This window comes from Undibacterium sp. TJN25 (assembly GCF_049339885.1).
Classification (GTDB): domain Bacteria; phylum Pseudomonadota; class Gammaproteobacteria; order Burkholderiales; family Burkholderiaceae_D; genus Undibacterium.
Genome location: NZ_JBMPPM010000011.1, coordinates 173,015 through 225,689 on the forward strand (window position 1 = coordinate 173,015; position 52,675 = coordinate 225,689).

At 56.0% G+C, this 52,675-nt stretch carries 51 protein-coding genes (1 of these 51 only partly in view); 24 read left to right on the top strand and 27 right to left on the bottom strand.

What is annotated here, in order from left to right; all coding sequences use genetic code 11:
* The 3 genes in view from ACO0LO_RS23955 to ftsY are tightly spaced (at most 44 nt apart) and all read right to left on the bottom strand, a layout consistent with a single transcriptional unit that may run on beyond the window.
* Positions 1-485: the 5' portion of a cell division protein FtsX gene (locus tag ACO0LO_RS23955; RefSeq protein WP_422968122.1), read on the bottom strand. The gene continues 430 nt to the left of window position 1, outside the view; only the first 485 of its 915 coding nucleotides appear in the window; its start codon is at positions 483-485; the stop codon falls past the left edge of the window.
* 44 nt (positions 486-529) lie between these two features.
* Positions 530-1,204 (bottom strand): cell division ATP-binding protein FtsE, encoded by a 675-nt coding sequence (locus ACO0LO_RS23960; protein WP_422968124.1) that lies wholly within the window; start codon positions 1,202-1,204, stop codon positions 530-532.
* 37 nt (positions 1,205-1,241) lie between these two features.
* Complete coding sequence (gene ftsY, locus ACO0LO_RS23965; RefSeq protein WP_422968230.1) at positions 1,242-2,360, bottom strand: signal recognition particle-docking protein FtsY; 1,119 nt, start codon at positions 2,358-2,360, stop codon at positions 1,242-1,244.
* Between the two features lie 183 nt (positions 2,361-2,543).
* Between ftsY and rsmD the strand changes: the two genes are divergently transcribed.
* Complete coding sequence (rsmD, locus tag ACO0LO_RS23970; RefSeq protein WP_422968126.1) at positions 2,544-3,179, top strand: 16S rRNA (guanine(966)-N(2))-methyltransferase RsmD; 636 nt, start codon at positions 2,544-2,546, stop codon at positions 3,177-3,179.
* Between the two features lie 66 nt (positions 3,180-3,245).
* Here rsmD and ACO0LO_RS23975 read toward each other — a convergent pair whose 3' ends face one another.
* A complete protein-coding gene (locus ACO0LO_RS23975; RefSeq protein ID WP_422968128.1) occupies positions 3,246-3,434 on the bottom strand; it encodes a hypothetical protein in 189 nt (62 codons plus the stop codon).
* Between ACO0LO_RS23975 and coaD the strand changes: the two genes are divergently transcribed.
* On the top strand, positions 3,427-3,921 hold the full coding sequence (coaD, locus tag ACO0LO_RS23980) for a pantetheine-phosphate adenylyltransferase (RefSeq protein WP_394777308.1): 495 nt from the start codon (positions 3,427-3,429) through the stop codon (positions 3,919-3,921). The genes ACO0LO_RS23975 and coaD overlap by 8 nt on opposite strands.
* A 38-nt stretch (positions 3,922-3,959) precedes the next feature.
* A complete protein-coding gene (locus ACO0LO_RS23985; protein ID WP_422968130.1) occupies positions 3,960-4,226 on the top strand; it encodes a YfhL family 4Fe-4S dicluster ferredoxin in 267 nt (88 codons plus the stop codon).
* Between the two features lie 88 nt (positions 4,227-4,314).
* Here the strand turns inward: ACO0LO_RS23985 and ACO0LO_RS23990 are convergent, their stop codons facing one another.
* Both ACO0LO_RS23990 and ACO0LO_RS23995 read right to left on the bottom strand, forming a co-directional pair.
* Positions 4,315-4,812, bottom strand: coding sequence for a hypothetical protein (locus tag ACO0LO_RS23990; RefSeq protein WP_422968132.1), 498 nt, complete (start codon positions 4,810-4,812; stop codon positions 4,315-4,317).
* 136 nt (positions 4,813-4,948) lie between these two features.
* Positions 4,949-5,506 carry a TetR/AcrR family transcriptional regulator gene (locus ACO0LO_RS23995; protein ID WP_422968134.1) on the bottom strand — a complete coding sequence of 186 codons (558 nt, stop codon included), beginning with the start codon at positions 5,504-5,506 and terminating at the stop codon, positions 4,949-4,951.
* A 173-nt stretch (positions 5,507-5,679) separates the two neighbouring features.
* Here ACO0LO_RS23995 and ACO0LO_RS24000 point away from each other — a divergent pair, with 173 nt between their 5' ends.
* Both ACO0LO_RS24000 and ACO0LO_RS24005 read left to right on the top strand, forming a co-directional pair.
* The gene (locus ACO0LO_RS24000) at positions 5,680-5,835 is read left to right on the top strand and encodes a hypothetical protein (protein WP_422968136.1); all 156 of its coding nucleotides are present in this window, start codon (positions 5,680-5,682) and stop codon (positions 5,833-5,835) included.
* Between the two features lie 60 nt (positions 5,836-5,895).
* A complete protein-coding gene (locus ACO0LO_RS24005) occupies positions 5,896-6,828 on the top strand; it encodes an MBL fold metallo-hydrolase (RefSeq protein ID WP_422968138.1) in 933 nt (310 codons plus the stop codon).
* Between the two features lie 62 nt (positions 6,829-6,890).
* Here ACO0LO_RS24005 and ACO0LO_RS24010 read toward each other — a convergent pair whose 3' ends face one another.
* Both ACO0LO_RS24010 and ACO0LO_RS24015 read right to left on the bottom strand, forming a co-directional pair.
* Positions 6,891-7,400 carry an SRPBCC family protein gene (locus ACO0LO_RS24010; RefSeq protein ID WP_422968140.1) on the bottom strand — a complete coding sequence of 170 codons (510 nt, stop codon included), beginning with the start codon at positions 7,398-7,400 and terminating at the stop codon, positions 6,891-6,893.
* Complete coding sequence (locus ACO0LO_RS24015; protein ID WP_422968141.1) at positions 7,390-7,779, bottom strand: ArsR/SmtB family transcription factor; 390 nt, start codon at positions 7,777-7,779, stop codon at positions 7,390-7,392. The genes ACO0LO_RS24010 and ACO0LO_RS24015 overlap by 11 nt, the downstream gene beginning before the upstream one ends.
* Before the next feature lie 289 nt (positions 7,780-8,068).
* Between ACO0LO_RS24015 and ACO0LO_RS24020 the strand changes: the two genes are divergently transcribed.
* Both ACO0LO_RS24020 and ACO0LO_RS24025 read left to right on the top strand, forming a co-directional pair.
* A complete protein-coding gene (locus ACO0LO_RS24020) occupies positions 8,069-9,280 on the top strand; it encodes an alpha/beta hydrolase family protein (RefSeq protein WP_422968143.1) in 1,212 nt (403 codons plus the stop codon).
* A gap of 198 nt (positions 9,281-9,478) precedes the next feature.
* Positions 9,479-9,940: a VOC family protein gene (locus ACO0LO_RS24025; RefSeq protein ID WP_422968145.1), complete on the top strand. Its 462-nt coding sequence runs from the start codon at positions 9,479-9,481 to the stop codon at positions 9,938-9,940.
* Positions 9,941-10,189: 249 nt separating this feature from the next.
* On the opposite strand, the gene ACO0LO_RS24030 is transcribed toward ACO0LO_RS24025, so the two are convergent.
* From ACO0LO_RS24030 to ACO0LO_RS24060, 7 genes are all read right to left on the bottom strand, one after another.
* Complete coding sequence (locus ACO0LO_RS24030; RefSeq protein ID WP_422968147.1) at positions 10,190-12,031, bottom strand: AIPR family protein; 1,842 nt, start codon at positions 12,029-12,031, stop codon at positions 10,190-10,192.
* A 421-nt stretch (positions 12,032-12,452) separates the two neighbouring features.
* Entirely contained in the window at positions 12,453-13,583 is a 1,131-nt protein-coding gene (locus ACO0LO_RS24035) for a DUF484 family protein (protein ID WP_422968149.1), read from the bottom strand.
* 51 nt (positions 13,584-13,634) lie between these two features.
* The gene (locus tag ACO0LO_RS24040) at positions 13,635-14,498 is read right to left on the bottom strand and encodes an MOSC domain-containing protein (protein WP_422968151.1); all 864 of its coding nucleotides are present in this window, start codon (positions 14,496-14,498) and stop codon (positions 13,635-13,637) included.
* A 225-nt stretch (positions 14,499-14,723) separates the two neighbouring features.
* The gene (locus tag ACO0LO_RS24045; protein ID WP_422968153.1) at positions 14,724-15,017 is read right to left on the bottom strand and encodes a type II toxin-antitoxin system RelE/ParE family toxin; all 294 of its coding nucleotides are present in this window, start codon (positions 15,015-15,017) and stop codon (positions 14,724-14,726) included.
* Positions 15,014-15,319: a type II toxin-antitoxin system RelB/DinJ family antitoxin gene (locus tag ACO0LO_RS24050; RefSeq protein WP_422968155.1), complete on the bottom strand. Its 306-nt coding sequence runs from the start codon at positions 15,317-15,319 to the stop codon at positions 15,014-15,016. The genes ACO0LO_RS24045 and ACO0LO_RS24050 overlap by 4 nt, the downstream gene beginning before the upstream one ends.
* Before the next feature lie 126 nt (positions 15,320-15,445).
* Complete coding sequence (gene ychF / locus ACO0LO_RS24055; RefSeq protein WP_422968157.1) at positions 15,446-16,537, bottom strand: redox-regulated ATPase YchF; 1,092 nt, start codon at positions 16,535-16,537, stop codon at positions 15,446-15,448.
* Positions 16,538-16,612: 75 nt separating this feature from the next.
* A complete protein-coding gene (locus ACO0LO_RS24060; protein ID WP_422968159.1) occupies positions 16,613-17,998 on the bottom strand; it encodes an MATE family efflux transporter in 1,386 nt (461 codons plus the stop codon).
* A gap of 361 nt (positions 17,999-18,359) precedes the next feature.
* Here ACO0LO_RS24060 and ACO0LO_RS24065 point away from each other — a divergent pair, with 361 nt between their 5' ends.
* From ACO0LO_RS24065 to ACO0LO_RS24080, 4 genes are all read left to right on the top strand, one after another.
* Positions 18,360-19,277: an SPFH domain-containing protein gene (locus ACO0LO_RS24065; protein WP_422968161.1), complete on the top strand. Its 918-nt coding sequence runs from the start codon at positions 18,360-18,362 to the stop codon at positions 19,275-19,277.
* Positions 19,278-19,410: 133 nt separating this feature from the next.
* Positions 19,411-19,878 (top strand): hypothetical protein, encoded by a 468-nt coding sequence (locus ACO0LO_RS24070; RefSeq protein ID WP_422968163.1) that lies wholly within the window; start codon positions 19,411-19,413, stop codon positions 19,876-19,878.
* A 4-nt stretch (positions 19,879-19,882) separates the two neighbouring features.
* On the top strand, positions 19,883-20,083 hold the full coding sequence (locus ACO0LO_RS24075; protein ID WP_422968165.1) for a hypothetical protein: 201 nt from the start codon (positions 19,883-19,885) through the stop codon (positions 20,081-20,083).
* Between the two features lie 234 nt (positions 20,084-20,317).
* Complete coding sequence (locus ACO0LO_RS24080) at positions 20,318-22,222, top strand: S9 family peptidase (RefSeq protein ID WP_422968167.1); 1,905 nt, start codon at positions 20,318-20,320, stop codon at positions 22,220-22,222.
* Positions 22,223-22,478: 256 nt separating this feature from the next.
* Here the strand turns inward: ACO0LO_RS24080 and ACO0LO_RS24085 are convergent, their stop codons facing one another.
* The 3 genes from ACO0LO_RS24085 to uvrA form a co-directional block, all read right to left on the bottom strand.
* Positions 22,479-23,600: a patatin-like phospholipase family protein gene (locus tag ACO0LO_RS24085; protein WP_422968168.1), complete on the bottom strand. Its 1,122-nt coding sequence runs from the start codon at positions 23,598-23,600 to the stop codon at positions 22,479-22,481.
* Positions 23,597-24,172 (bottom strand): aminoacyl-tRNA hydrolase, encoded by a 576-nt coding sequence (gene pth, locus ACO0LO_RS24090; protein ID WP_422968170.1) that lies wholly within the window; start codon positions 24,170-24,172, stop codon positions 23,597-23,599. The genes ACO0LO_RS24085 and pth overlap by 4 nt, the downstream gene beginning before the upstream one ends.
* Before the next feature lie 338 nt (positions 24,173-24,510).
* The gene (uvrA, locus tag ACO0LO_RS24095; RefSeq protein WP_422968232.1) at positions 24,511-27,381 is read right to left on the bottom strand and encodes an excinuclease ABC subunit UvrA; all 2,871 of its coding nucleotides are present in this window, start codon (positions 27,379-27,381) and stop codon (positions 24,511-24,513) included.
* Between the two features lie 222 nt (positions 27,382-27,603).
* On the opposite strand from uvrA, the gene ACO0LO_RS24100 reads away from it, so the two are divergent.
* Positions 27,604-28,896 carry an MFS transporter gene (locus ACO0LO_RS24100; protein ID WP_422968172.1) on the top strand — a complete coding sequence of 431 codons (1,293 nt, stop codon included), beginning with the start codon at positions 27,604-27,606 and terminating at the stop codon, positions 28,894-28,896.
* Positions 28,897-28,969: 73 nt separating this feature from the next.
* Complete coding sequence (gene ssb, locus ACO0LO_RS24105) at positions 28,970-29,464, top strand: single-stranded DNA-binding protein (protein ID WP_422968174.1); 495 nt, start codon at positions 28,970-28,972, stop codon at positions 29,462-29,464.
* Positions 29,465-30,850: 1,386 nt separating this feature from the next.
* On the opposite strand, the gene ACO0LO_RS24110 is transcribed toward ssb, so the two are convergent.
* The 3 genes from ACO0LO_RS24110 to ACO0LO_RS24120 form a co-directional block, all read right to left on the bottom strand.
* The gene (locus tag ACO0LO_RS24110; protein WP_422968176.1) at positions 30,851-31,318 is read right to left on the bottom strand and encodes a LysR substrate-binding domain-containing protein; all 468 of its coding nucleotides are present in this window, start codon (positions 31,316-31,318) and stop codon (positions 30,851-30,853) included.
* Positions 31,319-31,400: 82 nt separating this feature from the next.
* Entirely contained in the window at positions 31,401-32,270 is an 870-nt protein-coding gene (locus ACO0LO_RS24115; protein WP_422968178.1) for a type 1 glutamine amidotransferase domain-containing protein, read from the bottom strand.
* 28 nt (positions 32,271-32,298) lie between these two features.
* Positions 32,299-33,111 (bottom strand): SDR family NAD(P)-dependent oxidoreductase, encoded by an 813-nt coding sequence (locus ACO0LO_RS24120; protein ID WP_422968181.1) that lies wholly within the window; start codon positions 33,109-33,111, stop codon positions 32,299-32,301.
* A 270-nt stretch (positions 33,112-33,381) separates the two neighbouring features.
* Between ACO0LO_RS24120 and ACO0LO_RS24125 the strand changes: the two genes are divergently transcribed.
* The gene (locus ACO0LO_RS24125) at positions 33,382-34,329 is read left to right on the top strand and encodes a GlxA family transcriptional regulator (RefSeq protein ID WP_422968182.1); all 948 of its coding nucleotides are present in this window, start codon (positions 33,382-33,384) and stop codon (positions 34,327-34,329) included.
* A gap of 165 nt (positions 34,330-34,494) precedes the next feature.
* On the opposite strand, the gene ACO0LO_RS24130 is transcribed toward ACO0LO_RS24125, so the two are convergent.
* Positions 34,495-35,355, bottom strand: a complete 861-nt coding sequence (locus ACO0LO_RS24130; RefSeq protein WP_422968184.1) for an NAD(P)-dependent oxidoreductase — start codon at positions 35,353-35,355, stop codon at positions 34,495-34,497.
* A 367-nt stretch (positions 35,356-35,722) separates the two neighbouring features.
* Here ACO0LO_RS24130 and ACO0LO_RS24135 point away from each other — a divergent pair, with 367 nt between their 5' ends.
* Both ACO0LO_RS24135 and ACO0LO_RS24140 read left to right on the top strand, forming a co-directional pair.
* Positions 35,723-36,676, top strand: coding sequence for a GlxA family transcriptional regulator (locus ACO0LO_RS24135; RefSeq protein ID WP_422968186.1), 954 nt, complete (start codon positions 35,723-35,725; stop codon positions 36,674-36,676).
* 109 nt (positions 36,677-36,785) lie between these two features.
* Positions 36,786-36,953, top strand: a complete 168-nt coding sequence (locus ACO0LO_RS24140; protein ID WP_422968188.1) for an XdhC family protein — start codon at positions 36,786-36,788, stop codon at positions 36,951-36,953.
* Positions 36,954-37,048: 95 nt separating this feature from the next.
* Here the strand turns inward: ACO0LO_RS24140 and ACO0LO_RS24145 are convergent, their stop codons facing one another.
* The 4 genes from ACO0LO_RS24145 to ACO0LO_RS24160 all read right to left on the bottom strand — a co-directional run bounded on the left by ACO0LO_RS24145 (position 37,049) and on the right by ACO0LO_RS24160 (position 40,546).
* The gene (locus tag ACO0LO_RS24145; RefSeq protein ID WP_422968190.1) at positions 37,049-38,419 is read right to left on the bottom strand and encodes a dicarboxylate/amino acid:cation symporter; all 1,371 of its coding nucleotides are present in this window, start codon (positions 38,417-38,419) and stop codon (positions 37,049-37,051) included.
* 52 nt (positions 38,420-38,471) lie between these two features.
* On the bottom strand, positions 38,472-38,870 hold the full coding sequence (locus ACO0LO_RS24150; RefSeq protein WP_422968192.1) for a tautomerase family protein: 399 nt from the start codon (positions 38,868-38,870) through the stop codon (positions 38,472-38,474).
* A 135-nt stretch (positions 38,871-39,005) separates the two neighbouring features.
* Entirely contained in the window at positions 39,006-39,212 is a 207-nt protein-coding gene (locus tag ACO0LO_RS24155) for a hypothetical protein (protein ID WP_422968193.1), read from the bottom strand.
* Between the two features lie 392 nt (positions 39,213-39,604).
* Positions 39,605-40,546, bottom strand: a complete 942-nt coding sequence (locus tag ACO0LO_RS24160) for a GlxA family transcriptional regulator (protein ID WP_422968195.1) — start codon at positions 40,544-40,546, stop codon at positions 39,605-39,607.
* A 276-nt stretch (positions 40,547-40,822) separates the two neighbouring features.
* Here ACO0LO_RS24160 and ACO0LO_RS24165 point away from each other — a divergent pair, with 276 nt between their 5' ends.
* Both ACO0LO_RS24165 and ACO0LO_RS24170 read left to right on the top strand, forming a co-directional pair.
* Positions 40,823-41,575 (top strand): SDR family NAD(P)-dependent oxidoreductase, encoded by a 753-nt coding sequence (locus ACO0LO_RS24165; RefSeq protein ID WP_422968197.1) that lies wholly within the window; start codon positions 40,823-40,825, stop codon positions 41,573-41,575.
* 92 nt (positions 41,576-41,667) lie between these two features.
* Positions 41,668-42,039 carry a nuclear transport factor 2 family protein gene (locus tag ACO0LO_RS24170; RefSeq protein ID WP_422968199.1) on the top strand — a complete coding sequence of 124 codons (372 nt, stop codon included), beginning with the start codon at positions 41,668-41,670 and terminating at the stop codon, positions 42,037-42,039.
* Between the two features lie 596 nt (positions 42,040-42,635).
* On the opposite strand, the gene ACO0LO_RS24175 is transcribed toward ACO0LO_RS24170, so the two are convergent.
* The gene (locus ACO0LO_RS24175) at positions 42,636-43,556 is read right to left on the bottom strand and encodes a LysR family transcriptional regulator (RefSeq protein ID WP_422968201.1); all 921 of its coding nucleotides are present in this window, start codon (positions 43,554-43,556) and stop codon (positions 42,636-42,638) included.
* Between the two features lie 268 nt (positions 43,557-43,824).
* On the opposite strand from ACO0LO_RS24175, the gene ACO0LO_RS24180 reads away from it, so the two are divergent.
* The 6 genes from ACO0LO_RS24180 to ACO0LO_RS24205 all read left to right on the top strand — a co-directional run bounded on the left by ACO0LO_RS24180 (position 43,825) and on the right by ACO0LO_RS24205 (position 52,468).
* A complete protein-coding gene (locus ACO0LO_RS24180; protein WP_422968203.1) occupies positions 43,825-46,596 on the top strand; it encodes a bifunctional diguanylate cyclase/phosphodiesterase in 2,772 nt (923 codons plus the stop codon).
* Between the two features lie 91 nt (positions 46,597-46,687).
* Positions 46,688-48,292 carry a methyl-accepting chemotaxis protein gene (locus ACO0LO_RS24185; protein WP_422968205.1) on the top strand — a complete coding sequence of 535 codons (1,605 nt, stop codon included), beginning with the start codon at positions 46,688-46,690 and terminating at the stop codon, positions 48,290-48,292.
* A gap of 689 nt (positions 48,293-48,981) precedes the next feature.
* A complete protein-coding gene (locus ACO0LO_RS24190) occupies positions 48,982-49,728 on the top strand; it encodes an SDR family oxidoreductase (protein WP_422968207.1) in 747 nt (248 codons plus the stop codon).
* Between the two features lie 116 nt (positions 49,729-49,844).
* Positions 49,845-50,765, top strand: coding sequence for a LysR family transcriptional regulator (locus ACO0LO_RS24195; RefSeq protein ID WP_422968209.1), 921 nt, complete (start codon positions 49,845-49,847; stop codon positions 50,763-50,765).
* 527 nt (positions 50,766-51,292) lie between these two features.
* A complete protein-coding gene (locus ACO0LO_RS24200) occupies positions 51,293-51,901 on the top strand; it encodes a GlcG/HbpS family heme-binding protein (RefSeq protein ID WP_422968211.1) in 609 nt (202 codons plus the stop codon).
* A 111-nt stretch (positions 51,902-52,012) separates the two neighbouring features.
* Positions 52,013-52,468, top strand: coding sequence for a DUF4437 domain-containing protein (locus tag ACO0LO_RS24205; protein ID WP_422968213.1), 456 nt, complete (start codon positions 52,013-52,015; stop codon positions 52,466-52,468).
* Positions 52,469-52,675: the final 207 nt, after the last annotated feature.

A 52,675-nucleotide genomic window follows, 5' to 3' on the forward strand; every position in this document is an offset into this window, starting at 1 on the left:
GAATCCACCTGCACCACATCCACGTCCGGCAATGTCTTCAATTGCTGCGCCAGCGCATCGACCCTGGCGGCGTCCGCGTTGGACAAGGACACCACGTAGGCATCCGGCAAGGGGTTGCCGCCCAGCGTGGACAGCACTTCGGCCAGGCTGGAGGTTTCTTCTATCGCCGCCAGCGCCTTGTCCTTGGTCACAAAGTTCACGCGCGCGCTGACATTGGCATCTTTCAGCATTTTTTTCAGAGGTACAGACAATGCAGTCGCGGTCGCGCGCGGCGTTGCCGGCAGCATGAAGATGCTGATTTCCGGCTCTATCGACAGCTGCGACGACACCGGACGCACGTTCTCTATCAGGGTGAGGCCGGCAATCGGCAACGCCAGGGCGATGGCGACCACCAGCACATTGAACAGGAAGTTGCCGGGGCTCACACGCAGGTGCGACCACGCGCTTTTCAATGCAAAACTGTGCTGACGGAACCAGACTCTCATCGTTTCAACCCCATATCGATTTTTATTATGTACGTGGCACGTTCTCAGGCGGCGATGGCGGAATGCCAGGAATCGGTGACCACGCCGTTGCTGAGGTAGATCACGCGGCTGGCTTTGTCCAGGAACTGTTCGTCATGGCTGGAGATGATGCAGGTGACGCCCGCGCTCTGGAAAGCCTTCAGCGCGCCCAGCACCTTGTTGGCATTGTCGCGGTCCAGGTAAGCGGTAGGTTCATCCGCCAGGATGATCTGTGGCCGGTTGACAATCGCGCGGGCAATTGCCACGCGCTGCTGCTCGCCGCCGGACAAAGCCTGCGGCAGCGCATTTGCCTTGTCTGCCAGGCTGACCTTTTCCAGTGCGGCACGCGCACGGCTTTCCGCTTCGCCGGCGGATGCGCCGGTGACGACCAGCGGCAGCATCACATTGGCCAGCACGCTGCGATCCAGCAGCAGCTTCTGTTCCTGCAAAATCAGGCCGAGCTTGCGCCGCAGGTAGGGCAGGCTGCCGCTTTTGAGCTTGCCGATGTCCTGCCCGTTCACGCTGACGGTGCCGCTGCTGGGTTTCTCCACGCCGGCGATCATTTTCAGCAGCGTCGATTTACCGGCGCCGGAAGGGCCGGCCAGGAAGATCAGTTCGCCTGCCGCGATGGACAGCGACACATCGCGCAATGCATACACATCGCGCGAATATTCCTTGGACACGTTGCGAAATTCGATCATGGGCTAGTGGAATCCATTCAGGGCGAAGCGATAAGTGTTAATTCAACAGGGCGTCGACGAATTCTTGCGCATTAAAGGGCTGCAAATCTTCTATCTGCTCGCCGATGCCGATGAAATATACCGGCACAGGACGGGTTTTGGCAATCGCCGCCAGCACGCCGCCCTTGGCGGTGCCGTCCAGCTTGGTGATGACCAGGCCGGTCAGGCCCAGCGCATCGTCAAAGGCCTTGACCTGTGTGAGCGCATTCTGGCCGGTATTGCCGTCGATGATCAGCAGCACTTCATGCGGCGCGCTGTCCATGCCCTTGGCGATGACGCGCTTGATCTTTTTCAGCTCTTCCATCAGGTGCAGCTGGGTAGGCAGGCGGCCTGCAGTATCGATCATCACTACATCGGTGCCGCGCGCCTTGGCAGACGCCACCGCATCAAACGCCACGGCGGCCGGGTCGCCGGATTCCTGGGCGATCACCGTCACATTATTGCGCTCGCCCCAGATTGTCAGCTGCTCGCGGGCGGCGGCGCGGAAGGTATCGCCGGCCGCCAGCACGACGGACTGTTTGTGGGTTTGCAAGTGCTTGGCCAGCTTGCCTATGGTGGTTGTCTTGCCGGCGCCGTTGACGCCTGTAATCATCATCACCAGAGGCTGGTAGCGGCCCAGTTCCAGTGGCTTTTGCAAAGGCGTCAGCAGGTCCAGCAGCAATGCTTTCAGCGCAGTCTTGACCTGTTCGGCTTCGGTCAATTTCTCTTCCTTGACCTTCCTCTTCAGCGAATCCAGCAGGAATTGCGTTGCTTCCACGCCCGCGTCCGACATCAGCAGTGCTGATTCCAGTTCTTCATACAGGTCGTCGTCAATCCGGGCGCCGACAAACAGCGTCGTCAGCGTGGAAGAGGTCTTGGACAGGCCGGCTTTCAACCGCGACAGCCATGAACGCTTCTGTTCAGGGGCGGGGGCTTCCGGTGTGACAACAGGTTCTTCCACCACAATAGCCGCCGGTACGGCTGCGGCAGGCTGCGGCACGGGCTCTGTGTGCGGGGCGGATGGCGCCTGAGGGTGCGCTGGCGGCACCGGCTGTGCAGGTTGTGCCTGTTGTGCCGGTTGTGCCTGTGGCGCTGGCGCCGGTTCTTCTTTGGGTTTTTTCTTGAAAAAGCTAAACATCGAATAGGGGGGCGATTGCGGTTGGTGGGCAGTTTTTGCCAGCATCAATGCCTGCAAAAAGCTACAATGCCTAGCATTCTAACAGAGCGCGGTACTCCCCCAAACCGGCGCCAGGCTTTTAGTAGTAAATTTGCATTGTCCGCGCATCCATCGCATCAACTTTATTTCCAAGATCGTCCATACATGAACGCAGTAGCAAAAAAACGGCACCCCAATCCGACCACACGCGCCCCGCACCAGGTGCGCATCATAGGCGGCCAATGGAAGCGTACCCCGCTGGCTGTGGTGGAGGCCGAAGGCCTGCGCCCCACGCCCGACCGCGTGCGTGAAACCGTGTTCAACTGGCTGGGTCACCTGCTGGACGGCTCCTGGGCGCAACTGAACTGCCTGGACCTGTTTGCCGGCAGCGGCGCGCTCGGCTTTGAAGCCGCCAGCCGCGGCATGGGCAGCGTGACGATGGTGGAATACCACACGCCGGCCTTCCGCCAGCTGGACGCCGTCAAGCAAAAGCTGCAAGCCGTCCAGGTAACGCTGCTGCGCGCCGATGCGCTGACCGTGGTGCAGGCCATGGCCGGGCGCGGCCAGAAATTCGACCTGATCTTCCTGGACCCGCCGTACAAGCTAGGCCTGCTGCCCAAGATACTGCCGTACTGCGCCGACATGCTGGGCGCCAAGGGCATCGTCTATGTGGAATCGGAAGTGCCGCTGCAGGGTGAAGACGTGGACGAAAGCACGGCGGCCATGCTGGAAGGCTGGAGCGTGCTGCGCGCCGATCACGCAGGTAGCGTATATTTCCATATACTGCAGCGCAATAATTAGCCCGGTGGACTGCCTGAAATTCAGGCATAATGCCCGGATATATTGGTGCGCTGGACTCTAAATTCATCAATTTGGTGCATGCAACAGGATGGTGATCGCAGCGGACAGGGTGTCTACATACAAGCAGGGGAAGCGATCCTTGCCGTAGTTTGCCTTGTCCCGAACCGGTTTCATCAGGTTGATTTGCCCCAAGCGGTGAACCGGGATGCCGCCGGCACACACATCATGACAATAAGAGGGAGAGAAGATGGTCACAGCCGTTTATCCGGGTACTTTTGATCCACTGACCCGCGGTCACGAAGATCTGGTGCGTCGCGCATCGGGCTTGTTTGATACGCTGGTGGTGGGCGTTGCCGACAGCAAGAACAAAAAGCCTTTCTTTTCCCTGGAAGAGCGCCTGACGATAGCCAACGAGGTACTGGGCCACTATCCGAACGTGCGCGTGGAAAGCTTCTCCGGCCTGCTGAAGGATTTTGTCCGCAAGAACGACGCCCGTGTCATCGTGCGCGGCCTGCGCGCGGTATCCGATTTTGAATACGAGTTCCAGATGGCCGGCATGAACCGCTATTTGCTACCCGATGTCGAAACCCTGTTCCTGACGCCTTCCGACCAGTACCAGTTCATCTCCGGCACCATCGTGCGCGAGATTGCGATGCTGGGTGGCGATGTGTCCAAGTTTGTCTTCCCGTCCGTGGACAAATGGCTGCAGCAAAAGGTCCTCGCTGCGACCGAAGGCAAATAAGCGCAGAATGACGGGATTTTAGTAAAGTAAGAATTTGTATGGCACTGCTGATTACCGACGACTGCATCAACTGCGATGTATGCGAGCCCGAATGCCCCAATGAAGCAATTTATATGGGGCAGGAAATCTATGAGATAGACCCCAACAAATGCACTGAATGCGTGGGGCATTTCGACGAACCGCAGTGCCAGCAGGTCTGCCCTGTTGCCTGCATCCCGTTCAACCCGGCCTGGCGCGAAACGCCGGAGCAGTTGATGGCCAAGTATGAGCGTCTGCAGGCCGAGGCAACTGCCAAGGCGAAGTAAGCCCCGGCGCTAATCTTCGCCCGCCGGGCAAGGTATCAGCAGCGGGGAGTATTCCCTGGCCCGTGCAGCAAAGCCGCATAGGCTGCTCTCACAAACACTCTTCCACATATTCCACAGAGGGCTCCTTGCCCGCGCGCACCGTCACCACCTTGCCCTTGCTTTCTTCAAACAGCAAGGCGGCGCGGCCATCTTCCGCCGGCAAGATCAGGTAGTGGCCTTCGTCATCATATTTATGCGGCTTGACCTGCAGTTCCGGGTGCGCCGCCTTCACGCGCTCCAGTGGCATACCCAGCTTTACGCCGGCGGAATTCCTTATGCTGGATGCTGCATCTGCGCGCGTCACGATGTCTTTTTCCACCATGAAGCGTATGCCCGGATATTTGCGGAAAGTGACAAAGCTGCACGCATACTCGCGCTGTTTCGGCACGGCGGTTTGCCTGAGCGCCGCTTCAGCATCGGCAAGCGGCGTGCCGAAAAGGATCGCGCCGTAGCCAGTGGGAGAAAGGACGGCTGTCTCCGCATGGGCAGAAGCACAGCAGCAAAGGGCAATCAGCAGGGCGGCGGTCCGGCTCAAGAGCATGGGCATGGTCGTTGTGCAATTTGGATGGATTAACGGGCGGCTGTGCCGCCCCGTGTGGCTGTCATTTTAGCAAATCTTGCACTCCACGGCGGCAATCTTTCGGGCTGGCCGCAAGGCAGGCCAAAACTCCGGCCAGGCCTTATCAGGCCTGCTGCTGCTCCGCCATCACGGCAATCTGCGCCCTGGTTTCGTTGATGATTTCATCCGACAGCTCAGGATCGTCGCTGACCCGCGCCATGATCACGGCGCCCACCATTGCCGCCCAGCTGGCGATGGCGATGCGGCGTTTTTCAGCGTCGCTGCCGCCGGGAGTGTTGCGCGCAAAGCCGTCTATGCGCGAGCGTATCGTTTCTGTCATGGCGGCCCTGGCGGCGGGCGGCTGGCGCGTGGTTTCCGAGCCCAGCCCGGCGATATTGCAGCCGCCTGCGCGGTCGGCGCGGTGGCGTGCGGACAGGTAGTTTTCCGCAAAGGCGACCGGACCGACTTCCGCCTTGGGTTTGCTGTTGCGATAAGCCAGCGCCTGGGCGATCAGGTCGCCCTTGGATTTGAAGTGGCCGTAAAAGCCGCCATGGGTCAGCCCAGCCGCCTTCATGACTTCAGCCAGTGTCACCGCATCGTAGCCGTGCTCGCGGAAAAGCCGGCCGGCAGCTTCCAGGATGCGCTGCTGGTTCGCTTCATACTGTTCACGGCTCACCTTCATCGTATTCTCCTGACCAAAACAGGTAATTTACATGCTTCTTCACACCAGATCAATGATGATATACGACATCTTTATTGCCCTATTACTACAGGGTTTCTGGAAAAAATCTTTCCGCCAACCTTTATTCATCGTTTGATTGACAAGGCGCTTTTCCGTGGATTATAGTCACAATCATGTTGATAGACATGATTGTGTTTTGGGGCATGCAGGCCGCGTTAGGCAAGCCGGAAAGCGAAAACATTGTCGCTGCATGTTCATGTTTATTGTCTATTCTTAAAGCAGCAGCACTCGCCTGCCAGCGCCGTGTGCCGGGCTTGGTTGAGGCTTGAGGTTTGATGCTGAAGGTTTGCCGGTGGATTTCTTTGCGTTATCTTGATATGAGGTGTTGAATGAAACGTCGCGATATATTGAAACTGGCGTCACTCGCCATGGTTCCCCTGTTGCCGGGGGCAGCAATGGCCGCTATGGAAAACAAGCCAGGAGCCTTGCGCTACAAGGTGTTCACCGCCACCCGCCCCGGGCTGAGCCGCGATCTGCCGCCCGGCAAGGAATCGTTGATGTGGGTGGCGAACTCATCAACGCTGATCTATGGCGAGCGCGATGCGGTGCTGGTGGACACCTTCCTGACCGTGGAGCAATGCAAGGGTCTGGCAGACCAGATCGCCGCCACCGGCAAGACGCTGAAAGCCATCTATGTCACCCACGCGCACGGTGACCATTTCTTCGGCCTGAAAGTATTGCAAGACCGTTTCCCCAATGCCAAAGCACTGGCGATGCCGGCCGTGGTGGCAACCATGAAGATACAAAGCACGCCGGAAAAACTGGATGCGCGCTGGCGCAAACTGTTCCCCAACCAGTTGTCCGACGTGATTTCCGTTGCCGAGCCGATGGAGGGAAATGAGATAGAACTGGAAGGCAACAAGCTGGTTGTCGTCAATGTCGGCCATACCGATACCGACAATTCCACCGTGCTGCACGTGCCGTCCATCGGCCTGGTGGCTGCGGGCGATGCCGTGTATAACGGCATCCACCCTTTCCTGATCGAATCCAACCGCCAGAACCGCCTGGAATGGATCGCCGCGCTGGACAAGATAGAAGCGCTGAAACCGGTCAACGTGGTGGCTGGGCACAAGATCCCCACCAATGACGACAACCCGCGCAATATTGCAGAAACGCGGCAGTACATCCGCGACTTCATCCGCATCAACGATGAAACCAAAACCGCGCGTGAACTGTACGACAAGATGCTGGCGCTCTATCCGGACCGCGCCAATCCTGGCTCGCTGTGGAGCTCCGCCGCGGCGGCCAAGGCCGAGGTGTAGCACTGGCTGCGGAGAATGCCGGCCGCAGCCGGCATTCTCCGCATCGGTTTGGTAGGGATTAGTCAGGCCGGCAGCAGGTATTCCGCCAGCTGGTCAAACGTGCCGCCATAACCTTGCGCCATGGAAGAATGGAGTTCCACGAAATACTGGTACTCCGCGTCCGTGGCGCCAAAGGCTTGTGCTCGCAAGCTGACGGTGGTTTGCCCATCCTGTTCGGTAAAACGCACGCTGTTCAATATCTCCAGCGGGCAGAGCTCGCTGAACGGCGCACGCGCCATGCCGCATTGTTCATTGGAAAATGAATTCAGCCACACAATGTCCTGTAGCGGCACAATGTCGCGGTAATTGAAGCGCCCCCACATCGCAGACGCACCTTCAAAGTTCATCGCATAATGAACGAAGCCGCCCGGCCGGAATTCAAAGCGGTGCAAGTCGATGACACAACCCTTCGGCCCCCACCATTGCCTGAGCCGGTCAGCCTCGCTCCACGCTTTCCACACGGTTGCCAGCGGCAGCTTGAAATGGCGCGTGATCGTGAACACGCCCCTATCTTCATTGTTATCAGCGGACATCTTTCTTCCCTTTCTTTGCAGGCGTCAGCGGCGGCGCTTGCACAGATGCGTGCGCCGGGGTTTGGGTAGACAGTAAAAATGCATCCAGCCGGTCGAAACTGTCTTCCCACAAGTTGCGGTAAGCATCCACCCATTGCGCAATCTCCTTCATCCTGCCGGCCTCCAGCCGGCAGGGCCGGGTTTGCGCCGCGCGGCTGCGTGAAATCAGGCCGGCATGCTCCAGCACCTTCAGGTGGCGCGAGATGGACGGCTGTGTCATGTCGAAGGGCTCTGCCAGCTCATTCACGGTGGCCTCGCCGGAGGCCAGGCGCGCAAGGATGGCGCGGCGGGTAGGGTCGGCGAGGGCGGCAAAGGTCAGGTCGAGTTCGTTCGCGTGCATAATATAGCCAAGTTGTTATATAGCTTAATATGAATATAGACCGTGCAAGCCGGGATGTCAACCAAGTGGGCCGCCAGCGCATTGACTCCAAAGGCAATCAAGCGCATGCAATGATGTAAAGTGCGTTTAGGCGCAGAATGCAGTAAACAGGATAGGGCAGGGCAGTGAAGGTCGCTGCTATGCAGCGTCCACGCCGGTGCTCAGGCGGCATTCCACCACAAATGATCAGCATGGCGACAAGCTTGGCAAAGACAATAATGCACAAGCCGCCGGCATATTGGAAATGATGATGAAACCAGATTTCTTACGTTCTGTATCACCCTGCAAGGCCATTGGCTTCGCCGTAAGCCTTACCCTATTCCTGGGCCTTGCCGGTTGCGGCGGCGGTGGAGACGGGCCTGCCAATGTCAGCCCGCCGCTAGGCAGCACCGACCCGGCCAACCCGGATGGGCCGGGGCATTTTGGTACTGCGGTTTTTCTCAAGACCGTCAGCCTCAGCGATATCAAAGCCGCGCTGCCGGCTGCGGCCGGTATCGTTCCGCTGTATGCGGTGGATGCCTACAAGGTCACCTACACAACGACCGATTCCGCCGGGCGCAGCGTGCTGGCCTCTGGCCTGACCGCCATCCCGCGTAAGGCGGCCGGCGCGTCCAGCCCGTTGCTGAGTTACCAGCATGCCACTGCCAAAACCGATGCAGAAGCGCCCAGCAACCACGCCACGCCGGATGAGCCGGCGGTGCTGTTTGCCTCCATGGGTTACCTGGTTAGCGCCACCGACTATGTCGGCTATGGCGCCAGCAGGGGCGTGCCGCATCCTTTCCTGCTGGCCGCACCGATTGCCGCTTCCGTGACGGATTTCATGACTGCCAGCGCCCGCTGGAGAAAAACCGCCGCCATTGCCGACAACGGCCAGCTGTTCTTCACAGGCTATTCGGAAGGCGCCTATGCAACGATAGCAACGCTGCGCTCGCTGACGCAAAACAAGACCTCATCCACCGTGCTGCCCGTGCTCACCTACGTCGGCTCCGGCCCGTATGACGTGCAGCTGACGCTAAACGTCATGTTGGCCAGGGTCCGCGCGCAAAACCCGGTACTGGGTGCGCTGATCAACCCCGGCTTCCTGAAAAACCTGGGCGCCAACGACAGGGCCAATGTGCGCAACCTGCTATTGCTGGCCGTACTGGGTACGCAAAGCGACATCACTTTCGACCCCACCTTCCTGGATAACTTCCTGAATGATGATGCGGTAGCCACTGCCTCAGTGAGCAGCGACTACGACTGGACGCCGCAATCGCCCATCATCTTCTTCGCCGGCAAGGCCGACACCACCGTCCCTTACGGCAATACCGATTCCATCTTCCAGACGATGAGCAACCGCGGCGCCGCCGGCTTCATCCAGCGCACCGACTGCACGGCGACACCGGCAGAGCATCTGCCCTGCGTGCCGTCTTTCCTGGCGAACGATATTGCGAAGATGGGAGCGCTGGCGAAGGGGCTGTGAATGTACAGCGCTGCAGCGGCATTAAATAGCGCCTGCTCCCAGGCCACAAGCCGGCCTGTAGGGTGCCAATAGCGTAGGGTAAAGCAAGGGTTTCGTGAGGCATGCCTCACGCTTGCGTACCGGCCTCCGCTTGCAAGCGGAGGTGCGCCCTGCAAGGGTATGCACCGTCGGTGGTCTCCGCCATGCACCGCGTTTTAAATGAAGATGCGTGCCTATGATCTGAACGCAGTGCAAGAGCTCACCACCTTACGAAAGGAGCACAAGCAAATGCCTGCAATTCCAAATGGCACCGAAAGGATGCGTGCGTTCATCCCCACAAAAGATTTTGAACTGTCCAAGCGTTTTTACGAGGCGCTGGGTTTCGAAAAAGTCCTGAATACCGAGGTCGCCATCTTCCATGTCGGATTGGGTGGTTTTGTCCTCGCACCGGTCAACGAGGCGGGCCTGTTGGAGAACTTCATGATGCAACTGATGGTGGACGATCTGGATGCCTGGTGGGCGCACATCGAGTCGCTGGATCTGGCTAAAAACTTTGAAGTGCGGCCACCGACTGCGCCCGCGATGCAGCCGTGGGGTCTTCGTATTGTCTACGTTGTCGATCCTTCGAATGTGCTTTGGCATTTTGCGGAGCGTCGGGAGGGGAAGGCACACGACCAGTGAATAGAATTTTCAGAATGATGCCGGTATTCGATTCGATAGTTATGGCTTATGCAGTACGGTAGGTTGGGCTAACGCTTTGTCAGCCCAACGTTTTTAATCATCCATCGGCTTTTATGACAGGTGCTGCTTTTGACATATATTCCGCACGCGTAAGTAAAGGAAATTTCGGAGAATTGAAATTGCAGATGGTTGGAAAATGTTGGGCTAATAAAGCTTTAGTCCAACCTACTATCTGCCTTGATTGGGTATTTATATTTTGAACGAGTAAGCCTTCAGATCTGCACCGACTGTAGAACCTTTATAGTAGTTCGCATAATCAAAGCCGTTTCCAATTTTATATCCAATGTTAGAGCGTTTTTTCGAGACGGAGGTTTCGAAACTTATCCACTGAGCACTCAATGTTTGTAAAGCCTTATCCGCAGAGATTGCTTTAGGAAGACCATTGTTAATACAAACGGCGAGCATTGCATATTGTCCGTACCGCAATCCTTGGCCATACATTTTTGTGTTGTACCGGTCGCCGGGGGTTACAGGTTTAAGTTTACGAAGAATTTCAATTAATTGAAGCGCTTCATAGCCGTACGCGTATTTCGCTATATCTTTAACTTTTAACAGTGCTTCTAACTCATCGGGTTGGTAGAATTTGGTGATACTTGAACGTGCTTGGCTAATTTTGTAGTCTCCAGCTAAGCATACGCGAATTAATTTGTCTCGATTAACCAAAGAATCTTCGTTTATGTACTTGGAGTGTAGCCCGTCGCTGAATTCGCCTTTTTTGCGCTCATAATAAAGACCATGCTCATCGAAAAAATGCTTTTGCAATCTCATTTGGATGAGATCATTAGACCGTCGATCTGATTCGTCAACTTTTGTTTGTGAATTACTAGCTTTCGATATATCACCAAGAAGCTTCAATCTACTAGCAGTATTTGTTAGCGTTTGCTTCGCGACGAAGGTTATAACGCGAAGTAAAACTTCTTTACCTTTAAAAACTGAGAAGTCATTTTTCTTTTCACAGTCTTCATATATACGCCCTAGAGTAAAAGCTGTTTGCCCTCCATTTACGAGTTGGGGACTTCTCAAAATTATTTGGGCCTTGTCCGCCTTGGCCGTATTTGAGTTAACTGCGGTTTGATCCGAAATTATAGTAACGCCGTTATTGAATAGGGCAAATTCGTTGCTACTGTTAAGCTTTACAGATGCTTCTATGTCTTTATTAACTGCATTTCCGCTCAACTCTAAGAAACTTCGAGGGTTATATTGAAGAACGGAATTTTTGTACTTATGCATTATCCGACCTATCTCTTTTGTCGGAACGAAGAGCAATTTAATGTTTGCTTTTTGCTCTCTTGCTTTAACGTCGTAGTCCAGATGAGTTTGCCCTGCGTTAGCTAAGTTGATCTCAATGGAGAGATCGGGTTCGGAAAAATAGGTACCGTTCACGACAGGGAACAATAGATCAGAGTAAATGCGATTATGAGGAAACTCATCGACATCATATCCGTCTACTAGCTTAACTAGATTGCTTTTTGTGATTTTGTTAGTGTTCCCAAGGATGACGACCTTAATGTCATATCGTGCTATGTGCGTAAGGTTTTGAATAGCTTTCTGAAGATTTTTTATTATCTTGTCGTTATAGCTATTGCCCTGCTCATCTTTCTTTTGGCCCTTGAGAATTCGAGCGACATCCATTTTTAACAGTTCGCTGTTAGTAATTGATGTTTCAGAGAAATTCTTGGCGTTAGCCCGAAACTTTGCTTGTAATATGTGAATCCGCTTGGTGTTCTCATCTATGAAGAAAGCGTCAATTCCCCCATCAGAAGGACCATCTGTAACGAACTTTTCTCGGTCAGAAAAGGATACTAATCCGAACCGGGCCTTTAGATATAGATGAAGAAGAGCCCTGGACTGAGCTTGGATTAATGCGTCATGATTGAGTTTGCTTGGATGATAAATTGCCAAGGCGGAAGGTGCCTCATTACAAAGGGATTCCAGCACTTTGCATAATGTTTTATATAGCCTTCCCTGGCCTACTTCGTGCGATAACTTTTTCACTACAGCTGCTTTTGCTTCTATCTTTCCTAGCTTCATATAGGCTCTTTTGAGTTGTTATAATATTTTTAGTGAAATTTGTAGAGATCTAGAACATATGAATGCGCCATTCATATGTTTGTGATTAATGACTTCAATCGATACGAAAGAAAACGATCTGAAAAAGTGTTGCTTTTAATTGATTGAGATATTTGCACAAGTGAAAACAATACTGCTTGCTTTAAGGGAGGCATTACGGCAATGGGCGAACTCCTCGCCGGCGTAATATCTTACTTATTCGTCACTGACGCTCAGGGTCTATTAAATGTCTAGACACAAACGCAAATCCTGCAACAAAGAATACGGATGCATCAATCCCGATCTTAGGATCGTGAGCGCAGATGCTCGAAGAAGGTTGGGCTGATAAGTCGTTAGCCCCAACCTACCGCAGATGTGAATTGTAGGAATTTAATCCAACAAACTAACTCGCACACCGAACCTGATTCCGTCCCTTGCTCTTAGCCTCATACAGCGCACTATCCGCCCGCGCCACCATCTCGCGCGCGACGCCTTCTATGTCGCCCACGTTCTTGACCGCAGGCAGCGTGGCGATGCCGATGGAGATCGTGCATTTGCAGAAGCCGCCCATGCTGAGCAGGAAGGGTTTGTTGGCGATGCTGGCGCGTATGCGTTCTGCGACCTGCACGGCGTGCTGCTGGCTGGTGTTGATCAGCAGCACGACGAATTCTTCGCCGCCGAAGCGGCCCAGCGTGTCGCTGAGGCGCAGCTCAGCCTTGATGCGGCTTGCCACTTCCCTCAGCACGTCGTCGCCGCCCTGGTGGCCGTGCTTGTCGTTGATCTGTTTGAAGAAGTCGATGTCCAGGTACATGGCGACGATGCCGTATTGCTGGCGGCGCGCGCGGCCTATTTCTTCCAGCTTGCGCTGTTCGATGTGGCGGCGGTTGCTGACGCCGGTCAGCGGGTCGGTCAGGCCGATGTAGGTCAGGCGTTCGTTGTTGATGACGTTTTCGAGGCAGATGGCGATGATGGAGGCCATGTGTTCGATGAAGTCGGTGGCCATGCTGGGAGCAAAGCGGTTGGTATGGTAGCTGCCCAGGCTCAGGCAGCCTATCAGCTTGTTCTGGCGTATCAGCGGCACGGCGGCAACGCTGCTGGGCTTGGTGCGGCATTCGGCAAACATGCGGCCGTGCAGATCGTCTTCATATCTGCCCAGCACCGGTTTGCGCAGGTGTTGGCGCAGCTGGCCAAGCTCGAACTCGGTCTGCACAAACAGCAGGTGCGGGAATTCGGTAAGGTCGATGTTCAGGTCCAGCAGGATGCGGCGCAGGCTGCTCTTGGGGTCGATCAGCGTCAGCGTGACGATGTCGAGGTCGGATGTTTTTGCCAGCGTGCTGAAGATGTTTTCTATCAGCTCGCGAAAGCTGCTGGCGCCGATCAGCTGCAGGTCGAAAGTCTGGTGGCGCAGCATGATGCGCTGGTTGCGGTGGGCCTGGTTCAGCAGTTCTTCCAGTTGTTCACGCAGCAGCTGGTTCTCCGTGCGCAGCTCGGCCGGAGTTAAACTTTGCGCTTGTCTGGTAACCACCTTATGCATGCTTAGTGTCCGCGAGTGGAAATGCACCGATAAATAAAAGGAATGCCCAATTTAAAATGCCAGCTGTACGTCAACCTGGTCGCCGACGCGCAGCAACTGCTCTTCGCCGGCCGTTACTATCATGTTCATGCCGAAGGTGATGCCGCCATCCACCAGCGAATTGGCGCGGTAGGTCTGCAAAATGTCCATCGGGTCCGGCCCGAACTCGCCGCTGGCCTGGTCCACGGAAGGCATGGGGCAGCGCGGGCAGGGCTTGACCGGTTTCAGCACGATGCTGCCGTCCTTGCCGGTGATGTCGAAAGTTTCGGCGTAATCTTCTTCATACGCCTCTATGCCGCTGACGACGATGTTAGGGCGGAAGCGGTTCATCGGTAGGGCGCTGCGGCCCTGGGCCTGCAGCCTGCCGTTGAGATCATCCAGCGAGGCGGTAGAGATCAGCAGCATCGGGTAGCCGTCTGCAAACAGCGTGGGCACGTCGACATCGCCTGTCCATTTTTTGCTGGCCAGGCGCTTGGCGTCCGCGTGGAAGCGCACCAGCCGGCATGGCGTGCCGACGGCATTGCTGAACCACGTAGCGGTGACGGCATCGCAGTCGTAGGCGGTGACGGTGTCGTCCCACACCTGCACTTGCAGCGTACGGCTTTGTTCGGGCGCGGGCAGGTCCAGCGGTATTTCCAGCTGCAGCATGCCGGGGGCGCGCAGCACCAGCATGTCGCTGCGGATGGCGGGCTGGATCAGCGCCATCTTCGGGTATTCGCGCTGCGTAAGGAAGCGGCCGGTATTGTCCACTACCATCCATTCCCGGTCATAGATGAACTGGTGCGACAAACCCGCAGGCGTGACAACCGCCTCGCGCAGGGCGATGCCTGCGCAGGATTTGATCGGGTAGAGCGTCAGTTCGGCAATGGTGGGCATAGGTTGTTTTCATCGCGAATTAACGCGCATTACTGGCGGGAGACCCCGCCGGATAGCTGTTATCAGCTACTCACACATGTTTTTTTGCACATGCATTCTAACCATTTTTGGGGCGGCCTGAACATAAAATTGCGCTGCGGCATATTGATTTATTCATATTTAAATATTCCGCGCGGGCTTGTTGTAATCCTGCCATGGCGGGGGAGGTAAGAATGCAGGTAGATATTAAATATCCCGGATGTCGTCCGGCCAGAGTTGCGCGCTATGCAGCACGCGGAGGACACGAATGGTATCGTCACTAAAGGTGTAAGCGATAATGTATGGCGTATGGGTGATGACAAGTTCTCGAGTGTCTTCTATCCGACCGGTCCTGCCAAGTTCAGGGAAGTTGGCCAAGAGTTTAATCTGGTCACTGATTCGCTCATCGACAGCGATGGCGGCTTGAGGGCTATCCTGCTCTATGTAATCAAAGATCTTGTCCCTATCTTCCAGCGCAAACCTTCCCCACTCAAGCTTCACGATTTTTTTTCACCTTTGCGTAGGGCGGCCGCCCGGCGGCGCGCAAAATGCGTTTCGGCCTCTTCATGCGGGACGGCCGGCCTGGGATCATCCAGCGCCTCTTGAACCTTTCCTCGAAACCAGGCATCGTGTATTGAAGGGTCGGTAGCGAAACCGAATGGCAACGCCCCTTCGTTTGCGACCCGCGTTAAGAGAATGCGAACTGCATCGGAGACAGTCAGACCCATGTTCTCCAGCACCGCGGTAGCGCGGTCTTTGACGTCGGAATCAATACGTGCCTGTACGAGTGCATTGGCTGTCATTGCAGATCTCCTTACCAATAATATAGTGATATTGTAATTCAATTGCATTACAAAACAAACTTGACCCGTGCCCGGGCATAAAAAAAGCCGCGGATGCGGCTTTTTGCAATAACGAACGTAAATTCTTTATACGTTGAACAGGAAGTTCAGCACATCGCCATCCTTGACCACGTATTCCTTGCCCTCGGCGCGCATCTTGCCTGCCTCCTTGGCGCCGGTTTCACCCTTGTAGGTGATGTAGTCGTCATAGGCGATGGTCTGGGCGCGGATGAAGCCGCGTTCAAAGTCGGTGTGGATGACGCCTGCGGCCTGCGGGCCGGTGTCGCCCACATGAATGGTCCAGGCGCGCACTTCCTTGACGCCGGCAGTGAAGTAGGTTTGCAGGCCCAGCAGCTTGAAGGCGGCGCGGATCAGGCGGTCCAGGCCCGGCTCTTCCATGCCCATGTCGGCCAGGAAGGCGTGCTTGTCTTCATCTTCCAGATCGGCGATTTCGGATTCTATCGCTGCGCAGATGGCGACGATGGGCGCGTTCTGGCTGGCGGCGTAGGCGGTCAACTGGTCCAGCAGCGGGTTATTGCTGAAGCCGTCATCGGCCACGTTGGCAACGTACATCGCCGGTTTGGCGGTGATCAGGCACAGCGGCTTGATCAGCAGCATTTCTTCGGCGTCCAGGCCCAGCGCGCGCACCGGCTTGGCGTCGTTCAGGTGCGGCATCAGGCGTTCCAGGATGGCGACCAGCTTGGCGGCATCCTTGTCGCCGGAGCGGGCTTTTTTGTTTTCACGGTGGATGGCTTTTTCCACGGTGCCCATGTCGGCCAGCGCCAGCTCGGTCTGGATCACTTCGATATCGTCCAGCGGGCTGACCTTGCCGGCCACGTGGATGACATTGTCGTCTTCAAAACAGCGTACTACGTTGACGATGGCGTCTGTTTCGCGGATGTGGGCCAGGAACTGGTTGCCCAGGCCTTCTCCCTTGGAGGCGCCTGCGACCAGGCCGGCGATGTCCACGAATTCCACCGTTGCGGGTAGGATGCGCTCCGGCTTGACGATGTCCGCCAGCTTGGCCAGGCGCGGATCCGGCACTTCCACCATGCCGACGTTGGGTTCTATCGTGCAAAAAGGATAATTTTCTGCAGGGATGCCCGCCTTGGTCAGGGCGTTGAACAGGGTGGATTTGCCGACGTTAGGCAGGCCGACGATGCCGCATTTGAGACTCATAGTAGTACCGCTTATTCTTGAAGTTTGGGAGTTAACCCGGCATTTTACCGGAAGAAGGGTAGGCCGGGGCCGATTCTAGCCCTGAGAGGGCATTGCCTGCATGGCGCGCTGGTGCGAAACCCGGTGCAGCAGCCATACCAGCAGCACCGCGGCCACCGTCAGCCCGAGGATCAGGCCTATCCAGAAGCCGTTGGCGGCCATGGGCTGCGCCGGGCTCCATGGGAACCAGGCTGGCGCCAGGCCCAGGATGCAGCCCAGCGGCAGCGATACGCCCCAGAATGCCGTCATGTGGATCAGCATCGGCATGCGCGTGACCTTGTAGCCGCGGATGGCGCAGGCGGTGGCCACCTGCGTGCAGTCGGATAGCTGGAATACGGCGGCAAACAGCAGCAGGCTGGAGGTCATCGCCTGGATGGCCGGGTCGGAGGTGTAGGCAATGGCGATCTGATCGCGGAACAGCAGGATAAAGATGGCCGACGCCAGGCCGAAGCTGACCGACATGCCTACGCCCACCCAGGACACGAAACGGGCGCGCACCGCATCGCCTTCGCCCAGCGCCTGGCCGACGCGGGTGATGAGGCCGATGCCGAAGCTCATGGGCACCATGAACACCAGCGACGTGAAGTTCAGCGCGATCTGGTGCGACGACACATTGACCACGCCAAAGCGGGCCACCAGCAGGCCCACCAGGCTGAAGGCGCTGACCTCGGCAAAATAGGTGACGCCTATTGGCATGCCCAGCTTGAGCATGCTGCGGATCTCGCCCCAGTGCGGGCCTTCCCAGTGGTGGAAAGGATAGGTGTCGCGGTAGGCGGGCGAACGTTTCATCCAGACCAGCATCGCACCCAGCATCAGCCACAGGCCGGTGCCGGTGGCGACCGCGCAGCCGATGGCGCCCAGCTTGGGCAGGCCGAGGTGGCCGTAGATCAGCAGGTAGTTGACGATGATGTTGTACACCAGCGCCGCAATGGCGATGATCATGATGGGTTTGGTCTGGTTCAGGCTGGTGCTGTAGCCGTATAGCGCACGGTAGGCGGCAAAGGCCGGCAGGCCCATGCTGATGACGTGCACGAAGGTGGCCGCCTTGTGCGCCACGGCCGGCTCCAGCTGCAAGTGGTCGAAGATCAGCGTGGCCAGGTTGGCCGCCAGGCAGGCCAGCAGGCCGACGCCCAGTGCCTTCCACAGCGATTGCCGCACCACGTGCGGGATGCGGGCAAATTCGCCGGCACCGACTTCATGCGCAACCACGGCATTGATCGCCATCATCACACCCATCACCGTGACGATGATGATGGACCAGATGGACGCGCCCAGCGACACCGCCGCCAGGTCGTCTGCGCTGACGTGGCCTGTCATCGCTACGTCGGACACGGCCATGCCCACGGTCGCCAGCTGGCCTACCAGCATCGGCCAGGCAAGCTGCCACAGCGCGCGGACTTCGGTGCGGATCTGGGTTTTCATGCGCGGCCTGCTTGCTGGGCGGCGAATATGCCATATGCGCGTTGGGAATGCCCGGCTGCGAGGCTGTCAGTGTGGTGCGCGAGGAAACACAGGTGAAAACAGGCTGGAAAGAGGGGTTTTGGTGCAAAAGGCATGCGAAAACTTGTATTTGTGTAAGTAATTGACTCGAACTGCATCTTACCATCGTATCGCCGGGCTTCCGCCCTTGCGCGGGGGTGGGGATAAAAATGATTGCCGAATAAACCTTGACGAAGTGGACATGAGATACTACAGTGATATCACTTTGATTTCACTGGTTTGGCTGGTGTCGGCTACTTGTTCTCGTGGTCCGCTGGCCCGTTTCACTCATTACGGAGGAAATATGGATGCACCTCGCAGCAAGGCCGGCAAACAGCCGCTTCAGGAACGTGCCCGTTCTTCAATGGACGGCTACCTGATGACGATCATCGGCCTGACGCTGGTACCGGTTGGCGCCTACTGGGCATGGACGGGAACTTCGCTGGGCGAAGGCGCACTGCTGTACGGCGGGCTGAAGCTGCTGGTCAGCGTGCTGGGCGTGTTCATCCTGTCCGGCCTGTATATGCTGCAGCCGAACGAAGCGGCGCTGATGTCGCTGTTCAGCCGTTATGTGGGTACCGACAGGCAGGAGGGCCTGCGCTGGGCCAATCCGCTGTTCAGCAAGCGTAAGATCAGCCTGCGCGCCCGCACCATGAATTCGCCGCCGCTGAAGGTCAATGACAAGCGAGGCAACCCGGTGGAGATAGGCGCGGCCATCGTATGGCGCGTCAAGGAAACCGCGCTGGCGATCTACAATGTGGACGACTGTGAACGCTACGTCACCGTGCAGGCCGAGGCGGCACTGCGTTTCCTGGCTTCGCAATATGCCTACGATGACGGCGACGACCTGGATGAAAAGGAAACCACTTTGCGTGCCGGCCTGGAAGAAGTGGCGCACGCCCTGCAGACCGAATTGCATGTCCGCTTTGCGGCAGCCGGCGTGGATGTGGAAGACGCCAAGCTGACGCACCTGGCCTATGCGCCGGAAATCGCCCAGGTGATGTTGCGCCGCCAGCAGGCAGAAGCTATCATCAGCGCCCGCGCCAAGATCGTGCACGGCGCGGTGACGATGGTGGAGGCGGCTTTGAAGGGATTGTCCGAACGCCAGATCGTGGTGCTGGACGACGAGCGCAAGGCGGCCATGGTCAGCAATCTGCTCGTGGTGCTGTGCTCGGATAAAGAGACGCAGCCGATTGTGAATACGGGGACCTTGTATAACTGATGCTGGCGGGTTTGTTTTGTGGGGGTTCTTCCGGGGTGTTGGGCTGACGGTGTATCTGCCCAACGTGCAGCCCCATTGCGTGAGACCCGCACTCCGAGAAAACGCCTGTTAATCATTTAATTACGGTGCAACAATGAACCATCCGGTCTATGTAGAAAGCCAGTTTTCCAGCGTCATCTGGGTCGTCCTGCCCGTGGTCAGCATTTCCGTGTTCCTGCATCGCTTCAACCTGCGGGACCCTGCACAGCGCGATGCGGCCATTGCCATCATCGCGCTGATGAACGTCGTTGCGCTGGCCTTGCTCGGCAAGTTGACGATCAGCATCGACGCTACCCACCTGCGCTGGCGTTTCGGTTTCGTAGGCTGGCCTGCGTGGAGCGTGGCGCTGGCGGACATCAGCGCTGCCGAGGAAACCCGTTCGCGCTGGCTGGAGGGATGGGGGATCAAATACACGAAGCAAGGCATGCTGTATAACGCCTATGGCACTGCAGCCGTGCGCATTCACCGTGTCAATGGCAAGAGCTTCCGCCTTGGATGTAGCGATCCCAAGCGCCTGTTAAGTTTCCTGACGCCGCGCATAACCCTGCCTGCAGGCCGCTGAAACTATGGCAAGCCCTGGCAAAAAATCCTTCCTGCTCCGCATCGACCCGGCCATCTGGGCCGAGATAGAGCGCCTGGCTGCGCAGGAACTGCGCAGCAGCAATGCGCAGGTGGAGTATCTGTTGCGCCAGGCCTTGGCCCAGCGCGGACGCAGCCTGCCGCTGGCGGGTGAGGTGGCCGGCGACGATGGCCAGGGCGAGGAATAACCGAGGGACAGGCTGTTTTCCGCCACATCCCAATCCAGCCTGCGAATTGGTAATTTCGGCGCGACAAAACCGCCGTCCGTCGCATTCCCTCCCCATTCCCCTATGGCAGTTGTATAGTAGCCAAGTACCGGTGCAGGTGTGGCAAGCGGCATGCTCATGCGTTGCCATGCCGCATGCCCGCGCGCCAGTTACCGAAAGGCCACATCAACGACATCCTTCCAATGGAGAAGTTCTATGACTGTTTTTCCAAGATACCTGCTTGCCGCCTGCTGCGCCGTGGGCGCTGTCGGTGCGGTGGCACAGGCCGCCTCGGCCGCTGAGCCGGTGAAAAGCTACACCGTGCGCGACTTTTTCCAGACGCCCGCGCAAAGCTCGTTCAAGCTGTCGCCCAGCGGCAAATACCTGAGTTTCATGCAGCCCTGGGAAGGGCGCAGGAACATCTATATCAAGCAGGTGGGATCGTCCGAGCCGGCGGTGCGCATCACCAGCGAAACGGCGCGCGACATCAGTGCCTATTTCTGGAAGGGCAACGACCATCTGCTGTTTGCCAAGGATTTTGGCGGCGATGAAAACTTCCACATCGTATCGGTCAGCCGCGACGGCAAGGATGTCAAGGACCTGACGCCGTATCCCAAGGTGCGCGCGCAGATGGTCAACGACCTGGAAGAAGTGGATAACGAGATCCTCATCAGCCACAACAAGCGCAATGCTGAGGTGTTCGACGTCTACCGTATCAACGTCAATACCGGCGATGCAAAACTGGTGGCGGAAAACCCCGGCAATATCCAGGACTGGATCACCGACCACACCGGCGCCGTGCGCGCTGCGACGACGACCGACGGTGTCAACACCAGCCTGCTGTACCGCGCCACGGAAAAAGAGGCGTTCAAAACCGTACTGACCACTAGCTTCAAGGAATCCGCTGATCCCTTGTTCTTCACCTTCGACAACAAGAAGCTGTACATGTCGTCCAATGTCGGCCGCGACAAAAAAGCCATCGTGATCGTGGACCCGGCCACGGCCAAGGAAGAAAAGCTGATTTTTGAACACCCGGACGTGGACGTGCAGGACCTCAGCTATTCGCGCCAGCGCAAGGTGCTGACCGAGATCGGCTACACCGACTGGAAACCGGAGCGCAAGGTCGTCGATGCGCAGACGGAAGCCCTGTATAAAACGCTGCAGGCCAAGCTGCCCGGCTACGAGATCTCATTGCAATCACATTCGCGCGATGAGTCGGCGTGGATAGTGGCAACCTATAACGACAGGACGGAAGGCAGCCGCTATCTGTTCGAGGCGAAAAGCGGCAAGCTGACAAAGCTGGCCGACATCAATCCCAAGATCGCGGAAAAGGACATGGCGCAGATGAAGCCCATCCAGTACCGCGCGCGCGACGGCCTGCTGATCAACGGTTACCTGACGCTGCCACTCGGCAAGGACCCGAAGAACCTGCCGGTTGTCGTCAACCCGCATGGTGGCCCGTGGGCGCGCGATGTGTGGGGCTACAACCCGGAAGTGCAGATGCTGGCCAATCGCGGCTATGCGGTGCTGCAGATGAATTTTCGAGGCTCCACCGGCTATGGCCGCAAGTTCTGGGAAGTGTCGTTCCGCCAGTGGGGCAAGACCATGCAGGATGACATTACCGATGGTGTCAACTGGCTGATCAAGGACGGCGTTGCCGATCCGAAAAGGATAGCGATCTACGGCGGCTCCTACGGCGGTTATGCAACATTGGCGGGCGTGACGTTTACGCCGGACCTGTATGCGGCGGCGGTGGATTATGTGGGTGTGTCCAATATGTTCACCTTCATGAACACGATCCCTCCTTACTGGAAGCCGCTAATGGACCAGTTCCATGAAATGGTCGGCGATCCCGAGAAAGACAAGGAACTGCTGGCAGCCGTATCGCCTGCGCTGCACACCGACAAGATCAAGACGCCGCTATTCGTCGCCCAGGGCGCTAACGACCCGCGCGTGAACAAGGCAGAGTCCGACCAGATCGTGGACAGCCTGCGCAAGCGTGGCGTGCAGGTGGAATATATGGTGAAGGATAATGAAGGCCACGGCTTCCACAACGAAGAAAACCGCTTCGCGTTTTATACGGCGATGCAGGATTTCCTGGGGAAGATTTTACATCCGTAAGTAGATAGAAAACCCCCTCTCCCGCGTGCGGGAGAGGGCCGGGGTGAGGGGAGTTGTGCTGAGGTAGAAGCCTTGTTATTGCAGGCCGTCAAATCATGCAATGTGAGAACTTTATTTTTCGCGGTTGTTTGATGATTGGGGGTAGAATTTTTCTACATTCCGATTTACGCCCCTCACCCTAACCCTCTCCCGCATGAGGGAGAGAGAATGTCGCGGTACCGCTTTTCTTCAAAAATTCATTAACGCCGGCAAATGCTCAAAGCGGCTTGACCCGGCTCAAATCCGGATTCTCCACAAACGCCGCAAACTCATCCCGCAGCCTTTCGCTTTCATAGATCGCGATGCGCCAGTTCTGGATGCGGAAGTCGTGGTTGGCGCCGTAGTAGAAAAAATCCTTGCGGTCCGGCAGCTTGCCTAATGACAGCGTGTGCAGGAAGGCGCGCGATGGCGACAGCATGACGACGTTGTCCAGCCATTCGCGGTTGCGGCCAAGGCTGGCGCGCCTCCACGGGATGGGCTTGTCCAGCCATCCGGGGATGATGTGGTCGGTGAAGTGCGGGTACAGCACCAGACCGCCATCGGCGGCGCCGGCGATGCGCGAGTAGGGCAGCGCCAGGTGGTAATCGATGATGCCGCCGTCCCAATAGGTGCCTACGGGTGCATGGACGATGTCGCGCACCGGTTCCATGATCAGCGGCAGCGTGCCGGAGGCCAGCAGCGCCTGCTTCAGGTTGTCCCGTGTCAGCGCCGCGAAATGCGTTTCAAAGTTGTCGAACCTGGCTTTCAGCCAGAACAGAGGATCGCGCATGTCGCCGATGACGACCCTTTCCATGTGCCCGGCCAGCCTGGCGCGCGAGGCCATGTTGGCGAGGGTGGCGGCGGCAAAGCCGGCCTTGGCGCTGAAGCTGCCGCGCGGCGATTTCAGCAGGCCCAGCCCGCGCACTGCCAGCAGGTGCAGCCGGTAGTGCGGGTGGTTGACGATTTCATGTTCATGTCCGCCGATGAGTTCTTCCAGCAGTTGCAGGCAGGAGTCGGTAACGAATTTTGCCGTTGGCTTTTCCGGATAGCGCTGTTCGCAGTACAGGTCGCCCAGGCGCTGGAAGGCGGCTGCCGGGTCTGCCTGGCTGGCGGCGGCCATGCGCCACGCGCCGATGGAAGAGCCTATCAGCGTGCGCTCGCGCGGCGCTGCCGCCAGCCAGGTGCCGAACAGCCACTGGTCCAGCGACTGTAATATCAGGCCCTTGGGGCCGCCGGCCGCGGCAGGGATAATCGCCACGTCCCTGGCTTGCAGGCCGTGTTGGCGCATGTGCTCCAGCGCCTTCTTGCCGGCGTGGATGGTCAGCGCCGGGCCGGTGCCGGGGTAACGGTGGGAATTCATTTAACGGTGTGCAATTGCATCATCGCCGTGTCGAACTTGCCGGCCACCAGCAGCGGAATGATGTCCAGGCTGCGGGCGATGGATTCATCGATCAGTGGCTGTTCCTCCTTGCGCGGGCGGTGCAGCACGAAGTCGGCCACTTCCTGGCGCAGGTTCAGCGTGCGCGGGTGGCCTATGCCTATGCGCAGGCGCCAGTAGTCTTGCGTGCCGAGCGCGGCGGTGATGTCCTTGAGGCCGTTGTGGCCGCCGGAGGAGCCGCCTTTCTTGAGCTTGGCGACACCGGGCGGCACATCCAGCTCGTCATGCACGACCAGGATTTCTTCCGGGGCGATCTTGTAGAAACGCGCCAGGCCGCCTACGGACTGGCCGGAGCGGTTCATATAAGTCTGAGGCTGGCACAGCCAGACATCGTCGCCGGCGACCTTGGTCTTGCAGACCAGGGCGTTCAGCGTCTTGTCGCGCTGCAGGTTATTGCCCGCCAGCTGGTCCACCAGCCAGAAGCCGGCATTGTGGCGGGTTTGTTCGTATTCGGGGCCTGGGTTGCCTAGGCCGGCGATGAGGCGTATGGACATGGAATTTTATATTTTTGTCTTAACTGATCTTACATGGACTTACTTCGTAGGAGCAGGCTGGGGGTGGCCCGACGGCCACTTACTTTATTTTGCTTCGCACCCGGTCAGCCGCCCATAATAAGCAAACAAAATGCTACCGTTCCGAACGGGGTAGGTCAAAAGCAGCGGCAACAGAGGATGGTCTACCACGAGCCGTAGGCTGGATGGAGCGTAGCGTAATCCGGGATGCAGACCACCGGCCTGTGGAATACTCCCGGATTGCGCTGCGCTCCATCCAGGCTACATCTTGCCTTTCTGCGGCATCCCTATCTTGCCTTCGCACACTACGTTTTACCGATTTACTTTTTCTTCTTCAACAGCGGTAACAAATACTTACCTGTCACACTTGCCGGGTCGGCGGCGACGTCTTCCGGGGTGCCGGCGGCGATGATCTGGCCGCCGCCTGCTCCGCCTTCGGGGCCGAGGTCGACCAGCCAGTCCGCGGTTTTGATCACGTCCAGGTTGTGTTCGATGATCACGACGGTATTACCCTGGTCGCGCAGGCGGTGGATCACTTTCAGCAGCAGGTCGATATCGTGGAAGTGCAGGCCCGTGGTCGGCTCGTCCAGGATGTACAGCGTGCGGCCGGTGTCGCGCTTGGACAGTTCCAGCGACAGTTTCACGCGCTGCGCTTCGCCGCCGGACAGGGTGGTGGCGCTTTGACCCAGGCGGATGTAGCCGAGGCCGACGTCCAGCAGGGTTTGCAGCTTGCGCGCGATGACCGGCACCGGCTTGAAGAATTCATGCGCTTCTTCTACCGTCATGCCGAGCACTTCATTGATGTTCTTGCCTTTGTACTGCACTTCCAGCGTTTCGCGATTGTAGCGTTTGCCGTGGCAGACGTCGCAGGGTACATACACGTCCGGCAGGAAGTGCATTTCCACCTTGATGACGCCATCGCCCTGGCAGGCTTCACAGCGGCCGCCCTTGACGTTGAACGAGAAGCGGCCTGCGCTGTAGCCGCGTTCCTTGGCGGAAGGCACGGTGGAGAACAGGTCGCGTATCGGCGTGAACAGGCCGGTGTAGGTGGCCGGGTTGGAGCGCGGCGTGCGGCCTATCGGCGCCTGGTCGACGGAGATGACCTTGTCGAAATGTTCCAGGCCGCTGATGGTGTCGAACGCTGCCGGTTCGGTCTGCGAGCCGTACAGGTGGCGCGCCGCCGCGTGGTACAGCGTGTCGTTGACCAGCGTGGACTTGCCGGAGCCGGAGACGCCGGTGACGCAGGTCAACAGGCCGACCGGCAGCTTCATCGTCACGTTTTTCAGGTTGTTGCCGCGCGCACCGCCGATGACGAACTGCTTTTGCGGGTTGAACTTGGTGCGCTTCTTCGGTACTTCTATGCTCAGTGCGCCGCTCAGGTACTGCGCCGTCAAAGACTTCTTGCTCTTCATGATGTCTTCCAGCGTGCCCTGGGCGATGACTTCGCCGCCATGCACGCCGGCGCCCAGGCCCATGTCCACGACGAAGTCGGCGCAGCGGATCGCATCTTCATCATGCTCGACCACGAGCACGCTGTTGCCGATGTCGCGCAGGTGCTTCAGCGTATCGATCAGCCTGTCGTTGTCGCGCTGGTGCAGGCCGATGGACGGTTCATCCAGCACGTACATGACGCCGGTCAGGCCGGAGCCGATTTGCGAGGCCAGGCGGATGCGCTGCGCTTCGCCGCCGGACAAGGTATCGGCGCTGCGTTCCAGCGACAGGTAGTCCAGGCCGACGTTGTTCAGGAAGGTCAGGCGGGAGCTGATTTCCTTGATGATGCGGTCGGCGATTTCTTTCTTGGCGCCGGTCAGTTTCAGGGTTTCAAAGAAGTGCAGCGTGGCGCGCAAAGGCATCGCACTGACTTCATAGATGGCGCGCTCCTGCTTGCCGTTGCCGACCTTGACGTAGCGCGCTTCTATGCGCAGGCGTGCGCCTTCGCAGGATGGGCATTCTTTTTCATTGATGAACTTGGCCAGCTCTTCCTTGACCGCCATCGAATCGGTTTCTCGGTAGCGGCGCTGCAGGTTGTTGATGACGCCTTCAAACGTATGTTCCTTGATCACGGTGCGGCCGCGCTCGTTGATATACGTGAACGGGATGGTCTGCTTGCCGGAACCGTACAGGATGACCTTTTGGGCCGCTTCGCTCAGCTGCTCGAAAGGCGTGTCGATGTCGAACTCGTAATACGCCGCCAGGTTGGACAGCATCTGGAAGTAGAACTGGTTGCGCCTGTCCCAGCCTTTGACCGCGCCGCTGGCGAGGGACAGGTTGGGGAAGGCGACTATACGCTTGGGATCGAAGAATTCGATATGGCCGAGGCCGTCGCATTCCGGGCAGGCGCCCATCGGGTTGTTGAACGAGAACAGACGCGGTTCCAGCTCCTGCAGCGAATAGCCGCAGATAGGGCAGGCGAACTTGTTGGAAAACAGGTGTTCCTTGGCGGTGTCCATTTCCACGACCAGCGCGCGGCCGTTGGCGATGCGCAGCGACGTCTCGAAGGACTCCGCCAGGCGCTGCTTGATCTCTTCCTTGACCTTGACCCTGTCGATGACGACGTCGATCGTATGCTTCTCGGTCTTCTTCAACTTGGGCAGGTCGTCCACTTCGTAAATCTTGGCGTCATGCGTGCCGCTCTGCACGCGGAAGCGTACGAAGCCCTGGGCCTGCATCTGTTCAAACATGTCCAGGTGCTCGCCCTTGCGGTTGGCAACGACCGGCGCCAGTATCATCAGCTTGGTGTCTTCGGGCATGGCCAGCACGGCATCCACCATCTGCGACACGGATTGTGCCGCCAGCGGGTTTTCCGGATGGTCCGGGCAGTAGGGCGTGCCGACGCGCGCGTACAGCAGGCGCAGGTAATCATGGATTTCGGTGACGGTGCCGACCGTGGAGCGCGGGTTGTGCGATGTGGCCTTCTGCTCGATGGAGATTGCCGGCGACAGGCCTTCTATCAGGTCCACATCCGGTTTTTCCATCAGCTGCAGGAATTGGCGCGCATACGCGGACAGCGATTCGACGTAGCGGCGCTGGCCTTCTGCATACAGCGTATCAAACGCCAGCGATGATTTGCCGGAGCCGGACAAGCCCGTAATGACCACCAGCTTGTTGCGCGGCAGGTCGAGGCTGATATTTTTCAGGTTGTGCGTGCGCGCACCGCGGATACGGATCTCGTCGCGGTTGTGCGCACTCATGCCGGTTGCGCTGAAATCGATTTCAGCGGGTTTGGTCGATTTGGCTGTTTTTGTGGCGCTGGAACGTGGTTTTGTCCGGGTTTCTGTCATTTACTGCTTTCCGCATGGGTGGAGTGGTTTCCCGTATTTCGGATGTGGGAACAAGCAACCTGATACTATAACGGGTTTTTGAAATTTGACGCAGGCCGCATGCCTGCTTTGTTCCTGTCTTCAGCTAGTCTTATGTCTATGGCAACACAATCCGGCTCTCAAACTGCATTGGCAGGCGATACGCTGGCCGATTCGTCAACAGATGCACATGCATCTATTGCTTCTGAGCAAAGCAGCGGCATGAGCCGCGACGAAATCCGCGCCAGCAGTTCGCTCGCATCGATTTTTGCTCTTCGTATGTTGGGCCTGTTTTTGATTTTGCCAGTGTTTGCGATACACGCAAAAACCTTGCCCGGTGGTGATAGCGCGACCCTGGTCGGAATAGCAATGGGCATCTACGGCGCCAGTCAGGCGCTATTACAGCTGCCCTTTGGTATGGCGTCGGACAAATACGGACGCAAGCGCATCATCGTCATCGGATTAATCCTGTTCGCATTGGGAGCCTTCATCTCTGCCGGCGCCACCAGCGTCATGGGCGTTATCGTCGGCCGCGCGATCCAGGGTGCCGGCGCGATCTCGGCAGCGATTACCGCGCTGATCGCCGACGTTACCCGGGAAGAACACCGCACCAAGGCCATGGCAATGGTGGGCGGCTCCATCGGCCTGAGCTTTGCCGTATCGCTGGTGGCGGCGCCCGCGCTGTACCACAGCATAGGCATGAGCGGCATCTTCATCGCCACGGGCGTGCTGGCTATCGCGGCCATCGCCGTGGTGCTGTTCGTGACGCCGGCTGCGCCGATGATACGGGCCGAGCGCGTGCCTTTCAGCGTGGTGCTGAAGAACAAGGAGCTGATGCGGCTGAATTATGGCGTCTTTGTGCTGCACCTGAGCCAGGTGGCGATGTTTGTCGTCGTGCCGTCCGCGCTGGTGCAATATGCGGGCATACCGCTGGAATCGCACTGGAAGGTGTACCTGCCGGTGGTCTTCGGCTCCTTCGTGGCGATGCTGCCTGCGATCTTCATCGGTGAGAAGCGCGGCAAGATGAAGCAGATTTTTGTCGCCGCCATCGGGCTGATGCTATTGGTGCAGCTGGGCTTCTGGCAATTCCTGGACCATCCTGCCGTATTGATGGGCCTGCTGTTTGCCTTCTTCCTGTCGTTTAATATCCTGGAGGCCAGCCAGCCCTCGCTGGTATCGCGCGTGGCGCCCCCTGCGGCCAAGGGCGCGGCGCTGGGTGTGTACAACACCCTGCAGGCGCTGGGCCTGGCCTGCGGCGGCGTGCTGGGCGGCTACCTGAAACAGCACGTAGGGCCATCGTCCATCTTCATAATTGGCGCTGGCCTGACCCTCGCATGGCTTATAATAGCGGTCAACATGCCTGAGCTGCCGCGCCGTGCGAAACCGGCGCAGCCTGCACAGGCATAGTATCTATCCGTTTTACTTTTTAGATTTACCTGACACGCATGGACTATACATGCGCAACCCACTGGAGAAATACATGGCATCTGTTAATAAAGTCATCATCGTAGGCAACCTGGGCCGCGACCCGGAAACACGCTACATGCCTAGCGGCGATGCAATCACCAGCATCACGGTCGCCACCACCGACAAGTGGAAAGACCGTGCATCCGGTGAGCAAAAAGAAGCAACGGAATGGCACCGTATTTCCTTCTTCGGCAAGCTGGCTGAAATCGCCGGCCAATACCTGAAAAAGGGTTCGCAAGTGTACGTAGAGGGCAAGCTGAAAACCCGCAAATACACCGACAAGGATGGCGTAGAAAAATACGCGACCGACATCGTTGCAGACACTATGCAAATGCTGGGCAGCCGCCAGGGCATGGGCGGCGGTTCGGGCATGGATGACGGCGGCGGCTACGGCGCTTCGTCAGCACCTGCACCACGCCAGAGCGCGCCGTCGGCGCCGCAACGCCAGGCACCGGCTTCACGCCCTGCGCCTAACTTCTCGGATATGGATGACGATATCCCGTTCTGATTCGTACTTAACTTATTAATTGTTGATACTGACCCGCTTTTCTCTCTGAGTAGCGGGTTTTTTATTTACCAACACTTTATTTTGTGATTAACTACCTTCAAGGGTTAGCTAATACTTAAAAAAATGGTGGGTAGATGAGGCGGTATGTTGCAAAGCGATTGAAGTTTCGGAATCCTGCATAGGTTACTGGCTTTAATTCTAGGTCTCGAGTACGGAGTTTGGCGGTGCCTGCCTGCCTGCCTGCCTGCCAGCCGAGCAGAGTTGCTGTACTCCGTATGACCCAGCGCATTTCGGCGGGCGTGCCCAATCTGTTTCCAATAAGCGGACGAGGTATTGGTCGAGGATATCGACTTCGCTCATATGCGCTCGTTTGCCAGCCTTTGTCTCCAATGAGGCGTCTTTGAACTGCTGGGCTAATTCTTCACAGAAGAGCCAATGGGCATGCACTTGGGGAGGGGTTCCACCCGCGGGATAAAATTTTCCTTCAAACCGCTCAGCGACGAACTTGCTTGTAGCGCCGGGCACAGTCGAAATAGGATTTGGTCGCGGAAAAGCGGCTGGGACGGCGAATAGGTCACTCACGACGAGTCCTTTGGTCAATGTTGGCAAGCTGTGCACGCAAAATCTTTTGGGCCGTCCGTAATTTTGGATACTTGAAGCCTTTCCAAGCATCACAAAGAACAGCATTCACCTCAAGGGACGAACCAGAGGGCGTATATGCTTGGCTACAGGCTGTTGGTGTAAAGGACCTACCGCAATGGAATTCTGATGAACCGTAAAGTTGGGCGGACTGGAGGCAGCCGAGCCATTCGTAAGGTGCTTCTCTTTGCTGCATCCGGATCAGGCTTCTACCTATCGATATGAGCACACTTTATTGCACACATACACGCATGTTTTTATGAAGGCCATCGCCGAATTTTCTGGCCTAGACTTAGGCTTTCTCGGCGAATATCTTTTTCCAGAAAATCTAGCTTTTGTAATTTATCGCAACAGCGCCACTATGGATCTCGGAAATCTTTCGTCTTTTTGGCGGAACTAGAACAACCGGTTCTTAGCCCACATTCTGGAGCCGAGTACTCACCGCTACAATTCGGGAAGCTTGTGCGACTTCAGCGGTGGCGAAGCCCTGACTGCATTGTGTTTCTCGAAACCTCGTGCGTTGTCATGAACCAGTTGCCTTTCCGGTCATAATTGCACGACTTTAGTTTTGTTCGAATCTCTCCTCACCTTTCCTTGGCTTGCCGTGAATTTTAGCTTTTCTATCATCGCATTTTGGCTTGACTACAACTACCGGCATTTCCTTAGTCCGACGCGGGAGGAGTATGCTTCAGCTCGCTGTCGAGCAAGTGCATGGACATTAAATAAACCTGCTTCTTGATCTGCTACTCAAGCCCGGATCTGAACCCCCACCTGCTTGAACATCCTGCACTCCGCCGCCAGCGCCAGCAAGTTCGGATCGCGTTCGCGATTTTTGGAGAGCAATAGCGTAACCCGCTGGAAGCTGGTGTAGCTGGGGGCGAGTTCGATCAGGCTTACGCGAGGGTTGAACTCTGCGACTCGTCCTGGTAGCAGGCTGTAGCCAAGGCCGCCGCTGACCAGGTTGATCAGGGAAAAAATGTCTGCAACGGACAGTGCGATATCAGGCTGGTAGCCGGCCTGGTGGAACGCATGGTCAAAACTCTCAGCAGTGACGAAACCATCGGCCAGACGCACGAATTTCTCCTCGTGCAGCCCCCTCAGATCAATGCGGCTCGTTCCCTCGTAGCGCGAGTGGGCCGGGGCGGCAAGGTATAGCTGGTCGTCAAATAACGGAACAGACAACCGGTGAGTGGATTTATCATCGTCGCTGAGCACTGTCTTCTTAATTCAATAATTCAAGAAGACCAAGGGACACCGTCCCTTGGTTGAATGACCGGCTCAACTCTTTAAGCAGATATCAATGGCGGTGGGCGTTGAGTTGTTTAACCAATACGTCACCGAACTGCGGCGCGGACATCGGTTGCTGGCCGGTAATCAGTTCACGATCGACGATCACGTTGCTGTGCCAGTTCGCCAGCGTGTCCACGTGTGCGCCGGCCTCTGCCAACGCGTTCACGGGATAGAACTGCACGTTGCCACCCAGACCCGATGGGCCTTCCAGCTGCTGCTCTTCGCCCGTGGAGAAGACCGTGACGCGATAACCGGCATATGGCCAGCCAGCGGCGAGGGAATTCGCTTTGCCATCACCTGCGATCATCGATCCTACAAAAGCCTTTGGATCAGGTAGTGCGGACAGCAGCACAATCGGGCCATGACAGATTATCCCGGTAGGGCGGCCAGACTGATGGAAGCTGGTCAGAATCTTGCCCAGATTGCGGTCCGTCAGCAGGTCGACCATCGGTGCGTGGCCACCTGGAATAAACAGGCCGACATAGCCACTAGTTCCCTCGGAAACCACCGAAGACAGGGTCTTAGGGTGTTTCAGTTGTTCGATACCTTGCGCATATTTTTCCGTAGCAGAACGCGCCGCATCATCGCCTTCGAAAAACATCTTGTTGTTCGAGTTGACGTCCATGACCGGCATATCGCCATTCGGATTGGCGATCACCGGCTCGTAGCCAGCTTCAACCAGTTTGCGATACGGCACTACAAATTCATTCAGGTAGTAGCCAGTCGAATATTTCTTGCCGTCACGCAGATCCAGTTCATGAGCACTCGACATCACGACCAGCACTTTCCCGCGGGAAGGCGCTGCCGATGCAGTGTGAGGCAGGGCAAAAGTCGTTGCTACGGCGAGCGCTGCGGCGCCAATTTTGAAAATATTCATGATTTTCTTTCTTTAAAATATAAGTGAATTAAATTTTGTTTGCGGATACACCGTAGCGCGGGGCAGGTTTGCCATTGGCGAACTTCGGCGACAGCGCGCGACGATCGGCTTCCCAGCGCGTCCAATCCTCGCCATCTTGCAGCGGCGGAATCGTCACCAGCTCACCTTGGTCCAGGCCGGCCAAGGCTGCGTCAACCAGGTTTTCGGCTGTCATCGTATTCGGAGATTCTTTCTGCTTGGCATAACCTGCCACGTCCCAGAATTCGGTACCGGTCGCCGCTGGCAGTACGGTCTGAATGCGCACGCCCTTGTCTGCCAGGTCACGCTGCAGTGTGTGGCCGAAGCTAAGAACATAGGATTTAGAGGCGCTGTAGACACCATTGAGCATTTCGACGGCAATACCCACGGCCGAGCTGATGTTGATGATGGTGCCTGAGCCCCTGTTGGCAAACGCTGGGGCAACCGCATAGGTCAAGCGCGTCAGCGCGGTAATGTTCAGCGTGATCATCGCGTCCATTTCATCAACATCTGCCGCGAGAATCGAGGCGACAGAACCGACGCCTGCGTTATTCACCAGCATGGTGACGTCCGGATTGCTGCGCAGTATCTGCTCGACCTGGGTGAGCCCAGCTTTGTCGTTGAGGTCTACGGCGACAGTGTGGACCGCTTTGCCATTTTCGGAAATTAAGCGCGAAGCCAGTGTTTGTAGACGTTCAGCATTGCGAGCAACGAGGATAAGGTCATAGCCGCGTTTAGCGAGACGGTCCGCGTACACGGCGCCGATGCCTGCCGATGCGCCGGTAATCAGCGCGGTACCTTTGGTAGATTTAGTAGAGGTCATGGATAGTATCTTTTCAAAAATTACCCAACTGAATGCCGGGACTGAGTACTATTTTGGGTGCGATGCCGCATATCATCAATGACGTAGATGCAAGGATTTATGCCATGGCCGCGGCCAGCTGTGCGACCCTTTGCGGATGACACTGGAAATAAGAAAAGCCGTTCGCGTTTGAATGCAAGATTTGAAATTCAGGCCCGTATTCCCCGCCCTCTCCAACGGCTTATTCGTGCTATATTCAATAAAAAGAGCCAATACGATTGGAGAACAAGCATGCATACGGTGAGTCTCGTTGTTTATCCAAATTTCCAGGTATTAGGCCTTGCCGTGGCGAGCGTCTTTGAATACGCCAATCTGCTACGCGGTGAACAGGCATATCAATTCCGGCTGGTGTCGGAAGATGGAGGCCCTGTGATGACGTCCCAAGGTTTTTCGGTCAACACGGAGCGGCTCGGAGATTCAACTTACGACACTATCATCGTGGGAGGCGACAACAATTGCACACTGGCTCCTTCCAACGTGCTGGAATATTTGCACAATGCCGAAGGTGAAAGTCGACGTATTGCTGCCATTTGCACCGGTGCGTTCACATTGGCCGCTGCAGGTCTGCTCAACGGGAAACGAGCAACAACACACTGGCTTCACGCCACAGCATTCAGAAAGCAGTATCCGGATGTGTTGCTTGATGAGGACCGTATCTTCGTCGTCGATGGACAAATCTGGACCTCGGCCGGCATGACTGCCGGAGTTGACATGGCCTTGGCGATCGTTGAAAAGGATTTTGGGCAAGAGGCTGCACGCCAAGTCGCCCGCAAGCTCGTCGTGTATCAACGACGGGGAGGTGGACAGTCCCAGTTCTCGGCGTTGCTGGAGTTGGATGCGAAGTCTGACCGCGTCCAGACTGCACTCGCTTACGCGCAAGAAAATCTGAACAGTGATCTTTCGATAGAAACCCTGGCTGAAGTAGCAAGGCTGAGTCCTCGTCAGTTCAGTCGGGTTTTTCGCGAAGAGACAGGCCAGTCTCCCGCCAAGGCCGTCGAACGGCTCCGGGTTGAAGCCGCGCGCCTGATGATGGAAACCAGCCGGCACCCAATCGAAGTCATTGCGCGAGAAACCGGATTTGGCGATCGTGAGCGGATGCGACAAGCATTCCTTCGCGCATTCGGACAACCACCGCAGGCGATGCCACGCACTTCGGCTAGCGCCTCCCTGTATCTATAGCCATTTAACCGGCGGGTACGTCTGCCAGGTCTGGATGGCAACCCAAAAGTTGGAGCGTAAGAGCATTCAAGGACAGCATCATCGGCAACTGGCTCAAGGCCAGGCTCCACGCTGTATCCAGATTTTGTATGTGTTCGATGAGCTAAGCAAAAATTTTTCGCCTTCCTATGTAAAGAGCTTAACAACGCCGGTCATATTATCCCCGCCATACCCCTGCTCGATTGCCGCGCGAAATACCTCGCGTGCGGCAGTGATAGTCGGAGCCGCCGCTTCCGACTTTGCGATCTGTAGCGTATAACCCAAGTCTTTTTCCATCAGTTTGATAGGAAACTGCGGTTCAAAGTTCCTTGACAGCATCAACCCTGAAACGCGACCAGCTGCAGCGCTCCAGGCGGGTGTTGTCGCAAGGGCTGCGAGCACGCGGTCAACATCGGCCTCAGAGTGCTTTAGCATGCCGATCAACTCTGCGACTACAGTTACTTGAATTCCCAGCAAAGTATTGGTGGCTAATTTCGCAAAAGCACCGGATCCAAGCGGACCAATGTGATGGATTGAAGTGCCCAACGCCGTGAGCACTTCCTGGGAACGCTGGAGTATGCCGGCATCGCCACCTACAAAATAAATCAATTGTGCAGCCTGGGCCTGTGGAGTGCTTCCGATAACCGGCGCTTCGAGCAAAGACAGGCCGCGCGCGGCAGCCGATGCGCCCAATTCACGTATCCATTCGACGCTCAAGGTTGAACTTTCTATGGCGATGGAGTGTGCCGGCATGCCGACTAAAGCACCATTTTCTGGATCAAGCCAGACCTGTCTGGAGGCTTCATCATCGCGTAAGACCGCCAGCACAAAATCAGCATTCCTCGCTGCTTCCTTGGGCGTTGTTGCAGGCTTTGCACCGGCGTTAATAAGGGGAGTCATTGCCTCTGTGCTACGGTTCCACACCGTGATGTCATGCCCGGCCTTTATGAGGTTGATCGCCATCCTCGCTCCCATCGCGCCCAAGCCCAGTATCGATATCTTCGCCATAATGTTCTTTATACCCCGAGAAAAAATTCAAACCATTCTGGCTTGTTCATCGGCATCAATCAAGGTCATAGACGACTTGATTTAGGCCATACAGTCCCTCTTTATTGCGTGACTGCAAAATCAAGATACCAGTGGTAACTCGACTCACACGAAGCAGTTCCATGCCCCAATGGCCTGTTTCATGACATCTACGTCATTGAGGATAAGTTCAAGTTTCGTCAAAATTTAGGCCAATACTGAAACGGCACGACTTAGCTTTAATGCGCTTTCTCGGTAAAGCCAAAAATTTTTCTCACTCACACATATCAGCTCCCGGCGACGTCGATGTTACGTCGATTTATGCGTTACCAATCACTCATTGAATGCCATGCGTATCATCAAGCTCATCGTTTATCCAGATTTCCAAGCGCTCGCACTCGCTGTAGCTGCCGTCTTCGAATACGCCAACCTTCTTCAGGACGAACCGGTCTATGATTTCAGCCTTGCGTCCGAGACGGGCGGCGCTGTCATGTCCTCGCAAGGTTTCGCAGTCAGCACCGAACGCTTGCAGAAGTTGGCATGCGACACGCTGATTGTGGCAGGGGACAATGAGTGCCGTTTGCCCCCGCAAAGTTTGATCGACTATCTACGCAGTGCTCCGGCATGGGCCTATCGCATAGCGTCTGTCTGCACAGGTGCGTTTGTCCTTGCTGCAGCTGGCCTGCTTGACGGCAAGCGTGCAACGACGCATTGGTACCATGTCCTCAGCTTCAAAAAACAATATCCCGAAGTACTGCTTGAAGAGGATAGAATTTTTGTTGTGGATGGGGCTATCTGGACTTCCGCTGGCATGACAGCGGGAGTCGACCTTGCTTTAGCAATTGTCGAAAAAGATCTCGGACTGGAGGCAGCGCGCGCGGTAGCGCGAAAATTGGTTTTGTATCAACGCCGTGGAGGGGGGCAGTCGCAATTTTCCGCGTTACTGGAAATGGACGCAAAGTCTGACAGAGTACAAATGGCGCTGTCCTATGCCCGAGAGCATCTGAACGAAGATCTGTCAGTGGATGCGCTTGCGAGTGTTGCCCGGCTCAGCTCCCGCCAGTTCAGCCGCTTGTTTCACGAGGAAACAGGCCAATCACCCGGCAAGGCGGTGGAACGCCTTCGAGTCGAGGCTGCCCGGCTGATGATGGAGACGGGCAAGCATCCCATTGAAGTCATTGCACGCGAAACGGGATTCGGTGATCGTGAACGCATGCGACAGGCGTTTCTGCGCTCATTCGGCCAGCCACCGCGGGAAATACAGCGTGTGTCTGCTCGCACGCCTTTCGCACCGACTATGTAACGCAGAACGCATTCTCAGTGAGCAGAAGCGTCAGGTATCACAGCGGTCAACAAGTTCCGTAAATTATCTGCCTTGGGGCCGGAGCGGGTTCTCGCTTTGCGTTCGTCATGTGGCGCGCACTGAGGATTCCGCACCTCTCCAAGCCGGATCATTGATGACGATGAGTGACGACTGTCGGGTACAGGATTCTGTAGCTGGCGGCAGCATTGAAGAGGATCTGATCAGGCTTGTGAGGGATGGCGGGTTCGAATCGAGCCTCCATTTTATCAAGCGGTGAAGCGAGTAAAGATGCCTTCCCCAGCGAGCGTTCATCTACCTAATAGAGAAATAGCCCATGCCTAAACAGAGCATGGGCCGACACCTGCGCTTAAACTAGCGGTGGTATCGTGCAACTGGTGCGGCTTCGGGAAGCAAGCCGGCTTCCCCTGCCTGCAATACGTCATCAGCAACTTCTGTGAAATCTCCGTCCAGAACCTTGCTCATTCTCTCACGGTCCAATGCACCATCCCAATTTGAGACCACCACCGTGGCGACTGCATTGCCGATGACATTGGTGATCGAGCGTGCTTCAGCCATAAATCGATCGATGCCTACCAGTAAGACCAGGCCTTCAACCGGGATTTTGCCATTCATTGAAGCCAAGGTTGCGGCGAGGGTCACAAAACTGGCACCCACTACCGAAGCTGCTCCTTTAGAGGTCAGCAAGAGGATACCCAGAATTCCCAATTGTTCACCTAGTGTCAAATCGACGTCGGTGGCTTGCGCGATAAAGATAGCCGCCATGGTCAGATAGATCGAGGTTCCATCCAGGTTAAATGAATAACCGGTAGGAATGACTAAACCTACTACCGATTTTTGGCATCCCAGCTTTTCCAGTTTTACCATCAAGCGAGGCAATACCGATTCGCTCGTTGAAGTGCCCAGCACAATGAAAATCTCTTCTCTTATATAGTTGAGAAATTTAAATATGTTGAAACCATTCAGCTTTGCGATGAGACCCAAGACGCCAAAAATGAACAACACACAGGTCGCATACATGCAAACCATTAAAAAGCTGAGTTGTTTTAGCGAGCCGATACCATATTTGCCAATCGTAAAAGCGATTGCACCAAATGCGCCGATTGGGGCAAGCTTCATGATGATGCCAATGACCCCAAACAGACCGTTAGAGATCATGTCGAGTCCATCAATCAGCGGTTTTACCTTATCACCGAAAAACGTTAGCGACATGCCAAACATGATGGCAAAAAGTAGAACCTGAAGAGTTTCGCCCTTCGCAAATGCATCTACCACGGTCGTGGGAATGATATTCATCAAAAAATCGACCGTCGATGCATGCTGTGCGGATGACGTGTACGTAGAAATTGAATGGACATCCAATGTCTTGACATCGACATGCATGCCACTGCCTGGCTGGAAGACATTCACGATAATCAGGCCGATCACCATCGCGATGGTTGAAACGAGTTCAAAATATAAAATGGATTTTAAACCTACTCGCCCCACCTCTTTCAGGTCTCCCATCTTGGCAATACCAACGACCACTGTAACAAAGATGATGGGGGATATCATCATTTTGATGAACTTGATGAAACTATCGCCCAGGGGTTTCATTTGCACGCCAATCTCTGGTGCCAGAAATCCAACGGTAATACCGATAGCGATGCCCATCAGTACCTGGAAATAGAGTTTTGTATAAAAAGGGATTTGTTTCACAGCGCTTTCTCCGAATATAGTTGGCATTCCGCAGCCACTACGCTGGTGGCCGCTTCGTTTGGCTGGGTAAGATACTTATTCAGGAAGCACTCGCTTCATCCGCGGACCACTCCGGGCTGAAGCCGCCTAAGGTGGGGTGATACATTTCATCACCCGAATGTTGGGTAAATTCAACATTCAAACGATCCCATTGAATACCGAGAATGTCGGTAATGATCTGGCAAAGTGCCTTTGCTACTTCCATTCGAAGTTCCGGGGTTCGGCCGCGCCGGATGTCGCACATCAACACCGCGACGGGAACGGGATCTTCATCGACAATCCGCCATACCCCGCCTTCGCCTACTTCGCGGATAGCGATGCTGATGCGGCGGATGTCTACCGACATCATCTCTGCGTAAGTCACGCACAGTTGCTTGGCCAGGCGTTGCTTTTGCTCTGGCGGATAGTGGTCGTTGACGTCTAATTGTAGATATGGCATGAAATGCTCCTGTAAGTTTGAGTGCCAGTAACGCCTGGCTTCATGATGTTCCGTCTTGTCTCATCCAGGCGGCTCATCATGCCGAAGCTACCCGCTGCCATGACGATATAGAGTTCCTGAATGGATATACCGCCATCAATGCGAGGTGCTAAAGGAGATCTTTAGCAGCTGCTTCTCCTGTCCTGGATTTTCTTGAACCATGTGTGATAAAAGAAAATCCATGGTCGAATTTTGGAGGGATTCGCGCGCAACCTCAATGACGTAGATGCCATGAAATCGGCCATCGCCTATGAATACAATGATGGATTCGTAAACACCGCTATTAAAGATGTTGCTGGGCATTTCAGAGGGAGCTCCTTCGCAGGGCGATAGCTGCCGCGTGGTTATTGCACAGATCGAGACAGATCTGCGCAAGCAGCGTCGCCGCTTCCGATGGCACTCAAATAGCTGTGCCACCGATATTTGAACTGGAGACTGGATTGAGCGGGCATCCTGTCGCAGCGTACTTGGTGTGGACGGTACTTGGGGAGAGTCCCCTGGAGAGGAGTCTGGTTACGAAGATGCCGGCGTTGAATTGTGCCTGGCAAGGGCTGGCGCCCCGCTCATCAGGCACTCGGCTTTATAGGCATGGACCTCTCCAAACATGGTTGCGCTTTACTTCGAGCACATTGATCAAGCAGCCTTTGTACCTTGCGATCAGCGAACTTGCTCCTCGGAACCTGCTTGGCTTCTCTCTAGGCTTGTACACGCGCATTTCTACGAATAGTTTGGGGCGGCTGGCCGAAGCCACGCAGGAAGGCCTCCCGCATACGACGCCGATCCAAAAATCCTGTCTCCTGCGCAATTTCGTCAACCGAATGACGTGTCTGTTCCATGAGCAGCTTCGCCGCTTCGAGCCGGAGATTTTCAACTGCCTTGGCAGGTGATTGCCCTGTTTCAACCCGGAAGGTACGGCTGAACTGTCGTGGACTCAGATTCGCAACTTCCGCCAGTTGCTCCACCGACAATGTTGTGTGAAGATTTTCCTTTGCATACGCCAAGGTCTTTTGAATGCGGTCCGATTTAGGGGACAGTTCGAGCAACGCAGAATGTTGCGACTGTCCGCCGGCTCGGCGATGATAGACCACAAGCTGCTGAGCAATGGAACGAGCAATTGCTTCTCCCAGATCTTTCTCCGCCATGGCAAGGGCAAGGTCGATACCCGCGGTCATGCCCGCCGAAGTCCAGATATTCCCGTCGATCAAAAAGATTCGGTCTTCTTCCATTCTTACGCCAGGAAACCGAGCCTGAAACCCTCTGGCTTGAGCCCAATGGGTAGTCGCGCGCTTTCCATCGAGAACCCCCGCCTCGCCAAGAACGAAAGTGCCGGTGCAGATCGATGCCAGCCGGCGCGACTTCTTCGATGCCTTTGTTATGAAGGAGAGCACACCACTCGGCGCGCTCTCCAGTATCGACACGCCACCCCCAACGATTACCGTGTCAAATGGTATTCGCCCAAAAGGCTTGGAGTCCACGACCATCCCGGTGGAGGAGCGCACCAGGCCGCCATGCTCTGAAATAAAGTGCATCTCATAAAACGGTTGCTCCAACATCATGTTCGCGCTTTCGAACACAGAAAGGGCCGCAAAGCTCATGGATTGAAACCCATCAAAGACGACAAACCCTATTCTATGCATGACGATTTCCTTGTCTTGAAAAAGTGTCTCGAAAAAGTATTATAAACGTCATTTAAGCCATTCGCTTATTCAACTACAGTGGTATCTATCCGCTGCAACCAATCCTGCGTGAAACATTGCTGAATGTGGAGCAGTGACGGTTGTACGACGAGCGGGAATCCTGTGACAACAGGCTGCCCGCAGCGCGTTGTTGCGGGCTGTGCACACGGGATGGCTGCCGGGCATGTCAGCCTGCATCCATCTCTCTATCTGAAACAATATTTTTGGGAGTACATCATGTCTCAACTCGAAGGAAAGATTGCCGTCATCACCGGTGGAAGCTCCGGTATCGGCTTAGCCACTGCACAAACATTTATTGAACAAGGCGCTGCCCGCGTGTATATCACCGGGCGTCGCAAAGCCGAGCTGGACGCAGCTATCGCATCCCTGGGCGATCGGGTTGTTGCAGTAGTGGGCGATGTCACCAGTCAGAAGGACCTGGATGACTTGTTCGCCCGCATTAAAACCGAGGTCGGGCACATCGACATCGTGTTTGCCAATGCCGGTTTTGCCAAACCTTCTCCGCTGGGTAGCCTGAACGATGAGCATATAGACGAACTCTTCAACACCAACGTCAAGGGGGTGATCTGGACAACGCAAAAAGCGCTGCCTCTGATGAGGGCAGGCGGTTCCATCATTTTGAGCGCCTCCATCGTGGCAAGCAAGGGTTTTGCCGGCTGGAGCATCTATAGCGCGACCAAAGCCGCCATCCGTTCTTTCGCCCGTACATGGGCGATGGATCTGAAGGAGCGCAACATCAGGGTCAATGCGGTGAGCCCGGGCGTCATCAATACGCCTGGCCATGGAGTATCTGGCGCCAGCAAGGAACAGGTCGAAGGGTTCTTCGGCTTTGCCGCCAGCATTACGCCGATGGGGCGCACAGGCCTCGACGGAGAGGTGGCGAAGGTCGTTGCATTCCTGGCCTCGGACGACAACAGTTTCATGACGGGCAGCGAGATTTTCGTCGACGGTGGAATCGCTCAAATTTAAACCAGGTCAGGTTCACTTGCAGGTCTCTCATTCGAAGATGAATACAGAGATGTTGAGAATGAAGACCTGCTTCAAATATGGAGTTTGCTGTTATGAATACCGCCCGTGAATTGATCACTGAATTTCTTGATTGCCTTCAAAATCTGGACACGTCGTTGGATCGTTGCGTTAACCTCTTTGCAGAAGAGGGAACTTTTGAATTGCCGTATTTCCCAACCTTGGGACTCAACTGGCAATTCAAAGGCCATGATTCAATTCGCGCTGTACTTGGATTGATCTCCAAGAGTTTTTCTTCTTTTACCATCTCCAATATCGATATTCACGAATTGGAAAACGGTAAAGGCTTGTTCATCGAATACCGTTCAGAGTGCTTCGTCAGAGAAACAGGTAAGAAATACACTCAAGACTACGTTAGCCGTCTCGACGTAGAAAAAGGAAGATCACGCTCTTTCGCGAATATCTGAATATTGTTCACACTGCGAGAGCGCTTTTGCCGAACGGCTTGCTTGATGTCCCTGCTGTTGAAATGCCGAACTGAGTTGACGAATCAATCTTGATGTGGTTCTTGTTGGCAAGAGTCCAGTTGCTTTGTTTGTTGAGGCTATCTTAGTGCGGGCTGCGTATGACATCAATGCCGCATACGCCATGATTTCGGCCATAGGTGTGTACGCTGTGGATATGACTAATGGCGAATGGGGAGTGATTGATCGATTGCGTAGGATGGTGCTCAGTCAGCATTTCGGCGTTTTAAATTTCGCTGTCTGAATAGGCGGTTTTTGGACGAATTTCAGAAAATCAATTTGCTGGAGTGAGGACCGATAAGCTAGCGTAACGTAATACGATAAGCGAGTAACTGCAAAGCTATTGCGGGCCTTTTACCTATTGGATTTCAGCTTTCTTATCAGCGCGTATTCGGCACAGCTCGGCACAGCTCGGCACAGCTTCCATCAAGTATATTTTTTTGGCCTCGACGCAGGCGAATGTTGCCTTAGCTCGCCCGCCAGCTTGCGTCGGCCGCTGAATGGATGTGTCGCGTGGCCTGCGCTCAATTGATCTGCACTCAGGACTTAAGCTGAAACCCCACCTGCTTGAACATCCTGCACTCCGCCGCCAGCGCCAGCAAATTCGGATCGCGTTCGCGATTTTTGGAAAGCAGTAGCGTAACCCGCTGGAAGCTGGTGTAGCCGGGGGCGAGTTCGATCAGGCTTACGCGAGGGTTGAACTCTGCGACTCGTCCTGGTAGCAGGCTGTAGCCAAGGCCGCCGCTGACCAGGTTGATCAGGGAAAAAATGTCTGCAACGGACAGTGCGATATCAGGCTGGTAGCCGGCCTGGTGGAACGCATGGTCAAAACTCTCAGCGGTGACGAAACCATCGGCCAGACGCACGAATTTCTCCTCGTGCAGCTCCCTCAGATCAATGCGGCTCGCTCCCTCGTAGCGCGAGTGGGCAGGGGCGGCAAGGTATAGCTGGTCGTCAAATAACGGAACAGACAACCAGTGAGTGGATTCATAAGCGTCGTTGATGCCGACGACGATGGCGTCCAGCCGGCCGTCTTCCAACCCCTGAAACAGTTCGCGGTTCGAACCCATGGTCAGATCGACATGCAGGTCTGGCTTACGGCTTTTCAGGCCGACCATCAGGCGGGGTATGCAGCGTAGTGTCAGCGAATAGAGCGAGCCTATTTTCAGGTTATTTGCTTCAACGCCGGATTCCTCGCGGGCGACACGCACACCCTTGCCCACCTCCGCCAGCGCACGTTGCGCATAGTCCGCAAAGGAATAGGCTGCCGGCAAAGGGACAAGATTGCGGCCGACCCGTTTGAAGAGCTGGCAGCGCAAGCCTTCTTCCAGCGAATGCAAGGCACGGTGCACGCTGACGGCGCTTTGCCCCAGCATCTCGGATGCGCGCGCGAGATTGTTGACCTCCATGAAGGCGATCAGAACCTCCAACTTTTTAAGAGTAATTAAATCGTCGATCATTATGATGTCTACAACCTCTGGTGGGCGGTAACAAACATCATAAACCTAATCATTAGCCTGAGAGTAAACAATCGCCGACAAGCTCAATTGTTTGGGAAATGGGTAGGCACTACCATGCTTCAAAGACTGCGCTGCCTTCGGCTCTCTGCTGCCGTGCATGCCTGTCCTGGCCACAAAGACACGTCAAGCCAATATATTGCCCATCTGCAATGATGAACTCTGCATCAGATGCTTGCGATGTCACGCAGCCGCCAATGGAGGAGGGGTCATGATCGCTTTCAACAAAAAGGCATTTGCTGTTCGTGCTCCGGCATTGGAGTGGCTTGCGCTTGGCTCGGTGCTATTGGTGGGGGTGCTGATTTCCACCTACTTCATCTGGGATGAACGCGCGCTGTCGACGACGGCCGATGTGGAGCGCATGCGCATGCAGGCGCTGGTTATTTCTGAAAGCATCAATCGCCAGCTGGATGGCGCGCGCAATGCCCTTGTCAGCACGCGCGCGGCCATGCTCCCGGCCAGTGACTGCCGGGCCAATTGCCGCGAGCTGCTGCTGCAGTCGCTGAAAAGCGCCATGCCCGGAGTGCGTGCACTGATGGTGGTGGACCGCAATGGCAATATCGTCATCTCCAACGACGATATCGGGGATAGCCAGCTGGACGACCGCGATTACAAACGCAAGATAGAAACTATGCGTAGTCCCGATACGCTCTATTTGTCAGACCCGTATGAGAATACCCGCGGCGTATTCAACATCAAGCTGTCGATGGCGATCCTGAATGCCGATGGCAGCAGCAACGGCGCCGTCTGTGCGATCCTCAATCCCGAATATTTTAATGCGGTAATGCGTTCCGCGCTGTATGCGCGGGATATGAACAGCGCCATCACGGAAAGCAGCGGCCGGCATATTCTCTTTGTGCCGGCAGATCCGGCTGAGATGCGGCATCCCGGCCCGGTTTCGGATATGCTGTTCACGCGTCATCAGCGCAGCCATCTGGCTGAAACCGTACTGCGCGGCGCCGCAGGCGGCGAGCAGCGGCTGGTAGTACAACGCACGATGCCTGAAAATGGTCTTGGGCTGGATCGGAGCCTGGTCGTTAGCCTCAGCCGTAGCCAGGCTGCAGTCAACCGCGGCTGGCTTGGTCTCTTATTGGCTGTCGGCATTGCCTGGCTGGTATTTGGCTTTACCACCGGTGGCGTGCTGGCGTTTGTCCAGCGCCGCCGGCGCTTGATGGAAGCCCTCGCCCAAGCGAACGCAGACGAGCAGTCGGCCGCCGCTCAAAAGGTGGAACTGGCGCTCAGCGGCGCCAACCTGGGGCTGTGGGACTGGAACATCACCACCGACATGCGTATCGTGGATGAGCGGGCCGCGGCCATGCTTGGTTATACGCCGCAGGAGCTCAATACCGGGTCTATCCATTGGCGCCAACTGACGCATGCGGATGATCTACCCGGTCTGGATGCCACCATTGCCGCACACCTGGAAAACAATGCTGTTCCTTTTGAAGCAGAACATCGCATGCGGCATCGGGCCGGGCACTGGGTCTGGCTGCAGAGCCGTGGCAAGATCGTCGAGCGAGGCGAAGATGGAAAGGCCCTGCGCATGCTGGGCACGCGCATGGACATCAGCGCCCGAAAACAGGCCGAGGCCGAAATCGCCCACCTGGCCTTTTACGATGGCTTGACGAATCTTCCCAACCGCCGCCTGCTGCTGGACCGTTTGCATCACGCAATCTCCCGTATGGAGCGCAGCAATAGCTACAGCGCTGTATTGTTTGTGGATCTGGACAACTTCAAGTCGCTCAATGACACCATGGGCCATGATGTGGGTGACAGGCTGCTGCAGATGGTGGCGTTCCGCCTGCAGGACGTTACCCGCGATACAGATACGGTGGCCCGGCTGGGTGGCGATGAATTCGTCATTCTTCTGGAAGACCTCGGTAATGACCGGGCGCATGCAACCAGCAACTCGGCAAACATCGCCAATAAAATAGTAGAAACGCTGAGTGATGCCTATCTGCTGGAGGGCCATGATCTGCGCAGTACGCCAAGCATAGGCGTCGTCGTGTTCGGTGCAGAGCATCACACGGTCAATGATCTGCTGCGCCAGGCCGATATGGCGATGTACGAAGCCAAGGCCGCCGGGCGTGCCACGTTCCGTTTCTTTGACCCCCGAATGCAGGTGGAGCTGGATTCCTCGGCATCCCTGGAATCCGACTTGCGCATGGCAATCCAACGGCAGGAGTTGCAGTTGCACTACCAACCGGTGGTGGATACCAATGCCTGCGTAGCAGGGGTAGAAGCATTGCTGCGCTGGAAGCATCCGTCGAGGGGAATGATCGGCCCTGGTGAATTTATCCCGCAGGCAGAAAAATCAGGCCTGATTGTTGAGCTGGGCGCCTGGGTTCTGGAAACCGCTTGCCTACAACTGGTGCACTGGGCCGCTTCAGAAAAGACCCGTCACTTGACGATGGCCGTCAATGTCAGCGCACGCCAGTTTCGCCAGCCGGCATTTGTCGAAAAGGTATTGTCCATACTGGAGCGGACAGGCGCCGACCCCTACCTGCTCAAACTAGAGCTTACCGAGAGCATGCTGCTCACGGATATGGACGATGTGATCGTCAAGATGACTACGCTGAAACAGCATGGCGTCAGCTTCGCGCTGGATGATTTTGGCACCGGCTATTCCTCTTTGAGCTACCTGCAATTGCTGCCCATTGCGCAGCTGAAAATTGACCGGTCTTTCGTGCAGGACATGCTGCATACCCGCCATGCATCGAGCATCGTACGCGCCATTGTCACGCTCGCCCACAGCATGGACCTGAACGTTGTCGCGGAAGGCGTGGAAAACCACGAGCAATGGTCAGCACTTGCCGACATAGGGTGTAAAGCTTTCCAGGGATATTTTTTCGGCCGCCCGGTGCCGGTGCAGGATCTGCGGCTGAAAGCGCCTGCTGAATCTCCCGCCATGGTTGCCGCGAATTGTTGTGAGCCGCCATTGAGCCTTGTTGAGCACGATCAGACGTGTATCAACAATTTGTAGCGTGCTGTATCGAGCAGCAAACACTGAGTGGCTTTTTTTTGTTCCACGGAACCTCCACCGCACCATTGACCTTTGTTGAAGTGAGAAACCTATGTTTAAACATATCACCATACGCATGCGCCTGATCGCGACTATTTCCCTGATGGGTGCGCTGCTACTTGCCGTCGGCGGTGTCGGCATGTTCGGCATCCATACGGTAAATCGCGGGCTGAAGAGCGTGTATTCCAACCAGCTGGCGTCCGCGATTGCGCTAGGTAACTACAAGAACTTCCTCGGACGGGCGCGATTCACCATCGACCGTGGCGTATTCCATCCCGAATCGCCTGAACTGTCGGCCACGCTGGACCGGGCGGAGGGTTTCCTCGCTGATTCGGACAAGGCGTGGAAGAGCTACCAGGTGCTGCCGATGGGGCCTGGTGAAAAAGCGCTGGCCGATGATCTGGACGTCAAGCGCGACAGCTATATCAGCGATCTACGGACGACCATGGCGGAATTGAAGGCGCAGCACCTGGAGAGGGTGGACGACATCGTGATGACAAAGCTGGCCAAGCAGTTTGCGGCATTCGACACTGCATCCGTCAAGCTGGAAAATTATCAGATGGCATCGGCCGAAGACGAATATCTCGCCAACCAGTCTTTTTTCTCCGGCTACGTCAAAGGCATGCTGATCGCGCTGACCATTGGTGCGATATTGGCCGTAACCTCCAGCCTGAGCCTGTTGCGCGCAATCCTGAACCCGCTGTCTGCAGCGCTGGGTCACTTTGATGAAATTGCAGCCGGCAATCTGGCCAACCGCATTGCGGCCGGGCGCGACGATGAAATGGGCCGCGTGATGCAAGGCCTGATCCGCATGCAAGAGCAAATGGCAGCCACCGTCCGTAGCATCCGCAGCGGCAGCAGCTCCATTGCTGCCGCCAGCGTGGAAATTTCCAGCGGTAATCTGGACCTTTCGCGCCGCACCGAAAGCCAGGCCGCGGCATTGGAAGAAACTGCATCGTCGCTGGAGGAGCTGACATCCACGGTGCGCCAGAATGCCGATAACGCCCGCCTGGCCAATCAGCTGGCAATCGCCGCGTCCGACGTCGCAGCGAAAGGCGGTGAGCTGGTGTCCGAAGTGGTCGGCACCATGGATGGCATCAATGCGTCTTCGCACAAAATTGCCGACATCATCGGCGTCATCGATGGCATTGCCTTCCAGACCAACATCCTGGCGCTGAACGCCGCAGTGGAAGCCGCCCGCGCCGGCGAACAAGGCCGGGGCTTTGCCGTGGTTGCCACGGAAGTACGCAGCCTGGCCCAACGCGCGGCGGCGGCCGCGAAGGAAATCAAGGAACTGATCAGCGCTTCGGTAGAGCAGGTCGATGCCGGCACGCAATTGGTCAACAATACCGGCACCACCATGCAGGAAATCGTCGGTAGTATCCAGCGCGTCACCACCATCATGGCCGACATCACGATCGCCGGCGAAGAACAAAGCCAGGGCATCCACCAGGTTAACCAGGCCATCGTGCAGATGGATGACGTCACCCAGCAGAACGCCGCGCTCGTGGAGGAAGCCGCCGCTGCCACCGGTGCCTTGCAGGAGCAGGCGGCCTCGCTGGAAAAAATGGTCAGCGTCTTCAGGGTGGATAGCCCGGCCGGCGCCCCTTCACGGCAAGTTAATGCGCGGCCGGTACTGGCATTGTTGCCGACGTAGGTGCCGGCGCAAGGCCAGAGGGGAAGGTGGGCCTTGTACCCACCGCTGAAAACGGTCAAAGTTTGATGAACCGAGGTCAGAGGCCAAGCAATGCAATAGACGTGTGGCCCGACAATGAAAGCACTTGCATTGAAGCTGTTTTTTCTAGCCTAAGTGTCTGATTTTACGTCGGAATACTTCTCCAAAATAAGGTGTTCGGATGGGGCTGGCCTCTTGTTCGTACATCCTTTACCTAGACTGCACGTTGTTTGGTAATAATTCCACTTTTTCCAGCGTCCCTGCTGGCCTACAGCCCGATTTCCTCCTCCCGTCGCTCCGCGACCCAGTCCATCCGGAGCATCAAATACTTCTTGGCGAATGCCTGATTTCTCTCGTCTTCCGTCGCATCGTCCGCTGGCGCGACCACGACCCCTTGTAGTGAATCAGTTTGATAGGGGCAATTTGCGAGCAAAGAAACATTCACAGATGGACCTGACGACTGTACCAGGTCGCTATCGGCCTCGATCCCAGCGGCTTTGACTATTTCGTCATATTTTGACTAGATATTAATCAAATTTAATGGATTCCCTCCGAAAGTGGCGAGATCTATTATTCGTTCCAAGCAAGGCATTCAACACAACAAGTTGACGAAGCGACGTAATCGTTAGCTATTGCATTGCGATCCAACTTATCACTTAAAGGACAAAATCATGAAACTCAGCAACAAAGTGGCATTTATTACCGGCGGCACATCAGGCATCGGACTAGAAACTGCAAAGCTGTTCCAAGCGGAAGGCGCCAGTGTCGTGTTGGTTGGCTCGAACGCTGAACGTCTGGCGGAAGCCGGCAAGGCGCTCAATGGCAACGCTCTGCTGATCCAGGCGGACATCCGCAAGGTAGCGGATATTGAACGTGCGGTCGAACAAACCCGTGCGAAGTTCGGCCACATCGACGTCGTCTTTGCCAACGCCGGCGCCAGCACAGTCGCTCCCCTCGCTTCCGTCACTGAGGAGTACATCAGCGACAACCTCGCGTTGAATTTCACGGGCACATTCTTCACAATCCAAAAGACGGCACCTCTGATGAGCCGGGGCGGTAGTGTGATCGTGACAACCTCCTTCCTGAACACCATCGGTTATCCAGGCCTGTCGATTCTGGCAGCCACCAAGGCAGCAACGCGCTCCCTGGTTCGCACTCTGGGTGCGGAATTGGCGCCACTCGGCATCCGTGTTAATGCCATCAGCCCGGGTGCAATTGCAACGCCGTTCTACAGCAAGATAGGTCTGCCTGACAACGTGCTGTCCCAGGTCGCAGCAAGTATTACAGACAAGGTGGCACTGAAGCGTTTCGGTAACCCTGATGAGCTGGCCAAGACAGCCTTGTTCCTGGCAAGCGACGATTCGTCGTACACCACAGGAACCGAAATGGTGGTGGATGGTGGTCTGACGCAGTTCTGATGTGCAGCGACAATCGGTCGCGACAAACCAGGTCCCGTTCTGGCGGACGGGTTCTGGGTTGAATTAGGCAACCTGGGGTTAGAATTGATTCTTCATATTTTTCCTGGGTGTATCGCATGGACCGACTAGAAGCGATGGCGATGTTGGTGTCCTCAGTTGAGGAAGGTAGTTTGTCGGCTGCTGCCAGAAAGTTGAATGTGTCGGCTCCCACGCTCACACGGAACGTTAGTGACCTCGAAACGATGGTGGGCACGAGGCTGCTCATCAGGACAACAAGGAAGCTGGCGTTGACCGATGCTGGCGTTGAATATGTGGCGGCGGCAAAGCGAATCCTTGAAGACGTGGACGAATTGGAGCGGCGTGCTGCCGGGGAATTCACGAACCCACGGGGGGAGCTGGTCGTCACCTCTCCTGTGCAGGTTGCACGCTTGCGAGTATTGCCGGTTATCAATCAGTTTCTCGCACTGTACCCTGAGATCCGAATCCGGCTCGTGCAGTCCGACCGTATTATTGACCTGATCGACGTACATGCCGACGTAGCAATCCGTGTCGGACGTCTGCGTGACAGCAGTTTGGTCGCCACGCGGGTTGGGGCATTACGGGTGGTAACTGTGGCCAGCCCGGCACTACTGGATAAATATGGTTGGCCCGAGACTCCGGAAGACTTGAGTAATTTCCCTTGCGTCGTATTCGATAGCCCCAGTCTCTCGCCGTGGCGTTATCGCAGCCAGGATACGGGGCAAATCTACACCGTTGCTGATGTGCCACGGTTGCTCGTTTCATCACCGGACGCTGCAGTAGATGCTGCCATTGCCGGAACTGGTGTGACCTTCATTCTTGAGCACGATGTGCACGACGCAGTAGTGGCAGGGAAATTGAAATACGTCTTGCAAGAATTCGAAGTTGAACCTATTCCGGTTCATGTAGTTTTTCTCTCCCGCGGAGCGATGCCGGCAAAGCTGCGCCGATTCATTGACTATGCTGTACCGCAACTTCGCGAGTTGCTTGCTGAATTCGGGCGAACTCCTTCTGATTGAACATTCCGAAGCACATCCGCCATAGCGGGTGTACGCCGATCACCAGCGCCATTTATCTTCCTCCCGAATTGCCCCGGCGCAGTTTGATGCCACTCCATTCCTGGCGAACGCAGAGACACCGTTGTAAGCCAACTGAGTACTAGTTCCATTAGGCACTAGTACGTTTTGCGTCGCGTGCATCTACACCATGTGGAATGCAAGGAAATACGATCATGACGTCCGCTTCTTCATTGCGGAGGCTGACCAGTGCTGCGTCTTCTTTGATTCAATTCGGCGTTGCAAGGCTAAGAATGAATAGATTAACTCGCCCCTCGTCGGCCCCGACAATTTAGCCATTTTTTGAGTAAATGATTCTCGCATTTACGTGATTCTGTTTTAAATCGATTCAGAGCATGATTCGTTTCAGGCAAAGCGAGTAACCGGAATATGACGATCAATCCGGTTAGATGATTGGGGGGGTATGCCACTCGTGTTTCGTTTATCGACTCTTTTGCCACTTAAATCAATCAATGTGAGGGAACTGAAATATGAAGATCATGAAAAGAATTGCACGCGGCGCTGGCGGCAGCTTGGGCAACCAATTTGACACTACCAGCCCACAACGGAGCACTGGCATACGGGTCGCATCGTTCACCGTTGTGGCGATACTTATTGGCCTGATCTCTCAGGCTCCGGCTCAAGCACAGGTATCGGTCAGCGGCAAGACGCTTCCGTTGAGTACGGCAATTATTGCAGCTCAGACGGCTGTCGACACATGCAAAGCAAATGGCTATGACGTGACTGCGACGGTTGTCGATGTGTCGGGAACGCCGCAAGTCGTTCTGCGCGGCGACCATGCGGTGATTCACACCAAGGACAGCAGTTTCCGTAAGGCCTATACGGTAGTGACTATGGGGCCGATCTTCCATGTCGATACGACCAGCGGCTATATCGGTGTTCTGTCGAAGTATCCACCCCTGCTGGCTCAATCGCTGGCAAGCACACCCAATGTCACGGCGTTGCCCGGCGGGGTGGCATTCAAGGTGGGCGACGAGACTATTGCTGGGCTCGGCGTAGGTGGTTCGCCTGGTGGCGACAAGGACGAAGTCTGCGCCCAAGCGGGTGTGGCCAAAGTGGCAGAGCTTCTGAAGAAGTAAAGCGGAGCGGTCTGGTGGGTGGGTGTTTCCCCTCATCAATAGCGACGCTGATTAGCAACATGATCTGTGACTGTCACGATCATTCAACATCATTTTTATATCAAAACTATCATGAACATGAAAAAAGTAATCATTGCAATGGGGCTGGCTTTCGGTGTTTCTATCGCCGCAAGCGCAGCAGACAAGAAGCCTGAGCACGAAGGTCCATCAGTGAGCGTCCCCGTCAGCGAAATCAAGTTTGTTGATACTGGCGTGAAGTCGGACGGCAAGGAGCTCAAGGCAGGTCCGGCCTATGGCAATCTGGCAGATGGCCGCCACGGTACTTTCGTTCGCGCGCCGGCCGGCTTCAAGAGCGCACTGCATACGCACACCGAGGACTACTATGCCGTGGTGTTAAAGGGTGTCGGTGCTAACTATCAAGCCGGTGGGAAAGCGGTTCCGCTTCCGGTAGGTTCATACTGGTTTCAACGCGGTGAAGAGTCGCACGTGACGGAGTGCCTCTCGGACACCGACTGCTTGTTCTTCCTCGTGCAGCCGGGAAAATTTGATTATGTGTTGAGCAAATAATCAACGGTGTACGGTTGAGTGCCGGGTGTCTTCACCGACATCTCAAGCGAAATCCCTGTTGGTTTTCACAAAAAACTGAGCCACTTTGTGGACTGAACCCCTTGGGCTGGACCAATCGGGTTTCCAGATTTAAGCCGCTTGCCGAGCGAGTTGTGCTTCGAATTTATTGGGTGATTGATAGCCTAGCGCCGAATGCATTCGCCGTTC

Excerpts from the sequence above, each read along its gene's own strand:
- ACO0LO_RS23960 (WP_422968124.1), bottom strand. The coding sequence starts at position 1,204 with ATGATCGAATTTCGCAACGTGTCCAAGGAATATTCGCGCGATGTGTAT.
- ftsY (WP_422968230.1), bottom strand. The coding sequence starts at position 2,360 with ATGTTTAGCTTTTTCAAGAAAAAACCCAAAGAAGAACCGGCGCCAGCG.
- rsmD (WP_422968126.1), top strand. The coding sequence starts at position 2,544 with ATGAACGCAGTAGCAAAAAAACGGCACCCCAATCCGACCACACGCGCC.
- coaD (WP_394777308.1), top strand. The coding sequence starts at position 3,427 with ATGGTCACAGCCGTTTATCCGGGTACTTTTGATCCACTGACCCGCGGT.
- ACO0LO_RS23985 (WP_422968130.1), top strand. The coding sequence starts at position 3,960 with ATGGCACTGCTGATTACCGACGACTGCATCAACTGCGATGTATGCGAG.
- ACO0LO_RS23990 (WP_422968132.1), bottom strand. The coding sequence starts at position 4,812 with ATGCCCATGCTCTTGAGCCGGACCGCCGCCCTGCTGATTGCCCTTTGC.
- ACO0LO_RS23995 (WP_422968134.1), bottom strand. The coding sequence starts at position 5,506 with ATGAAGGTGAGCCGTGAACAGTATGAAGCGAACCAGCAGCGCATCCTG.
- ACO0LO_RS24000 (WP_422968136.1), top strand. The coding sequence starts at position 5,680 with ATGTTGATAGACATGATTGTGTTTTGGGGCATGCAGGCCGCGTTAGGC.
- ACO0LO_RS24005 (WP_422968138.1), top strand. The coding sequence starts at position 5,896 with ATGAAACGTCGCGATATATTGAAACTGGCGTCACTCGCCATGGTTCCC.
- ACO0LO_RS24010 (WP_422968140.1), bottom strand. The coding sequence starts at position 7,400 with ATGTCCGCTGATAACAATGAAGATAGGGGCGTGTTCACGATCACGCGC.
- ACO0LO_RS24015 (WP_422968141.1), bottom strand. The coding sequence starts at position 7,779 with ATGCACGCGAACGAACTCGACCTGACCTTTGCCGCCCTCGCCGACCCT.
- ACO0LO_RS24020 (WP_422968143.1), top strand. The coding sequence starts at position 8,069 with ATGAAACCAGATTTCTTACGTTCTGTATCACCCTGCAAGGCCATTGGC.
- ACO0LO_RS24025 (WP_422968145.1), top strand. The coding sequence starts at position 9,479 with ATGAAGATGCGTGCCTATGATCTGAACGCAGTGCAAGAGCTCACCACC.
- ACO0LO_RS24030 (WP_422968147.1), bottom strand. The coding sequence starts at position 12,031 with ATGAAGCTAGGAAAGATAGAAGCAAAAGCAGCTGTAGTGAAAAAGTTA.
- ACO0LO_RS24035 (WP_422968149.1), bottom strand. The coding sequence starts at position 13,583 with ATGCATAAGGTGGTTACCAGACAAGCGCAAAGTTTAACTCCGGCCGAG.
- ACO0LO_RS24040 (WP_422968151.1), bottom strand. The coding sequence starts at position 14,498 with ATGCCCACCATTGCCGAACTGACGCTCTACCCGATCAAATCCTGCGCA.
- ACO0LO_RS24050 (WP_422968155.1), bottom strand. The coding sequence starts at position 15,319 with ATGACAGCCAATGCACTCGTACAGGCACGTATTGATTCCGACGTCAAA.
- ychF (WP_422968157.1), bottom strand. The coding sequence starts at position 16,537 with ATGAGTCTCAAATGCGGCATCGTCGGCCTGCCTAACGTCGGCAAATCC.
- ACO0LO_RS24060 (WP_422968159.1), bottom strand. The coding sequence starts at position 17,998 with ATGAAAACCCAGATCCGCACCGAAGTCCGCGCGCTGTGGCAGCTTGCC.
- ACO0LO_RS24065 (WP_422968161.1), top strand. The coding sequence starts at position 18,360 with ATGGATGCACCTCGCAGCAAGGCCGGCAAACAGCCGCTTCAGGAACGT.
- ACO0LO_RS24070 (WP_422968163.1), top strand. The coding sequence starts at position 19,411 with ATGAACCATCCGGTCTATGTAGAAAGCCAGTTTTCCAGCGTCATCTGG.
- ACO0LO_RS24075 (WP_422968165.1), top strand. The coding sequence starts at position 19,883 with ATGGCAAGCCCTGGCAAAAAATCCTTCCTGCTCCGCATCGACCCGGCC.
- ACO0LO_RS24080 (WP_422968167.1), top strand. The coding sequence starts at position 20,318 with ATGACTGTTTTTCCAAGATACCTGCTTGCCGCCTGCTGCGCCGTGGGC.
- ACO0LO_RS24085 (WP_422968168.1), bottom strand. The coding sequence starts at position 23,600 with ATGAATTCCCACCGTTACCCCGGCACCGGCCCGGCGCTGACCATCCAC.
- pth (WP_422968170.1), bottom strand. The coding sequence starts at position 24,172 with ATGTCCATACGCCTCATCGCCGGCCTAGGCAACCCAGGCCCCGAATAC.
- uvrA (WP_422968232.1), bottom strand. The coding sequence starts at position 27,381 with ATGAGTGCGCACAACCGCGACGAGATCCGTATCCGCGGTGCGCGCACG.
- ACO0LO_RS24100 (WP_422968172.1), top strand. The coding sequence starts at position 27,604 with ATGTCTATGGCAACACAATCCGGCTCTCAAACTGCATTGGCAGGCGAT.
- ssb (WP_422968174.1), top strand. The coding sequence starts at position 28,970 with ATGGCATCTGTTAATAAAGTCATCATCGTAGGCAACCTGGGCCGCGAC.
- ACO0LO_RS24115 (WP_422968178.1), bottom strand. The coding sequence starts at position 32,270 with ATGAATATTTTCAAAATTGGCGCCGCAGCGCTCGCCGTAGCAACGACT.
- ACO0LO_RS24120 (WP_422968181.1), bottom strand. The coding sequence starts at position 33,111 with ATGACCTCTACTAAATCTACCAAAGGTACCGCGCTGATTACCGGCGCA.
- ACO0LO_RS24125 (WP_422968182.1), top strand. The coding sequence starts at position 33,382 with ATGCATACGGTGAGTCTCGTTGTTTATCCAAATTTCCAGGTATTAGGC.
- ACO0LO_RS24130 (WP_422968184.1), bottom strand. The coding sequence starts at position 35,355 with ATGGCGAAGATATCGATACTGGGCTTGGGCGCGATGGGAGCGAGGATG.
- ACO0LO_RS24135 (WP_422968186.1), top strand. The coding sequence starts at position 35,723 with ATGCGTATCATCAAGCTCATCGTTTATCCAGATTTCCAAGCGCTCGCA.
- ACO0LO_RS24145 (WP_422968190.1), bottom strand. The coding sequence starts at position 38,419 with ATGCCAACTATATTCGGAGAAAGCGCTGTGAAACAAATCCCTTTTTAT.
- ACO0LO_RS24150 (WP_422968192.1), bottom strand. The coding sequence starts at position 38,870 with ATGCCATATCTACAATTAGACGTCAACGACCACTATCCGCCAGAGCAA.
- ACO0LO_RS24155 (WP_422968193.1), bottom strand. The coding sequence starts at position 39,212 with ATGCCCAGCAACATCTTTAATAGCGGTGTTTACGAATCCATCATTGTA.
- ACO0LO_RS24160 (WP_422968195.1), bottom strand. The coding sequence starts at position 40,546 with ATGCATAGAATAGGGTTTGTCGTCTTTGATGGGTTTCAATCCATGAGC.
- ACO0LO_RS24165 (WP_422968197.1), top strand. The coding sequence starts at position 40,823 with ATGTCTCAACTCGAAGGAAAGATTGCCGTCATCACCGGTGGAAGCTCC.
- ACO0LO_RS24170 (WP_422968199.1), top strand. The coding sequence starts at position 41,668 with ATGAATACCGCCCGTGAATTGATCACTGAATTTCTTGATTGCCTTCAA.
- ACO0LO_RS24175 (WP_422968201.1), bottom strand. The coding sequence starts at position 43,556 with ATGATCGACGATTTAATTACTCTTAAAAAGTTGGAGGTTCTGATCGCC.
- ACO0LO_RS24180 (WP_422968203.1), top strand. The coding sequence starts at position 43,825 with ATGATCGCTTTCAACAAAAAGGCATTTGCTGTTCGTGCTCCGGCATTG.
- ACO0LO_RS24185 (WP_422968205.1), top strand. The coding sequence starts at position 46,688 with ATGTTTAAACATATCACCATACGCATGCGCCTGATCGCGACTATTTCC.
- ACO0LO_RS24190 (WP_422968207.1), top strand. The coding sequence starts at position 48,982 with ATGAAACTCAGCAACAAAGTGGCATTTATTACCGGCGGCACATCAGGC.
- ACO0LO_RS24195 (WP_422968209.1), top strand. The coding sequence starts at position 49,845 with ATGGACCGACTAGAAGCGATGGCGATGTTGGTGTCCTCAGTTGAGGAA.
- ACO0LO_RS24200 (WP_422968211.1), top strand. The coding sequence starts at position 51,293 with ATGAAGATCATGAAAAGAATTGCACGCGGCGCTGGCGGCAGCTTGGGC.
- ACO0LO_RS24205 (WP_422968213.1), top strand. The coding sequence starts at position 52,013 with ATGAACATGAAAAAAGTAATCATTGCAATGGGGCTGGCTTTCGGTGTT.